The 53,170-nt window shown below is 57.8% G+C and carries 42 protein-coding genes, 3 tRNA genes and 3 pseudogenes; 27 read left to right on the plus strand and 21 right to left on the minus strand.

What is annotated here, in order from left to right; all coding sequences use genetic code 11:
• From AC2LD7_RS17805 to AC2LD7_RS17815, 3 pseudogenes are all read left to right on the plus strand, one after another.
• Nucleotides 1-1,076 (plus strand): annotated as a pseudogene (locus tag AC2LD7_RS17805) (IS3 family transposase); the annotation flags it as partial.
• A gap of 10 nt (nucleotides 1,077-1,086) precedes the next feature.
• A pseudogene (locus AC2LD7_RS17810) lies at nucleotides 1,087-1,292 on the plus strand (transposase); the annotation flags it as partial.
• Nucleotides 1,292-1,634 (plus strand): annotated as a pseudogene (locus AC2LD7_RS17815) (transposase); the annotation flags it as partial. The pseudogenes AC2LD7_RS17810 and AC2LD7_RS17815, both read left to right, overlap by 1 nt.
• Before the next feature lie 136 nt (nucleotides 1,635-1,770).
• Here AC2LD7_RS17815 and acnB read toward each other — a convergent pair.
• Nucleotides 1,771-4,380: a bifunctional aconitate hydratase 2/2-methylisocitrate dehydratase gene (gene acnB, locus AC2LD7_RS17820; protein ID WP_484599056.1), complete on the minus strand. Its 2,610-nt coding sequence runs from the start codon at nucleotides 4,378-4,380 to the stop codon at nucleotides 1,771-1,773.
• Nucleotides 4,381-4,784: 404 nt separating this feature from the next.
• Between acnB and AC2LD7_RS17825 the strand changes: the two genes are divergently transcribed.
• On the plus strand, nucleotides 4,785-5,252 hold the full coding sequence (locus AC2LD7_RS17825) for a DUF1289 domain-containing protein (protein ID WP_484599057.1): 468 nt from the start codon (nucleotides 4,785-4,787) through the stop codon (nucleotides 5,250-5,252).
• Between the two features lie 57 nt (nucleotides 5,253-5,309).
• Here AC2LD7_RS17825 and AC2LD7_RS17830 read toward each other — a convergent pair whose 3' ends face one another.
• Entirely contained in the window at nucleotides 5,310-6,170 is an 861-nt protein-coding gene (locus tag AC2LD7_RS17830; RefSeq protein WP_484599058.1) for a universal stress protein, read from the minus strand.
• Between the two features lie 175 nt (nucleotides 6,171-6,345).
• Here AC2LD7_RS17830 and AC2LD7_RS17835 point away from each other — a divergent pair, with 175 nt between their 5' ends.
• Nucleotides 6,346-6,951 (plus strand): MiaE family protein, encoded by a 606-nt coding sequence (locus AC2LD7_RS17835; protein WP_484599059.1) that lies wholly within the window; start codon nucleotides 6,346-6,348, stop codon nucleotides 6,949-6,951.
• Between the two features lie 5 nt (nucleotides 6,952-6,956).
• On the opposite strand, the gene lpxH is transcribed toward AC2LD7_RS17835, so the two are convergent.
• Both lpxH and AC2LD7_RS17845 read right to left on the minus strand, forming a co-directional pair.
• A complete protein-coding gene (gene lpxH / locus AC2LD7_RS17840; protein WP_484599060.1) occupies nucleotides 6,957-7,679 on the minus strand; it encodes a UDP-2,3-diacylglucosamine diphosphatase in 723 nt (240 codons plus the stop codon).
• Nucleotides 7,680-7,685: 6 nt separating this feature from the next.
• Complete coding sequence (locus AC2LD7_RS17845; protein ID WP_484599061.1) at nucleotides 7,686-8,180, minus strand: peptidylprolyl isomerase; 495 nt, start codon at nucleotides 8,178-8,180, stop codon at nucleotides 7,686-7,688.
• A gap of 200 nt (nucleotides 8,181-8,380) precedes the next feature.
• On the opposite strand from AC2LD7_RS17845, the gene AC2LD7_RS17850 reads away from it, so the two are divergent.
• Nucleotides 8,381-10,066, plus strand: coding sequence for a glutamine--tRNA ligase/YqeY domain fusion protein (locus AC2LD7_RS17850; protein ID WP_484599062.1), 1,686 nt, complete (start codon nucleotides 8,381-8,383; stop codon nucleotides 10,064-10,066).
• Nucleotides 10,066-11,451: a cysteine--tRNA ligase gene (gene cysS, locus AC2LD7_RS17855; RefSeq protein ID WP_484599063.1), complete on the plus strand. Its 1,386-nt coding sequence runs from the start codon at nucleotides 10,066-10,068 to the stop codon at nucleotides 11,449-11,451. Before AC2LD7_RS17850 ends, cysS begins: the two co-directional genes overlap by 1 nt.
• A gap of 156 nt (nucleotides 11,452-11,607) precedes the next feature.
• Here the strand turns inward: cysS and AC2LD7_RS17860 are convergent, their stop codons facing one another.
• A complete protein-coding gene (locus AC2LD7_RS17860) occupies nucleotides 11,608-13,470 on the minus strand; it encodes a sigma-54-dependent Fis family transcriptional regulator (protein ID WP_484599064.1) in 1,863 nt (620 codons plus the stop codon).
• 217 nt (nucleotides 13,471-13,687) lie between these two features.
• Between AC2LD7_RS17860 and AC2LD7_RS17865 the strand changes: the two genes are divergently transcribed.
• Genes AC2LD7_RS17865 through AC2LD7_RS17890 form a run of 6 tightly spaced genes read left to right on the plus strand, consistent with a single transcriptional unit; the run spans nucleotide 13,688 to nucleotide 19,614 of the window.
• Nucleotides 13,688-14,770 (plus strand): ABC transporter ATP-binding protein, encoded by a 1,083-nt coding sequence (locus AC2LD7_RS17865; RefSeq protein ID WP_484599065.1) that lies wholly within the window; start codon nucleotides 13,688-13,690, stop codon nucleotides 14,768-14,770.
• Nucleotides 14,771-14,779: 9 nt separating this feature from the next.
• Nucleotides 14,780-15,874 carry an ABC transporter ATP-binding protein gene (locus AC2LD7_RS17870; protein ID WP_484599066.1) on the plus strand — a complete coding sequence of 365 codons (1,095 nt, stop codon included), beginning with the start codon at nucleotides 14,780-14,782 and terminating at the stop codon, nucleotides 15,872-15,874.
• Nucleotides 15,871-16,734: a carbohydrate ABC transporter permease gene (locus tag AC2LD7_RS17875; protein ID WP_484599067.1), complete on the plus strand. Its 864-nt coding sequence runs from the start codon at nucleotides 15,871-15,873 to the stop codon at nucleotides 16,732-16,734. The genes AC2LD7_RS17870 and AC2LD7_RS17875 overlap by 4 nt, the downstream gene beginning before the upstream one ends.
• Nucleotides 16,735-16,747: 13 nt before the next feature.
• Complete coding sequence (locus AC2LD7_RS17880; RefSeq protein ID WP_484599068.1) at nucleotides 16,748-17,548, plus strand: carbohydrate ABC transporter permease; 801 nt, start codon at nucleotides 16,748-16,750, stop codon at nucleotides 17,546-17,548.
• A gap of 11 nt (nucleotides 17,549-17,559) precedes the next feature.
• Nucleotides 17,560-17,832, plus strand: coding sequence for a DUF2160 domain-containing protein (locus AC2LD7_RS17885; RefSeq protein ID WP_484599069.1), 273 nt, complete (start codon nucleotides 17,560-17,562; stop codon nucleotides 17,830-17,832).
• Nucleotides 17,833-17,874: 42 nt separating this feature from the next.
• On the plus strand, nucleotides 17,875-19,614 hold the full coding sequence (locus AC2LD7_RS17890) for an ABC transporter substrate-binding protein (protein WP_484599070.1): 1,740 nt from the start codon (nucleotides 17,875-17,877) through the stop codon (nucleotides 19,612-19,614).
• Between the two features lie 146 nt (nucleotides 19,615-19,760).
• On the opposite strand, the gene folD is transcribed toward AC2LD7_RS17890, so the two are convergent.
• A complete protein-coding gene (folD, locus tag AC2LD7_RS17895; RefSeq protein WP_484599071.1) occupies nucleotides 19,761-20,615 on the minus strand; it encodes a bifunctional methylenetetrahydrofolate dehydrogenase/methenyltetrahydrofolate cyclohydrolase FolD in 855 nt (284 codons plus the stop codon).
• 273 nt (nucleotides 20,616-20,888) lie between these two features.
• Between folD and AC2LD7_RS17900 the strand changes: the two genes are divergently transcribed.
• The 9 genes from AC2LD7_RS17900 to AC2LD7_RS17940 all read left to right on the plus strand — a co-directional run bounded on the left by AC2LD7_RS17900 (nucleotide 20,889) and on the right by AC2LD7_RS17940 (nucleotide 29,901).
• Nucleotides 20,889-20,965: transfer RNA gene (locus tag AC2LD7_RS17900), tRNA-Arg, on the plus strand.
• Nucleotides 20,966-20,996: 31 nt separating this feature from the next.
• A tRNA-His gene (locus AC2LD7_RS17905) sits at nucleotides 20,997-21,072 on the plus strand.
• Nucleotides 21,073-21,119: 47 nt separating this feature from the next.
• Nucleotides 21,120-21,204: transfer RNA gene (locus tag AC2LD7_RS17910), tRNA-Leu, on the plus strand.
• Between the two features lie 288 nt (nucleotides 21,205-21,492).
• On the plus strand, nucleotides 21,493-22,803 hold the full coding sequence (tig, locus tag AC2LD7_RS17915) for a trigger factor (RefSeq protein WP_484599072.1): 1,311 nt from the start codon (nucleotides 21,493-21,495) through the stop codon (nucleotides 22,801-22,803).
• A gap of 88 nt (nucleotides 22,804-22,891) precedes the next feature.
• On the plus strand, nucleotides 22,892-23,530 hold the full coding sequence (clpP, locus tag AC2LD7_RS17920) for an ATP-dependent Clp endopeptidase proteolytic subunit ClpP (RefSeq protein WP_484599073.1): 639 nt from the start codon (nucleotides 22,892-22,894) through the stop codon (nucleotides 23,528-23,530).
• A gap of 98 nt (nucleotides 23,531-23,628) precedes the next feature.
• A complete protein-coding gene (gene clpX / locus AC2LD7_RS17925) occupies nucleotides 23,629-24,909 on the plus strand; it encodes an ATP-dependent Clp protease ATP-binding subunit ClpX (protein ID WP_484599074.1) in 1,281 nt (426 codons plus the stop codon).
• A gap of 127 nt (nucleotides 24,910-25,036) precedes the next feature.
• The gene (lon, locus tag AC2LD7_RS17930) at nucleotides 25,037-27,433 is read left to right on the plus strand and encodes an endopeptidase La (RefSeq protein ID WP_484599075.1); all 2,397 of its coding nucleotides are present in this window, start codon (nucleotides 25,037-25,039) and stop codon (nucleotides 27,431-27,433) included.
• A 132-nt stretch (nucleotides 27,434-27,565) separates the two neighbouring features.
• Nucleotides 27,566-27,838 (plus strand): nucleoid-associated protein HU-beta, encoded by a 273-nt coding sequence (hupB, locus tag AC2LD7_RS17935; protein ID WP_003282502.1) that lies wholly within the window; start codon nucleotides 27,566-27,568, stop codon nucleotides 27,836-27,838.
• A gap of 209 nt (nucleotides 27,839-28,047) precedes the next feature.
• Nucleotides 28,048-29,901 carry a SurA N-terminal domain-containing protein gene (locus tag AC2LD7_RS17940; protein WP_484599076.1) on the plus strand — a complete coding sequence of 618 codons (1,854 nt, stop codon included), beginning with the start codon at nucleotides 28,048-28,050 and terminating at the stop codon, nucleotides 29,899-29,901.
• A 68-nt stretch (nucleotides 29,902-29,969) separates the two neighbouring features.
• On the opposite strand, the gene fabI is transcribed toward AC2LD7_RS17940, so the two are convergent.
• Genes fabI through AC2LD7_RS17970 form a run of 6 tightly spaced genes read right to left on the minus strand, consistent with a single transcriptional unit; the run spans nucleotide 29,970 to nucleotide 38,205 of the window.
• Nucleotides 29,970-30,764, minus strand: a complete 795-nt coding sequence (gene fabI / locus AC2LD7_RS17945; protein WP_484599077.1) for an enoyl-ACP reductase FabI — start codon at nucleotides 30,762-30,764, stop codon at nucleotides 29,970-29,972.
• Nucleotides 30,745-32,394 (minus strand): ABC transporter ATP-binding protein, encoded by a 1,650-nt coding sequence (locus AC2LD7_RS17950; RefSeq protein WP_484599078.1) that lies wholly within the window; start codon nucleotides 32,392-32,394, stop codon nucleotides 30,745-30,747. The genes fabI and AC2LD7_RS17950 overlap by 20 nt, the downstream gene beginning before the upstream one ends.
• A gap of 1 nt (nucleotide 32,395) precedes the next feature.
• Nucleotides 32,396-33,415 carry an ABC transporter permease gene (locus AC2LD7_RS17955; protein ID WP_484599079.1) on the minus strand — a complete coding sequence of 340 codons (1,020 nt, stop codon included), beginning with the start codon at nucleotides 33,413-33,415 and terminating at the stop codon, nucleotides 32,396-32,398.
• Between the two features lies 1 nt (nucleotide 33,416).
• Nucleotides 33,417-34,490 carry a microcin C ABC transporter permease YejB gene (locus AC2LD7_RS17960; RefSeq protein ID WP_484599080.1) on the minus strand — a complete coding sequence of 358 codons (1,074 nt, stop codon included), beginning with the start codon at nucleotides 34,488-34,490 and terminating at the stop codon, nucleotides 33,417-33,419.
• A gap of 2 nt (nucleotides 34,491-34,492) precedes the next feature.
• The gene (locus AC2LD7_RS17965; RefSeq protein WP_484599086.1) at nucleotides 34,493-36,376 is read right to left on the minus strand and encodes an extracellular solute-binding protein; all 1,884 of its coding nucleotides are present in this window, start codon (nucleotides 36,374-36,376) and stop codon (nucleotides 34,493-34,495) included.
• The gene (locus tag AC2LD7_RS17970) at nucleotides 36,376-38,205 is read right to left on the minus strand and encodes an extracellular solute-binding protein (protein WP_484599087.1); all 1,830 of its coding nucleotides are present in this window, start codon (nucleotides 38,203-38,205) and stop codon (nucleotides 36,376-36,378) included. The genes AC2LD7_RS17965 and AC2LD7_RS17970 overlap by 1 nt, the downstream gene beginning before the upstream one ends.
• A gap of 164 nt (nucleotides 38,206-38,369) precedes the next feature.
• On the opposite strand from AC2LD7_RS17970, the gene AC2LD7_RS17975 reads away from it, so the two are divergent.
• Nucleotides 38,370-39,794 (plus strand): HDOD domain-containing protein, encoded by a 1,425-nt coding sequence (locus AC2LD7_RS17975; RefSeq protein ID WP_484599088.1) that lies wholly within the window; start codon nucleotides 38,370-38,372, stop codon nucleotides 39,792-39,794.
• A gap of 16 nt (nucleotides 39,795-39,810) precedes the next feature.
• On the opposite strand, the gene AC2LD7_RS17980 is transcribed toward AC2LD7_RS17975, so the two are convergent.
• Both AC2LD7_RS17980 and gloB read right to left on the minus strand, forming a co-directional pair.
• Entirely contained in the window at nucleotides 39,811-41,358 is a 1,548-nt protein-coding gene (locus AC2LD7_RS17980; RefSeq protein WP_484599081.1) for a lytic transglycosylase domain-containing protein, read from the minus strand.
• Nucleotides 41,359-41,458: 100 nt separating this feature from the next.
• Complete coding sequence (gene gloB / locus AC2LD7_RS17985) at nucleotides 41,459-42,238, minus strand: hydroxyacylglutathione hydrolase (RefSeq protein ID WP_484599082.1); 780 nt, start codon at nucleotides 42,236-42,238, stop codon at nucleotides 41,459-41,461.
• 111 nt (nucleotides 42,239-42,349) lie between these two features.
• On the opposite strand from gloB, the gene AC2LD7_RS17990 reads away from it, so the two are divergent.
• Together AC2LD7_RS17990 and rnhA are read left to right on the plus strand one after the other, a co-directional pair.
• Nucleotides 42,350-43,108 carry a class I SAM-dependent methyltransferase gene (locus AC2LD7_RS17990; protein WP_484599083.1) on the plus strand — a complete coding sequence of 253 codons (759 nt, stop codon included), beginning with the start codon at nucleotides 42,350-42,352 and terminating at the stop codon, nucleotides 43,106-43,108.
• 17 nt (nucleotides 43,109-43,125) lie between these two features.
• The gene (rnhA, locus tag AC2LD7_RS17995) at nucleotides 43,126-43,578 is read left to right on the plus strand and encodes a ribonuclease HI (protein ID WP_484599084.1); all 453 of its coding nucleotides are present in this window, start codon (nucleotides 43,126-43,128) and stop codon (nucleotides 43,576-43,578) included.
• A 415-nt stretch (nucleotides 43,579-43,993) separates the two neighbouring features.
• Here rnhA and AC2LD7_RS18000 read toward each other — a convergent pair whose 3' ends face one another.
• On the minus strand, nucleotides 43,994-44,284 hold the full coding sequence (locus AC2LD7_RS18000) for a helix-turn-helix domain-containing protein (protein WP_036998697.1): 291 nt from the start codon (nucleotides 44,282-44,284) through the stop codon (nucleotides 43,994-43,996).
• A gap of 85 nt (nucleotides 44,285-44,369) precedes the next feature.
• On the opposite strand from AC2LD7_RS18000, the gene AC2LD7_RS18005 reads away from it, so the two are divergent.
• Nucleotides 44,370-44,819, plus strand: a complete 450-nt coding sequence (locus AC2LD7_RS18005) for a hypothetical protein (RefSeq protein WP_003298903.1) — start codon at nucleotides 44,370-44,372, stop codon at nucleotides 44,817-44,819.
• 36 nt (nucleotides 44,820-44,855) lie between these two features.
• Complete coding sequence (locus tag AC2LD7_RS18010) at nucleotides 44,856-45,659, plus strand: inositol monophosphatase family protein (RefSeq protein WP_082041293.1); 804 nt, start codon at nucleotides 44,856-44,858, stop codon at nucleotides 45,657-45,659.
• On the opposite strand, the gene AC2LD7_RS18015 is transcribed toward AC2LD7_RS18010, so the two are convergent.
• From AC2LD7_RS18015 to AC2LD7_RS18040, 6 genes are all read right to left on the minus strand, one after another.
• Nucleotides 45,656-46,570, minus strand: a complete 915-nt coding sequence (locus AC2LD7_RS18015; RefSeq protein ID WP_003298906.1) for a LysR family transcriptional regulator — start codon at nucleotides 46,568-46,570, stop codon at nucleotides 45,656-45,658. The two genes, AC2LD7_RS18010 and AC2LD7_RS18015, sit on opposite strands and share 4 nt — an antisense overlap.
• A complete protein-coding gene (gene ptxD / locus AC2LD7_RS18020; RefSeq protein WP_003152798.1) occupies nucleotides 46,564-47,574 on the minus strand; it encodes a phosphonate dehydrogenase PtxD in 1,011 nt (336 codons plus the stop codon). Before ptxD ends, AC2LD7_RS18015 begins: the two co-directional genes overlap by 7 nt.
• Nucleotides 47,575-47,582: 8 nt before the next feature.
• Nucleotides 47,583-48,410 carry a phosphonate ABC transporter, permease protein PhnE gene (gene phnE / locus AC2LD7_RS18025; protein WP_003298907.1) on the minus strand — a complete coding sequence of 276 codons (828 nt, stop codon included), beginning with the start codon at nucleotides 48,408-48,410 and terminating at the stop codon, nucleotides 47,583-47,585.
• A gap of 8 nt (nucleotides 48,411-48,418) precedes the next feature.
• The gene (gene phnD / locus AC2LD7_RS18030) at nucleotides 48,419-49,282 is read right to left on the minus strand and encodes a phosphate/phosphite/phosphonate ABC transporter substrate-binding protein (protein ID WP_003117866.1); all 864 of its coding nucleotides are present in this window, start codon (nucleotides 49,280-49,282) and stop codon (nucleotides 48,419-48,421) included.
• A complete protein-coding gene (gene phnC / locus AC2LD7_RS18035; RefSeq protein ID WP_003117867.1) occupies nucleotides 49,279-50,106 on the minus strand; it encodes a phosphonate ABC transporter ATP-binding protein in 828 nt (275 codons plus the stop codon). The genes phnD and phnC overlap by 4 nt, the downstream gene beginning before the upstream one ends.
• Before the next feature lie 428 nt (nucleotides 50,107-50,534).
• On the minus strand, nucleotides 50,535-53,170 hold a 2,636-nt coding region (locus AC2LD7_RS18040), incomplete at its 5' end, for a coiled-coil domain-containing protein (RefSeq protein ID WP_484599085.1).

Below are 53,170 nucleotides of genomic sequence, written 5' to 3' on the forward strand. Positions count from 1 at the left end.
CAGGCGCATACATTGGCTCGCCGAGGATGGGGACCATGCCCGAGCAAAACCGCCCATTGACGCCAGAGCAACGCATCAAAGAGCTTGAAGAGCAGCTCGCTCTGTCGAACCAAAAAGCGCAGTTTTTCGAAGCTGTCGTGGATGTGTTGCAAACTGATTACGGTCTCTCTGTCGTAAAAAAGCGTCCCGGCAAGTCCTCTCGCAAAAACGAATCCAAAACCTGAGCATCAGCAGGGCTTGCCAGTTCATGGGGATAAGCCGACAGGCTTACTACAAGCGCAATCGCGCCTACGCTGCTCGTTTGGTTCTGGATCAGAAAGTTGCTGATTTCGTTACGCAAAAACGTCTGCGGCAACCCCGTTTAGGGGCGCGGAAGCTGCATTATTTGCTGCATTGCCAGTCAAAGCATGAGCTGCAAGTAGGTCGAGACCGCCTGTTTTCGATCCTGCGCGAGAGACGTTTATTGGTGGCCCGCAAGCGGGCGTATCACAAAACGACTGACAGCCATCATCGCTTTCGGCGACATCCGAACCTGCTCAAACCGGGTCCTGATCAGGTTGTTCCAAGCGGCCCGGAACAAGTCTGGGTGGCTGACATTACCTATCTGCCCACCCAAGAAGGTGTGGCCTATCTGAGCCTTGTGACCGACGCGTATTCGCGAAAGATCGTGGGGTATCACGTCCATGAAAGCCTGCACACCGAGTCGGTAGCGCATGCGCTGCGTCGAGCAGTGAGGCAACGTCAAACCGTGCAGCCGCTGATTCATCACTCGGACAGGGGTAGCCAGTACTGCTCGGGGCTGTACCAGGCGTTGCATGCGAAACACGACATCAGGTGCTCTATGACGGACGGCTATGATTGTTATCAAAACGCGTTGGCAGAGCGGGTCAACGGGATATTGAAGACAGAGCTTTTGCTTCAAAGACCACAGGATTTAGCACAGGCGAAGAAGATGGTGAGTGAGTCGGTAGCGATCTACAACCGCGAGCGTCCGCACCTGTCTTTGAAATATCAAGCGCCCGATGCGATGCACCGGGCGCTTGGGTGAAACAGGTGTAAACCTATTTCAGGACTAGACATACCGATCTGCTCAAGCTGTACCTTTACGGTTACTTTCAGCGCATCCGCTCCTCTCGCCGGAAGCTGAGTGCCAGCGCAACGTCGAGGTGATGTGGCTGCTAGGACGCCTGGCGCCGGACTTCAAAACCATCGCTGATTTTCGCAAGGACAACGGCGCGGCCTTCCAGGTGACATGCCGGGCCTTCGTGCAGTTTTGTCGCCAGGTCGGATTGATTGGCTCTATGCCGCGAACGCTCAAGACTGCGCACGCTGTCCACTCAAATCCCAATGCACCCAAGCCAAGCAACGTTATCTCTCGCGACATGCTCATGAAACGGCGTTTGAACGTATGGAGAAGCGAATGCAGGCCCATCCAGAAATGATTATCAGGCGCCGGTCCATTGTTTGAGGATCCCTTCGGTAACCTCAAACAATGGCTGTTTGGCAACGGCCGCTTCCTAATGCGCCATTTCAGTGGGGCTCGTACGGAAATGGCCCTGGCGGTGCAGGCGTACAACCTGAAACGAACCATCAACGTGCTGGGTGCACGTCGAATGATCGAACTGCTGGCCTGAGCTCGCTTTGCGCTGATTTTTTGCCTAAAAAGCAAAACGCCCCGAGCCAGTCGGGGCGTTTGCTTATCTACCGCTGCGCTTGCGGGCTGTTTTCACACAGTCTGCGAGGCGGGCTTTTCATTGGAGCGTTACAGCCTTAAACGGCAACCACATCGATTTTGGCTTTCGCCGCAGACTCGCGGAACTCGGCGATTTGATCGAAGCTCAGGTAGCGGTAGACATCTGCTGCCATGGTGTCGATCTGCGCGGCGTAGACCATGTACTCCTCGACGGTCGGCAGACGGCCGATAATCGAGGCGACCGCTGCCAGTTCGGCAGAAGCCAGGTACACGTTGGTCGCATCACCCAGGCGGTTGGGGAAGTTACGAGTCGACGTGGAGACCACGGTCGAACCGGTTTCGACCCGCGCCTGGTTGCCCATGCACAGCGAGCAACCCGGCATTTCCAGACGCGCACCGGCACGGCCGTAAATACCGTAGTAGCCTTCCTCGGTCAGCTGATGCTGGTCCATCTTGGTCGGCGGCGACAGCCACAGGCGGGTCGGCAGGGCGCCTTCGACTTTGTCCAGCAGCTTGCCGGCGGCCCGGAAGTGGCCAATATTGGTCATGCAGGAGCCAATGAACACTTCGTCGATTTTCTCGCCCTGTACGCTGGATAGCAGGCGAGCGTCGTCCGGGTCGTTCGGCGCGCAGAGAACCGGCTCGTTGACTTCGGACAGATCGATTTCGATGACTTCGGCGTATTCGGCGTCAGCATCCGCAGCCAACAGCTCCGGCTTGGCCAGCCAGGCTTCCATCGCCTGAGCGCGGCGCTCCAGGGTACGCGCATCGCCGTAGCCTTCGCTGATCATCCAGCGCAGCAGAGTGATGTTGGATTGCAGGTACTCGGCAATAGCCGCTTCCGGCAGCTTGATGGTGCAGCCAGCAGCAGAGCGTTCGGCGGAGGCATCGGACAGCTCGAATGCTTGCTCGACGGTCAGCTCGTTCAGACCTTCGATTTCGAGAATACGACCGGAGAAGATGTTCTTCTTGCCCTTCTTCTCGACGGTCAGCAGGCCCTTCTGGATGGCGTAGTAAGGGATCGCATGGACCAGATCGCGAAGGGTGATACCAGGCTGCATCTTGCCCTTGAAGCGAACCAGTACCGATTCCGGCATATCCAGCGGCATCACGCCGGTGGCAGCAGCGAAGGCGACCAGGCCGGAACCGGCCGGGAAGGAGATCCCCATCGGGAAGCGAGTGTGCGAGTCACCACCGGTACCGACGGTGTCCGGCAGCAGCATGCGGTTCAGCCAGCTGTGGATGATGCCGTCACCTGGACGCAGCGATACACCGCCGCGAGTCATGATGAAATCCGGCAGGGTGTGGTGCGTGGTGACGTCGATCGGCTTCGGATAAGCCGCGGTGTGGCAGAACGACTGCATCACCAGATCGGCGGAGAAGCCTAGGCAAGCCAGGTCTTTCAGCTCATCGCGAGTCATCGGACCGGTGGTGTCCTGGGAACCGACGGTAGTCATCTTCGGCTCGCAGTAGGTGCCCGGGCGGACGCCTTTGCCTTCTGGCAGACCGCAGGCACGACCGACCATCTTCTGCGCCAGGGTGAAGCCCTTGTTGCTCTCAGCCGGAGCTTCGGGCTTCTTGAACAGGTCGGATGGGCCCATGCCCAGCTCGGCACGCGCTTTTTCGGTCAGGCCGCGACCGATGATCAGCGGAATACGGCCGCCAGCGCGAACTTCGTCGAGCAGGACGTCGGTTTTCAGCTGGAAGGTGGTGACCAGTTCATCGCTACCATGACGACGGACTTCACCCTTGTATGGGTAAACGTCGATTACGTCGCCCATGGCCAGATCGGAGCAGTCGAACTCGATCGGCAGCGCACCAGCATCTTCCATGGTGTTGTAGAAGATCGGAGCGATCTTGGTGCCGAAGCAGAAACCGCCGGCGCGCTTGTTTGGCACGTTCGGGATGTCGTCGCCGAAGAACCACAGCACCGAGTTAGTGGCAGACTTACGCGAAGAGCCGGTACCCACCACGTCGCCGACATAGGCAACTGGGAAGCCCTTGGCCTTCAGTTCTTCCATTTGCTTGAGAGGGCCGACCGAGCCAGGAGCGTCCGGGTTGATGCCGTCACGAGCCATTTTCAGCATCGCCAGGGCGTGCAGCGGAATATCCGGGCGCGACCAGGCATCCGGCGCGGGGGACAGGTCATCGGTGTTGGTTTCGCCGGTCACCTTGAATACGGTCAGGGAAATCTTTTCGGCAAGCGGGGCGCGATTCTTGAACCACTCGCCTTCGGCCCAGGATTGCATTACGGCCTTGGCGTTGGCGTTGCCAGCCTTGGCTTTTTCGGCTACGTCGTGGAAGGCGTCGAACATCAGCAGGGTGTGCTTGAGTTGCGCGGTGGTAGTGTCGGACAATTCCGGGTTGTCCAAGAGGTCGACCAGCGTGACGATGTTGTAGCCGCCCTGCATGGTGCCTAGCAGCTCGACAGCGTGCTGCTTGCTGATCAGTGGGGAGGTAGCTTCACCCTTCGCGACGGCGGCGAGGAAGCCGGCCTTGACGTAGGCCGCTTCATCCACACCAGCTGGAACGCGGTTGGTGATCAGATCGAGGAGAAATTGTTCTTCGCCGGCAGGTGGGTTCTTCAGAAGTTCGACCAGGCCTGCGGTCTGCTCGGCGTTCAGCGGCTGGGGCACGACGCCCTGGGCGGCACGCTCTTCTACGTGTTTGCGATAGGCTTCAAGCACAGTTATTTACCCTCATCAGTGGTCCCTTGGGTGTCTCGGGACGCGCATCCGGAAGCTGTTTTCAAAGTTTTACGCCGGGTTTGGATGCCGGATGCGCAGGGTAGAGGGATCTGCGCATCCGGCGAATGCCGGTTCAACTGTGCTCGTGACGCTTTGAAAACAGCTTCGTACGGATCGTGGCGCCGAAAACGGCGGGCCGATTCTACTGGAATGGGCCGATAAAGTTAAGTGAGTCGCTGTGCCGAGCGGATTCTACAAGTGTTCGCGGGATATGGTGATACGCGGCAGAACCCGCGCGCTGCATGGTCTACGCAGCTAGAGGTGGAGTGCGAGGTGCATTCTCCAGTGACCCGGCTTGGACAAAAGTCTAAGATGCAGCGCTGTCCCTTGATCCATCGTCCGTCATGTCCAATCAGCGCATCAAAACCCCATGTGTGGGTCTCTGCTCGACCGTCTATGGTGATCTCGTCTGCCGCGGCTGCAAACGATTCCATCATGAAGTGGTGAGCTGGAATGCCTATAGCGAGGAGGGCAAGCGCTCCGTCTGGCGCCGACTGGAGCTGCTTCTCGCACAGGTGATGGCTGCCAAGCTGGAAATTTTCGATGCGGACCTGTTGCGCCGCCAATTGGAGAGCCGGCAGATCCGCTTCGTCGCCGAACAGTCGCCGTACTGTTGGGCGTATCAGCTGATCGCTCGGGGTGCCCGTGTGATCCAGCAGCTTGAGGCCTACGGCGTGGTACTGCTGCCGGAGTTCCGTGATTGGGCGTTACCTGAGCTTCGCGACGCCATCGACCGGGAGTTTTTTCTTCTGTCAGAGGCGCATTACCAGCGCTATATCGCTCCGCAGTTCCTGAATGAGACTGCCGGCTAGGTTCTGGCTGCGGAGTGGACGGCCGCGGTTACGTCTGCATAGCGTGCTTCGGTTGGCTTAGCGGCGCGCCAACTCATCCAAGTGTTCGATAATAGCGTCCGGTTTGAGTACCAAGACGTCGCTTTCCAGCGCATCCAGCACGACCTCTGCCGTATTCCCCATCAATGCACCGGAGAATCCAGTGCGGGCTACGGTGCCGATGACTGTGACGACGGCTTGGAGTTGATGGCAGACGCGAGGTATCAGAGCGTCCGCCGGGCCCTCTTCAATATGTAGTTGGTTGTCCGGAATGCCGAACTCGGCTTGGAACTCTCTGCAGGCATCGCGATAGCGCGCCTCGATGGTTTCCTTCAACTGAAACGCTGGGTCCGCAGCTGAAAGCATTGCCGAAGGATGAGCGCTGATAACGTGCAGGCTGCCCTCAGCGAGGGAGGCGATTTCGTAGCCATGGCTGATGATGCTGGTGTGAAGTGTTCGATGTTCGGTATCGGCGTTACCGACATCGACCGCAGCGAGGATATTGCCGCCAGTCCAGGGTGCTTCCGTCTTGGTCATCAGTACGGGGCATGGGCAGTAGCGCAGCAGCTTCCAGTCGTCCGAAGTCAGCAGGGCGCGCTTTAACGGGCTGTCGGCGACATGTTGCTTGATTACCAGGCCACACCCTTCGGCCTGCTGTACCGCGATGATGGTCCGGTAAAGATTTTCATGCCAAGCCTGATGGGTGTCGACCGCATGGTCCTGGTTCTCCAGCTCAATCCGAAGCCTGGCGAGATACTCGCGGTGATCATGTTTGCCATCGCAGATCAGGAGATGCAGTCGCGACTCGCTAACGCTCGCAATCAGGCGAGCCCGCTTCAGGGCCAGGTTTTCGGGCAGCTTTGGGTCAATTACCACGAGAATACTGCGAGTGGCTTGCATGATCGGCTCCGTTTCCGGTTTCGGATGATTTCACTATAGACAAGCCAACCACGCTGGCCAGTGACGCAAATCAACCAGTCCTGGTCGTGGCGGACGCTCTTCGTATAATGCGCTGCCGACGACAACGGTCGCGTTGTCGCCGCTATTCATCTCCTTCAAATACCAGAACCTCACCATGCTTCCCGAACTAAATGAATTCCTTGGCTGTGCCACGCCTACCGCCTGGGTCGATGTGGCATTGCAGAATCAGGACGTAATGCTCATCGACCACGGCAACTGTGAGAAAAAGGCCGCCGGTGCCGCCTTTCAGTTGATGTTCCGCTATATCGACAAGCCCGACTTGCAGAACAAGATGTCGCGGTTGGCCAGGGAAGAGCTACGGCACTTCGAGCAGGTGCTGTCGATCATCCGCAAGCGGGGGATTGGCTTGCGCAATGTCGGGTCGTCCCGCTATGCCGGGGGGTTACGGGAGTTGGTGCGCAATCACGAACCCCACCGCCTCACCGATACGCTGGTGACTGGTGCGTTTATCGAGGCGCGCTCTTGCGAGCGTTTCGCAATGCTCGTGCCGCATCTGGATGAAGAGCTCGGCAAGTTCTATCACGGCTTGCTCAAATCCGAAGCGAGGCACTTTCAGGACTATTTGAAGCTGGCGTATCTCTATGGGGATGCAGCGGATATCGATGCGACCATCGTCCGGGTGCGTGAGCGAGAGCGTGAGCTGATAGAAAGTCCCGACAGCGAGTTTCGCTTTCATAGCGGCGTTCCGAGCGCCGCTTGATCGGTTCAGTTCAGGTCGAATGCTGCCTGGTGGAAGCCTGACTCATCGACCCGCAGCGCCCAGCCCTGCCGGTCCCAATCACCCAATACGATGCGGCTGGCGGGCTGCCCGTCGATCTGCAACGAATGCGTTGCGGGTCGATGAGTGTGGCCGTGGATCAACCTGTGAACCCTGTGCCGCTGCATGACCTGGACGACTTCGTCCGGGGTCACGTCGACAATGTCGCTGGCTTTCATTCGCGTCTCTTGCTTGCTGCTCGAACGCAGCTTTTGTGCCAGCTGTTGGCGCCTGGTGAGCGAGAGGTTGTGCAAGATAAATAGGCTGAGTGGGTTGCGCAGCCAGCGGCGCAGGCGCATGTAGCCTTCATCTCTGGTGCATAGGCTATCGCCGTGCATCAGCAATACGCGTTCGCCGCCGAGCTGCGCCACGTAAGGGTCCGCCAACAACGTGCAGCCCGCTTCACGACAGAACGCCTTGCCAATCATGAAGTCGCGGTTGCCATGCATCAGATAGATACGAGTCCCGCTTTCACTGAGTATCCGTAACGCTCCGGCGATTTCATGCTGAAAGGGCGTCATGCCGTCATCGCCGACCCAGACCTCGAAGAAATCTCCAAGAATGTAGAGCGCCTCGGCCTGGACGGCGCGAGACTCAAGGAAACGAAGAAACGCCCGGGTGATGTCCGGGCGTTGTTCTTCGAGATGCAGATCGGAAATCAGCAGGATCAAGAATGCTTACTCGACGATTTCGGCTTTCTCGATGACGACGTCTTCCACCGGAACGTCCTGATGGCCCGACTTCATGGTCGTAGAGACGCCCTTGATCTTCTCGATCACGTCCATGCCTTCGACGACTTCCCCGAAAACCGCATAGCCCCAACCTTGTACGGTCGGCGCGGTGTGATCGAGGAAATCGTTGTCCTTGACGTTGATGAAAAATTGCGCAGAAGCCGAATGCGGCTCCATGGTGCGCGCCATGGCCAGGGTGCCGGTCTTGTTGGAAAGGCCGTTGTTGGCTTCGTTCTTGATCTGGCCGCGGGTAGCTTTCTGCTTCATGCCGGGCTCGAAGCCGCCGCCTTGGATCATGAAATTACTGATCACTCGATGGAAAATGGTGCCGTCGTAGTGGCCGCTCTTGACGTACTCCTTGAAGTTGGCAGCGCTTTCAGGGGCCTTGTCTTCGAACAGCTTGACGGTGATGACACCATGATTGGTATGGAGTTTGATCATTAGAAACCTTCCTTATGAGGCGAGAGGAGAATCGCGCCGCGACAGCGCACCCGGCACGATTATCAAGATGGACGTCGCTGCTGCAGAGCGTTGCGCGACAGGGCGCTTTGCTCTGTCAGGGGGTTGACGGGTCCGCTATGATAGGCGCTTTGATTTGGCGGGCCTACCCTGAGCCGCGCACGCAGATCGTTAAGGACATCATGAGCAAGCCTGAGACTACCGCAGCCACCAATTTTCTCCGTCCGATCGTTCAGGCTGACCTGGACTCGGGCAAGCACACCAAGATCGTCACGCGCTTTCCGCCCGAACCCAACGGTTATCTGCATATTGGCCATGCCAAATCGATTTGCCTGAATTTTGGTTTGGCCAAGGAGTTCGGCGGCGAGTGCAACCTGCGCTTCGACGATACCAACCCGGCCAAGGAAGATCAGGAATACATCGATGCGATCAAGAGCGACGTGCAGTGGCTCGGCTTCGAGTGGGCAGGCGAAGAGCGTTACGCTTCCGACTATTTCCAGCAGCTGCACGATTGGGCCGTCGAGCTGATCAAGGCTGGCAAGGCCTACGTCTGTGATCTGACTTCGGAACAGGCTCGCGAGTACCGAGGCAGCCTCACCGAGCCAGGCAAGAACAGCCCGTTCCGCGAACGCTCGGTGGAGGAAAATCTGGATCTGTTTGCGCGGATGAAGGCCGGGGAGTTTGCTGATGGCGCCCGCGCGCTGCGTGCGAAGATCGACATGGCTTCGCCGAACATGAACCTGCGCGATCCGATTCTCTATCGCATCCGCCATGCTCATCATCATCAGACCGGCAACGACTGGTGCATCTATCCGAGCTACGATTTCACGCACGGCCAGTCGGACGCCATCGAGGGCGTGACCCACTCGATCTGCACCCTGGAATTCGAAGATCATCGTCCGCTCTATGAGTGGTTCCTCGAAAACCTGCCGGTCCCGGCTCGCCCACGTCAGTATGAATTCGCTCGGCTGAACCTGAACTACACCATAACCAGCAAGCGCAAGCTCAAGCAGCTGGTCGATGAAAAGCACGTCAGCGGTTGGGATGATCCGCGCATGTCGACGCTCAGCGGCTATCGTCGCCGTGGTTACACGCCCGCGTCGATCCGGACCTTCTGCGACATGATCGGCGTGAACCGTGCCGGCGGTGTCGTGGATGTGGGCATGCTCGAGTTCGCTATCCGCGAAGACCTCGATGCCAACGCACCACGTGCCATGTGCGTGCTCAAGCCGCTGAAAGTCGTCATCACCAACTACCCGGAGGGTCAGGTCGAGAATCTGGAACTGCCGCGTCACCCGAAGCAGGACATGGGCGTGCGCAAGCTGCCGTTCGAGCGTGAAATCTATATCGATGCCGGCGATTACGAAGAGAGCCCGCCGAAAGGCTTCAAGCGCCTCGAACCCAACGGCGAGGTGCGTTTGCGCGGCAGCTATGTGATCCGCGCCGAGGAAGCGATCAAGGACGCAGACGGCAATGTGATCGAACTGCGTTGCTCATACGACCCTGACACTCTTGGTAAGAACCCGGAAGGTCGAAAAGTCAAGGGTGTCATTCACTGGGTGCCGGCAGCAAAGAGCGTCGAGTGTGAGGTGCGTCTGTATGACCGTCTGTTCCGCTCGGCCAATCCGGAGAAGGCGTCCGGTGAAAACGAAGAGCAGGGCGGTAGCTTTCTCGACAATATCAATCCAGGCTCGCTGGTCGTACTCAAAGGTTGCCGCGCTGAGCCTTCGCTGGCGTCCGCTGAAGCCGAAGATCGCTTCCAGTTCGAACGTGAAGGCTATTTCTGCGTCGACCGAAAGGATAGCTGGCCGGACGCTCTGGTATTCAACCGTACCGTGACGCTTCGCGATTCCTGGGGAGGCCAGTAATGGCGTTGTCGATCTACAACACGCTGACCAAGGCCAAGGAGCCGCTCAGGCCGCTAACCGGCAATCAAGTCCGCATGTACGTCTGCGGTATGACGGTCTATGACTTCTGCCACATCGGGCATGCACGGGTAATGGTGGCATTCGATGTGATTTCGCGCTGGCTGCGCCATCGCGGCTACGAGCTGACCTATGTGCGCAACATCACCGATATCGACGACAAGATCATTCGGCGCGCCCAGGAGAACGGTGAATCCTTCGAGGCCCTCACTGGCCGCATGATCGCCGCGATGCATGAAGATGAAGCACGGCTCAATGTGCTGCGTCCCGATCTCGAGCCGCGCGCCACCGAGCACATTACTGGCATGCACAGCATGATCCAGACCCTGATAGATAAGGGTTTTGCGTACGCACCGGGTAACGGAGACGTGTACTACCGGGTCGGCAGGTTCGTTGGTTACGGCAAGCTGTCACGACGCAAGATCGAAGATCTCAAGATCGGTGCGCGCATCGAGGTCGACGAAGCCAAGGAAGACCCGCTGGACTTCGTGCTGTGGAAAGCCGCCAAGCCTGGCGAACCGAGCTGGCAGTCGCCCTGGGGGGCAGGGCGTCCGGGTTGGCATATCGAGTGCTCGGTGATGTCCACTTGCTGCCTCGGGGAAACCTTTGATATTCACGGCGGCGGCCCTGACCTGGTATTCCCGCATCACGAAAACGAAATCGCCCAGAGCGAGGCGGCTACAGGCAAGCAGTACGCCAACGCCTGGATGCATGCCGGCGCGGTGCGTGTTGACGGGGAGAAGATGTCCAAGTCACTGGGTAACTTCTTCACCATTCGCGAGGTGCTGGAAAAGTATCAGCCGGAAGTGGTGCGCTACCTGTTGGTGTCGAGCCATTACCGCAGCCCGATCAACTATTCCGAAGACAGTCTGAAAGAAGCCAAGGGCGCGCTTGAGCGGTTCTATACCGCGCTCAGGGGCTTGCCGGCAGCGTCTGCAAAAGGCGGAGAAACGTTCGTGGCGCGTTTTGGCGAGGCAATGGACGACGACTTCAACTCACCCGAAGCCTGCGCCGTGCTCTTTGAAATGGCACGCGAGATCAACCGCCTGCGCGATACGGATTTGCAATCCGCTGCAGCCCTCGCTGCGCGATTGAAAGAATTGGCAGACGTGCTCGGCGTGCTTCAGATAGACCCCGACGCATTTCTGCAAGCTGGTGCAGCGGGCAAAGTGGATGCAGCCGAGGTGGAAACGCTGATCGCCGCGCGTCTGCAAGCGCGTGCAGACAAGAACTGGGCCGAGTCTGACCGTATTCGCGATCAGCTAACCGCCATGGGCGTTGTGCTGGAAGACGGTAAGGGCGGAACGACCTGGCGTCTAAGCGAATAAGTTGCACAGCCCGCCGTCAGCCCCACGCAATGGATTAGCTACAACCACCGGTGGGCTGAAGCCCACCCTACGTCGGAAGCGCCACAGCGTCGGTGGCGAAACCATCACTGCCGCTATTTAGCGTCGCTGAAACGCCTTGCTGAGCTATGCCGCAACTTAGCCTGGATAAAGGCCCTCGGCACGCAGTCGCTTGTACAAGGTGTTGCGACTGACGCCGAGATGCCGGGCGAGATGGGAAATATTGCCGCGGCAGGCTTCAAATTGACTACGTAGTTGCTGGTCCGGCTGCATTCGTTGCGGCTCGGCCATATTGAGCAGGCGCTGCGAGTCGCTCCCGCAACCATCGAGTTCGGTTTCGAGGTCGTCGAAGAAATCATCAGGCAGATGTTCCGGCCGGATTTGCTGTTCTTCGGCCATCGCCAGAGCAACTTGGATCACGCTGCTCAGCTGACGGATATTGCCGGGCCAAGGGTGGCGCTCGAACAAACGTTGTACTTCGTTGCTCAGGCCTGCTTGTTGCTGTGGCTCGCGATGCTGTTCCCATACACGCTGGAATAGCGCGAGCTTGTCGGCCCGCGCGCGCAGCGGCGGCAGTTCGATGCTGAATCCACTGACGCGGTAGAACAGATCCTGGCGGAAGCGACCGCTCTCGACCTCCTGACGCAACGAACGGTTGGTCGCGCAGATCAGCCGGAAGTCCACTGGATAGGGCTCGCCACCCCCAAGCGGCTGTACACAACGATCCTGCAGCACGCGTAACAGGCGGGCCTGCAGATTGGCTGGCATGTCGCCGATCTCATCAAGGAAAAGTACCCCCTTGTCGGCTTTGCGAATCAGGCCACTGCTGCCTTTGTGATGAGCGCCAGTGAATGCACCTTTCTCGTAGCCGAAAAGCTCGGATTCGATCAGCTCTCCAGGAATGGCTGCACAGTTAACGGCTATAAGCGGTGCCGCGGCGCGGGAGCTGGCCGCGTGCAGCGCTTTGACGAGAAACTCCTTGCCGACGCCGGTTTCGCCGTGGACGAGAATCGGAATGTTCTTCTCCAGCATCCGCTGAGCCTGGCGGGCCACTTTTTGTACACGCGGGTCACCATAATCAACGCCTGCCAGATCCACCGAATGTTTTGTGCATGAACTACGAAAATCTCGCGCTTGAATGCGCGGTTTCTGCGGCCGTCGAATGGTCCCGTGAAACCGATGGCGACCCATGGCGCGCAGCGGCATCGGCTGTTCTTCCGGCTGGTTCAGCAATTGCAGCAGCGGCACGTCGAACAGCATGTCGATTCGGGTGCGCATCAGCGTTAGGCCGAGGAGGTTATCCGCGCGTCGGTTGGCCGAGACGATCAATCCGGACTCATCGAAGATCAACAGGCCGGCCCATTGACTGTCGAGATTGTCCTGACCCGTGTTGAAGGTCAGCTGAAAGTAATCGTCACGGAACAGGTTGAGGATCAGCCGATTCTCCACCGACTGGCTCATCATTTTGACCATGCCCAGGGTATGCGAAGGGGGCAGATAGCTGTCGCTGGAAACGTCGAGCACCGCAATCAGCTGTCGCTGCGCGTCGAAGATCGGAGAAGCGGCGCCGGAGAGGTAGCGGTTGGCCTTGAGGAAATGTTCGTCGCGCTGGATATGCACCGCCTGACCGCTGGCCAGCGCAGTTCCGATGGCGTTGGTTCCGGTGTCGCGTTCCATCCAGCTGGCGCCGGGGGAAAAGCCTCGGCGCTGGGCGGGCTCGACAAAGCGCCGGTCTCCCCAGGATTCCAATAGTTGGCCGCCGCTGTCGGCCAGCAGAATTAAACAGCTCGAATTCGAAAGGATATTTTCGTAGTAGGGCAACACTTCACGCTGGGTGGTTTGCACCAGGTTTCGCTGGCGTTCGAGCAATGCGCTCACGTTCTGCTCGGCAGGCTGGCCGAAGCTCGGCGTGCTAAGTGGGTTCAGACCAAAGCGTTCGCAGCGATGCCAGGATTCTTCAACCAAGGTTTGGTGGGAAATGGACTGGACTGGGTCGGCCATGTCGCCCTCTTGAATGCGAGCTCTTGTTGTTTTGGCTGCGTTGGCAGCGTGCGCCCTGAACAGTCTTGTTCATTTCTGTTCGCTGTCAATGTTCATAAATGTTCATTTTGAACAGTTCGGAACTGCTCGTTTCTTATTAGATCTTGAGCCAGAGCCGCCGGTTCGAAATGGCATGGATATCGCACTGGCGCTCCTATAACAATTAGAAGGATGCGACATGTCCCTCACGCTGGAACACGTCACCAAGAGGGTCGATGGGCAGCTGCACATCGACGACGTTTGTCTGGGCTTCGAGCCTGGTTCGTTCAACGTGCTGATTGGGCGGACGTTAGCGGGCAAGACTTCGTTGATGCGACTCATGGCTGGCCTGGACAAGCCAAGCAGTGGTCGCATCCTCATGAATGGGGCCGATGTGACCGGCGTACCGGTGCGCAAGCGCAACGTGTCGATGGTTTACCAGCAATTCATCAATTACCCGACGTTGACCGTTTTCGAAAATATCGCATCGCCGCTGCGTCAGGCCGGGGTCGGCAAGGGTGAGATCGAGCGTAAAGTTCGCGAAACAGCGGAAATGCTTCACATCGAAAGCTTTTTGAAGCGGCATCCGCTGGAGCTTTCCGGCGGCCAGCAGCAGCGGACAGCTATGGCTCGGGCGTTGGTGAAGGATGCCGATCTGGTGTTATTCGACGAGCCGCTGGTAAACCTTGATTACAAGCTGCGTGAGGAGCTGCGCCAGGAAATGCGCGAGCTGTTCAGGACGCGGCGTAGCATCGCCATATACGCCACCACCGAGCCCAACGAAGCCTTGGCGTTGGGCGGTACTGCCACGGTCCTGCATGAGGGCCGGGTTATCCAGAGTGGGCCGACGGCTGAGGTTTATCACCAGCCGAGCCAGATGTTGAGTGCCGAGTTGTTTTCCGAGCCGCCGATCAATCTGTTGCCGGGGCGGATCGCATCCAGCGAGGTCAGCTTTCAGGATCGCATGCATTTTCCGCTGAACGCCGATCTGCGCGGCCTGGGCGAGGGCACTTACAGCTTCGGTGTGCGCCCCAGCCACATCGGGTTGGTGCCGTCCAATGACGACGATCTGGAGGTTTCCGGCAGGGTCGAGTTGGCAGAAATCAGTGGTTCGGAAACTTTTCTTCACGTGCGCAACGAGCACTTCAGCCTGGTTCTGCACGTGCAGGGGGTTCACGACTATCCAGTTGACTCGCCCATTCGCGTCTACATCCCGACTCACAAGCTGTTCGTCTTCGACGCCACGGGTCGGTTGGCCCAGGCGCCGGCACGACGTGTCTGAGGAAGTCCCATGGCAGAGATTCGTCTACAGAACCTGGCCCACAGCTACAGTGCGCAGCCGCGTGACGCGGCGGATTACGCCATTCGCGAGATGAGTCATGTCTGGGAGCAGGGCGGCGCTTATGCACTGCTGGGCCCTTCTGGCTGCGGCAAGTCGACCTTGCTGAACATCATTTCTGGTTTGCTCAGCCCATCCGAAGGGCAGGTGCTGTTCGACGCGCGCGAGGTGAACAGGATGACGCCCGAACAGCGCAACATCGCCCAGGTTTTCCAGTTCCCGGTCGTCTACGACACCATGACGGTGTTCGACAACCTTGCTTTCCCCCTGCGTAATCAGGGCGTCCCGGAGGCGCGTGTCACCAGCAAGGTTCATGAGATTGCCGAGGTGCTCGATCTTCACCCGCTGCTCAAGCGAAAAGCTCGCAACCTGACCGCTGACGAGAAACAGAAGGTGTCCATGGGGCGGGGCCTGGTGCGGGATGACGTATCGGCGATCCTCTTCGACGAGCCGCTGACAGTCATTGATCCGCACCTGAAATGGAAGTTGCGACGCAAGCTCAAACAGATCCACGAGCAATTCAATATCACCATGATCTATGTCACTCATGATCAGCTGGAGGCCTCGACCTTTGCCGACAAGATCGCGGTGATGCATGGCGGTCAGATCGTTCAGTTCGGCACACCACGAGAGCTTTTCGAACGCCCTCAACACACCTTCGTGGGTTTCTTCGTCGGCAGCCCCGGAATGAATCTGATCGATGTTCGGGCCGAGGAAGGCGGCGTAGCGTTTGGCGACCAGCACCTGCGTTTGTCCGATTCGCTCGTGGCACGCTTGCCGTCGCTTGCCGGCAAGCGCCTGCAAATCGGTATCCGCCCCGAGTTCGTACAGGTCACCGACGAAGCGGCTAGCGGTATGCAGGCCGATGCAGTGCGCGTCGAGGACCTCGGCACCTACAAGATCCTGACGTTCCGCATGCAGGGACAATTGCTCAAGGCGCGCCTGCCAGAAGATCAGGTCGTCCCGCGGGGGCAAGCCTGGGTGGGCTTCCCCGCGCAATGGCTGATGCTCTACGCCGATGATCTGCTGGTTGGGGAGTTGCCATGAACAAGGTTCAGGACAACCGCGCCTGGTGGCTGGTACTACCTGTTTTTCTACTAGTGGCGTTCAGCGCCATCTTGCCGATGATGACGGTGGTCAACTACTCGGTGCAGGATATCTTCGATTCATCGACGCGATTTTTCGTCGGTGCCGACTGGTATCGACAGATCCTTAACGACCCGCGGCTGCACGATTCATTGCTGCGCCAGTTCATCTTCTCCGGCTGCGTCCTGCTGATCGAAATTCCGTTGGGTATCGCCGTCGCGCTGACCATGCCGACCCGTGGACGCTGGGCTTCGCTGTGCCTGATCGTCATGGCGATCCCGTTACTGATTCCATGGAACGTGGTCGGCACCATCTGGCAAATCTTTGGCCGTGCAGATATCGGCCTGCTGGGTTACGTCCTCAACGAACTGGGCGTCAGCTACAACTATGCCTCCAATACGCGTGACGCCTGGGTGACGGTGCTGGTGATGGATGTCTGGCACTGGACATCGCTGGTCGCGCTGCTCTGCTATTCGGGCCTGCGTGCAATACCTGACGTCTACTACCAGGCGGCACGCATCGACCGCGCATCGGCGTGGGCGGTGTTCCGGCACATTCAGTTGCCGAAATTGAAAAGCGTTCTGCTGATCGCCGTGATGCTGCGCTTCATGGACAGCTTCATGATTTACACCGAGCCCTTCGTGCTGACGGGTGGCGGCCCTGGTAATGCCACCACCTTTCTCAGCCAGACGCTCACCAAGATGGCGGTGGGGCAGTTCGATCTCGGCCCGGCGGCTGCGTTCTCGCTGATCTACTTCCTGATCATCTTGCTGGTGTCCTGGCTGTTCTATACGGCCATGACCCATGGCGACCAGAAATGACGAGGGTCAGCTAATGCATCTGCGCAAGCGAGCGGTACTGATCCTCTACATCACCTTTCTGATGGTGCCCATTTATTGGCTGGTGAACATGTCGTTCAAGAGCAACACCGAGATCCTAGGCGGGCTTACGCTCTGGCCGCAGGGCTTCACGCTGGACAATTACCGCGTCATCTTCACCGACCGCAGCTGGTACAGCGGTTACATAAATTCGCTGTATTACGTCTGTCTGAATACCGTGATTTCGCTGACGGTGGCGCTGCCGGCGGCGTATGCCTTCTCGCGCTTTCGCTTTCTCGGTGACAAGCATCTGTTCTTCTGGCTTCTGACCAATCGAATGGCGCCGCCGGCGGTGTTTCTACTGCCGTTCTTCCAGCTGTACTCGTCGATCGGTCTGTTCGATACCCATATCGCTGTGGCGCTGGCGCACTGTTTGTTTAACGTGCCGCTGGCGGTGTGGATTCTCGAGGGCTTCATGTCCGGCGTGCCCAAGGAAATCGACGAGACGGCCTACATCGACGGTTACAGCTTTCCCAAGTTCTTCCTGAAGATTTTCATTCCGCTGATCGGCTCGGGCATCGGTGTCACCGCGTTTTTTTGCTTCATGTTCTCCTGGGTGGAGCTGCTGCTTGCTCGAACGCTCACATCGGTGGACGCCAAACCCATCGTCTCGGTAATGACGCGGACCGTGTCGGCTTCGGGGATCGATTGGGGCGTGCTGGCGGCTGCCGGGGTACTGACTATCCTGCCTGGCATGCTGGTGATCTGGTTTGTGCGCAACCACGTAGCCAAGGGCTTTGCCCTCGGTCGGGTATAGGAGAGCTATCGATGAACTGGATGGCCTGGACCACACCAACTGCCGTGTTCTTCGCCGTGATCGGCCTGATGCTGGCGCTGATGAGCGCCTGGGAACTGAGGCGACCCTGCGTGCCGCGAAAGGGCTTGCTGCCCATCGTCACCACGCGAGGCGATCGGCTGTTCATTGGACTTTTGGGCAGCGCCTATTGGCACCTTCTGCTGATAGGGCTGACCGACTGGAGCATCTGGATAGCGTCCGCGCTGTCTCTCGTCTGGTTGTTTGCAGTGATGCGCTGGGGTTGAGCCTTGCGGCCCATCCTTCCGAAAAACCCAAAGGAGGTGTTTATGTTCGAGAATAAAAACAACACCCGACATGGCATGGCGCTCGCGGCCCTGCTGACGTTGTCCGGCATTACGGGAGCGGCCTGGGCCGACGCTTATGAAGACGCGGCGAAGAAATGGGTCGAGTCGGAATTCAATCCATCGACCCTGTCGCCCGAGCAGCAGATGGAGGAATTACGCTGGTTCATCAAGGCCGCCGAGCCTTTCCGCGGTATGGAGATCAACGTCGCCTCGGAAACCATCACCACCCATGAGTACGAGTCGAAAACCCTGGCCCGCGCCTTCAGCGAGATCACAGGCATTCGCCTACGGCACGACCTGATGCAAGAGGGCGATGTGGTCGAGAAACTGCAAACGCAAATGCAGTCGGGTAAGAATATTTATGACGGTTATATCAACGACTCCGATCTGATCGGCACCCACTTCCGCTATGGCAAGGCAGTGGCCATCAGCGACATGATCGAAGGCGAGGCGAAGGACTACACACTGCCAACGCTCGATCTGGACGACTTTATCGGACTGTCATTCACCACAGGTCCAGACGGCAAGGTCTATCAGTTGCCGGTCCAGCAGTTCGCCAACCTGTACTGGTTCCGGGCCGACTGGTTCGAGCGCCCCGAACTGAAGCAGCAATTCAAGGAGCGCTACGGCTACGAATTGGGCGTACCAGTCAACTGGTCCGCTTATGAAGACATCGCCGAATTCTTCAGTAAGTACGTCAAGGAAATCGACGGACAGCGCATCTATGGCCATATGGACTACGGCAAGAAAGATCCGTCGCTGGGCTGGCGCTTCACCGACGCCTGGTTCTCCATGGCCGGTGCTGGCGACAAAGGGTTGCCGAACGGGTTGCCGGTGGACGAGTGGGGTATTCGTGTTGAGGACTGCCATCCGGTGGGCTCCAGCGTTTCCCGTGGCGGCGCAACCAACGGACCGGCGGCGGTCTATGCGACACAAAAATACGTCGACTGGATGCGCGAGTACGCGCCGCCGGAAGCGCAGGGCATGACGTTCTCCGAGTCGGGCCCCGTCCCGGCTCAAGGCAACATTGCTCAGCAGATCTTCTGGTACACCGCCTTCACTGCGGACATGACCAAGCCCGGCCTGCCGGTCGTCAATGAGGACGGTACGCCGAAATGGCGGATGGCGCCCTCACCCAAGGGGCCGTATTGGGAGGAGGGGATGAAGCTTGGCTATCAGGATGCCGGTGCCTGGACGTTCCTCGTCTCGACGCCGGAGAAGCGCCGGCTGGCCGCCTGGCTTTATGCGCAATTCACCGTATCGAAAACCGTGTCCTTGAAGAAGACGCTCGTCGGTCTGACCCCGATTCGCGAATCCGACATCAATTCCGATGCCATGACCGAAGCGGCACCGAAGCTGGGTGGCCTTGTGGAGTTCTACCGTAGCCCGGCGCGCGTGCAGTGGACGCCGACCGGAACCAATGTGCCGGACTATCCTCGTCTAGCACAGCTGTGGTGGCAGTACATCGCCGAAGCGGCCAGTGGTGACAAGACGCCTCAGGAAGCGCTCGATGGTCTTGCAGAAGCACAGGACACCATGATGGCGCGGTTGGAACGGGCCAATGTGCAACCGAAGTGCGGACCAAAACTCAACGAGCCTCGCGATCCAGAGTACTGGTTGAGTCAGCCGGGCTCGCCGAAACCCAAGTTGGAAAACGAGAAGCCTCAGGGTCAGACTGTCAGTTATGGCGAACTGATCAAATCCTGGGAGCAAGAGCGCTAAGCCGCAGTCGCATTCGCGGCTGGGGCTGGGGCTGGGGCTGGGGCTGGGGCTGGGGCTAGAATAAAAAAACGGCACTCGAGGGTGCCGTTTTCCTAAACGCCATATAGCTGCCTGGAGCCAGACGCGCCGTTAATGACGTGCTCACATCAGGCGTGCAAATGCTCTGCTGCGTGCAGCGTATTTTCCAGCAGACAAGCGCGTGTCATTGGGCCGACACCGCCGGGTACCGGCGTAATCCAGCCGGCGCGCTGTACCGCAACATCGAACTCTACGTCTCCGACCAGCTTGCCATCGGCCTGCCGGTTGATGCCTACATCAATAACGATTGCGCCCTCCTTGATCCATTCACCCTTCACCAGCCCGGTGATGCCGGTCGCCACCACTATCAGGTCGGCGCGCTTGACGTGTTCGGCCAAATCGTTGGTGAAACGGTGCGTTACGGTTGTGGTACAGCCTGCCAGCAACAGCTCCAGCGCCATGGGTCGTCCGACAATGTTGGACGCACCGACGACCACTGCGTTGAGTCCGTGTAGGTCGATGCCGGTACTCTCGAGTAGCGCCATGATGCCTTTCGGCGTGCAGGGGCGGAGCAGGGGCATACGTTGAGCGAGCCGGCCAATGTTGTACGGGTGGAAGCCATCCACGTCTTTGTCCGGACGGATGCGTTCAAGCATCTGCGATGCGTCCAGATGCTTGGGTAATGGAAGCTGCACGAGGATGCCGTCGATAAGCGGGTCGTCATTGAGCTGATCGATCAGCGCCAGCAACTCGGTCTGGCTAGTCTCAGCTGGGAGGTCGTGTGCGGTGGAGTTAAATCCAACTTCCTCACAGTCCTTGCGCTTATGCGCGACATAAACCTGGGACGCCGGGTCAGTGCCCACGAGTATCACTGCCAGGCCCGGCACCCGGAGGCCCTGCCGAGATCGCTCGGCAACTCTACCGGCGATCTGCTGGCGGATATTGGCAGCAATCTTTTTACCGTCGATCAGTTTTGCGGTCATGACGCGTAATTAACCATGGAGAAGGATTGAAAAAGGACGCGCATTCTCGCACGGTGGCACCGTCCGGCAAAGGCGATGCGACGACCGATCTCCGTAACTCCTTTACCAGGCTGAAATTTTTTCGGCTTTGCTGTTGACGGCTTGTAGGCGGCCCATTAAGATTCGCCCCGCTTGTCGAGCACAGCTTGCTGCTGGGTAAGACGGCTTTTGAAGGTCGATGCCTTCATTGGCCGGAGCTTGAAGTCTGCGCTCCGAATAGAATGCAGATATAGAGCGCCCGTAGCTCAGTTGGATAGAGCATCCGCCTTCTAAGCGGATGGTCGCAGGTTCGAGTCCTGCCGGGTGCGCCATTTTGGGCTCTGGCATAAGCAAGGCAATATGGTGGGCGTAGCTCAGTTGGTAGAGCACAGGATTGTGGCTCCTGCGGTCGTGGGTTCGAACCCCATCGTCCACCCCATATTCCGAAACGCCAGGCACTGCCTGGCGTTTCCGTTTAGAAGTTATGCGGACGTGGTGGAATTGGTAGACACACCAGATTTAGGTTCTGGCGCCGCAAGGTGTGAGAGTTCGAGTCTCTCCGTCCGCACCATACAGGCGCTTTGCATCTGAGAACGATGCGGAGTGTAACAACCGGCCTGGGGCCGGTTTTTTTTTGTCCGTTTCATTGCTCCGTCAGGATGATGGCAGGATGCCAAATGCATCCAGGTCAAGTACATCAGGGCTGATCTATCCGATAACTCTACGAGGGTGCGGCGTGGCCACTTCGGTGGCGCGAGTGCCTTGCCGGACGGGGTGACTTCTGTCATACGAGCCACTAGAATGCTTGCCCATTCTGGGGCCGGAACGCCGGCTTATGTCTGTGCAACGAGGAAAATCCATGCAAGTTTCTGTTGAAAGCACCTCCGCTCTTGAGCGCCGCATGACCATTGGCGTGCCGGTCGAGCGCATCGAGACCGAAGTCAACAAGCGTCTGCAACAGACCGCCAGCCGAGCCAAAATCCCAGGTTTTCGTCCCGGCAAGGTGCCGATGAGCGTGATTCGTCAGCGCTATGAAGCGGCTGCTCGTCAAGAGGCCCTGGGTGATCTGATCCAGGCCACCTTTTATGAGGCCGTAGTCGCCGAAAAACTGAACCCTGCCGGCGCACCGGCAGTCGAGCCGAAAGTGTTCGAGAAGGGCAAGGATCTGGAATACGTCGCGACTTTCGAAGTGTTTCCAGAATTCAAGGTTGCCGGCTTCGAAGGTATCGAAATCGAGCGTTTGCAGGCCGAAGTGGCAGATGCAGACGTCGACAACATGCTCGATATCCTGCGTAAGCAGAACACTCGTTATGAGGCTGCCGATCGCGCAGCCGAGAACGGCGATCAGTTGAACATCGACTTTGTTGGCAAAATCGACGGCGAAGCCTTTGCGGGTGGTTCGGCGCAGGGCACCCAGCTTGTGTTGGGTTCGGGTCGCATGATTCCGGGCTTCGAAGATGCTCTGGTTGGTGCTAAGGCTGGCGAAGAGCGGGTCATCAGCCCGACCTTCCCAGAGGATTATCAGAACCTCGATCTCGCCGGCAAAACTGCCGAGTTCACTGTGACCATTAATAGCGTTGCCGCTGCGCAACTGCCAGAGCTGGACGACGAGTTCTTCGCTCAGTTCGGCGTTCAGGAAGGTGGTCTTGAAGGCTTCCGCGCCGAAGTGAAGAAAAATATGGAGCGCGAGCTTCGTCAGGCCATCAAGACCAAGATCAAGAATCAGGTCATGGAAGGGTTGGTTGGCGCCAATCCGATCGAAGTACCGAAGGCTCTGGTCGACACTGAAGTGAACCGTTTGCGCGTTCAGGCTGTTCAGCAGTTTGGTGGCAATATCAAACCTGATCAACTCCCGGCCGAGCTATTTGAAGAGCAGGCCAAGCGCCGCGTTGTGCTTGGTCTGATCGTCGCCGAAGTGGTCAAGCAGTACGAGCTCAAGCCTGAAGACGCACGCGTTCGCGAGCTGATCGAGGAAATGGCTTCCGCTTATCAGGAGCCTGAGCAAGTCGTGTCCTGGTACTACAAGAACGACGAGCAGCTGAACGAAGTTCGCTCTGTTGTGCTCGAAGAGCAAGTTGTAGATACTGTCCTGCAGCAGGCTAAATTGACCGACAAGTCGGTCTCCTACGAAGAAGCAGTGAAGCCTGCGGAAGCCCCGCAAGCTGCCTGAGTTTCTTCAAACCGTTTAATGCACATTCATAAGCCAGCCTCGTGCTGGCTTATGTCTTTGCGGCGTGACATAGGGAGTATCGTTGGACATGTCCGGCAATTCGTTTATGCAAGTACCAGACATCCAGGCCGCAGGTGGCCTGGTGCCGATGGTCATCGAGCAGTCCGCCCGTGGCGAGCGCGCGTATGACATCTATTCCCGTCTCCTCAAGGAGCGGGTGATATTCATGGTTGGTCAGGTCGAAGACTACATGGCCAACCTGATCGTCGCGCAGATGCTCTTCCTCGAGGCAGAAAACCCCGAGAAGGACATCCATCTGTACATCAATTCCCCTGGCGGCTCCGTCACTGCAGGCATGTCGATCTACGACACCATGCAGTTCATCAAGCCGGACGTATCGACTATCTGCATCGGTCAGGCCTGTAGCATGGGCGCTCTGTTATTGACCGGTGGCGCGGCTGGGAAACGTTACTGCTTGCCGCACTCGCGGATGATGATTCACCAGCCACTGGGTGGTTTTCAGGGTCAGGCTTCGGACATCGAGATCCATGCTCGGGAAATTCTTACCATCCGTGAGCGTCTGAATAAGGTAATGGCTGAGCACACCGGCCAGCCGATGGAAGTGATTGCTCGGGATACCGACCGCGACAATTTCATGAGTGGCGAAGATGCCGTTAAGTATGGACTGATCGACCAGGTCCTGGCTCAGCGGCAAATGACAGCCTGATCTCGTCCGTACGGCGATATCCGGCTGTAGTGCGGGCTTGAAAAAGCCTGCGATTGCCTTCATCTTGTGTTTCAAGCCTTCCCGATTGGATCGATCGAATGACTGACACCCGCAACGGCGAGGATTCCGGCAAGCTGCTCTATTGCTCTTTCTGCGGCAAAAGCCAGCATGAAGTACGCAAGTTGATTGCCGGGCCCTCGGTCTTTATCTGCGACGAGTGCGTCGACCTGTGCAATGACATCATCCGTGAGGAGGTGCAAGAAGCACAGGCCGAGAGCAGCGCGCAAAAACTGCCTGCGCCCAAGGAAATCAGCGGTATTCTCGACCAATATGTCATTGGTCAGGAACGCGCAAAGAAGATCCTGGCAGTAGCGGTTTATAACCATTACAAGCGCCTCAACCAACGTGACAAGAAAGAAGAAGTCGAGTTGGGCAAGAGCAATATTCTGCTGATCGGGCCGACTGGCTCGGGCAAGACCCTGCTCGCCGAGACGCTTGCGCGGCTGCTGAATGTTCCGTTCACCATCGCCGACGCCACTACGCTTACCGAGGCTGGCTACGTAGGCGAGGATGTTGAGAACATCATTCAAAAGCTGTTGCAAAAATGCGATTACGATGTCGAAAAAGCTCAGATGGGCATCGTCTACATCGATGAGATCGACAAGATTTCACGCAAGTCCGACAACCCGTCAATCACACGGGATGTCTCGGGCGAGGGCGTACAACAGGCGCTGCTCAAACTGATCGAGGGTACGGTCGCTTCGGTTCCGCCACAAGGCGGTCGCAAGCATCCACAGCAAGAATTCCTACAAGTCGATACGCGCAATATCCTGTTCATTTGCGGTGGTGCATTCGCTGGCCTTGAAAAAGTCATCCAGGGGCGTTCGACCCAAGGGGGCATTGGCTTCAATGCAGAGGTCCGCAGCAAGGATCTGGGCAAGAAAATCGGTGAATCGCTGCGTGCGGTGGAGCCTGACGACCTCGTCAAGTTTGGCCTGATTCCGGAATTTGTGGGCCGCCTGCCAGTCATTGCCACGCTCGACGAACTGGACGAGGCCGCCTTGATCCAGATCCTTACCGAGCCCAAGAATGCGCTGACCAAGCAGTACGCCAAGCTCTTCGAGCTTGAAGGTGTGGATTTGGAGTTCCGTACCGATGCGCTCAAGGCTGTCGCTGGCCGTGCATTGGAGCGCAAGACCGGTGCACGCGGTCTGCGTTCGATCCTCGAGGGCGTTCTGCTGGACACCATGTACGAGATTCCTTCACAGAAGGATGTCAGCAAGGTGGTTATCGACGAGAGTGTTATCGAGGGCACATCGCAGCCGCTGCTGATCTACGAGAATAGCGAACCGCCTGCGAAAGCTGCGCCAGACGCATGATAGAACAGGGGCCTCCGGGCCCCTTTGCTTTTCTGAAGACTCCTTGTTTTTTACCCTGCGTGCCCCCATCTTAATTGCCAGGGTGTTTCCCCGTTCACCGCCGTATGGCCGTCGTAGAGCTGAATTTATGAAGACAACCATCGAACTGCCCCTCTTGCCGCTGCGCGACGTCGTGGTTTACCCACATATGGTAATTCCGTTGTTCGTTGGACGGGAAAAGTCCATCGAGGCACTCGAGTCCGCCATGGCTGGTGACAAGCAGATCCTGCTTCTGGCTCAGAAGAACCCGGCGGATGACGATCCGGCTGAAGAGGGCCTGTATCGCGTGGGGACGGTCGCAACCGTTCTGCAGCTGCTCAAATTGCCCGATGGCACTGTCAAGGTGCTTGTCGAAGGTGAGCAACGCGGCGTTATAGATCGCTTCTTCGATGTAGATGACCATTGCCGTGCCGAGGTGTCGCTGATCGAGGAGTCAGGCATCGAGGAGCGCGAGGCGGAGGTCTTTACCCGCAGTCTATTGAGTCAATTCGAGCAATACGTTCAGCTCGGCAAGAAAGTCCCCTCAGAAGTGCTCTCATCGCTTGCCAGCATCGATGAGCCGGCGCGCCTGGTCGATACCATGGCTGCGCATATGGCGCTCAAAATCGAGCAGAAGCAGGCGATTCTCGAAATCACTGACTTGCCCGCTCGGGTTGAACATGTGCTGGCCTTGCTGGATGCCGAAATTGACCTGCTGCAGGTTGAAAAGCGTATCCGTGGACGCGTCAAGAAGCAGATGGAGCGCAGTCAGCGTGAGTACTATCTGAATGAGCAGATGAAGGCTATTCAGAAAGAGCTAGGCGATATCGATGAAGGTCACAACGAGATCGATGACCTGAAGAAGCGCATCGAAAACGCTGGCTTGAGCAAAGATGCCCATGCCAAGGCGACAACCGAGCTGAACAAGCTCAAGCAGATGTCACCGATGTCAGCTGAGGCTACTGTCGTTCGAACTTACATCGACTGGCTGGTGAACGTGCCGTGGAAGGCCGCCAGCAAAGTACGCCTCGATCTGGCCAAGGCTGAAGACGTGCTCGATACGGACCATTACGGGCTCGAAGAAGTGAAGGACCGCATTCTTGAGTATCTTGCCGTGCAGAAGCGCGTTAAGAAGCTAAAGGGGCCGGTATTATGTCTGGTTGGCCCACCGGGCGTGGGCAAGACCTCGCTGGCCGAGTCCATTGCGCGTTCCACTAACCGGAAGTTCGTGCGGATGGCGCTGGGTGGAGTGCGGGACGAAGCCGAAATTCGTGGGCATCGCCGTACCTACATCGGCTCGATGCCTGGCCGGTTGATTCAAAAAATGAGCAAGGTCGGTGTTCGCAACCCGCTATTTCTGCTCGATGAAATCGACAAGATGGGCAACGACATGCGCGGCGATCCGGCTTCGGCATTGCTTGAGGTGCTTGATCCCGAACAGAACCATAACTTCAATGACCATTATCTTGAGGTCGACTACGACCTGTCCGATGTGATGTTCCTCTGTACCGCTAACTCCATGAACATTCCGGCGCCGTTGCTGGATCGCATGGAGGTGATACGTCTCCCTGGGTATACCGAAGACGAGAAGATCAATATTGCGATTCGCTACCTGGTTCCGAAACAGGTGCAGGCTAATGGGTTGAAAAAGGCTGAGCTGATTTTCGACGAAGAGGCCATACGCGACATCATCCGCTATTACACACGTGAAGCTGGCGTTCGCGGTTTGGAGCGCCAACTGGCGAAGGTCTGCCGGAAGGTAGTCAAAGAGCATGCGGCTGAGAAGAGTTTCGAGGTAAAGGTCACTGCCGAATCGCTCGAGCATTTCCTTGGGGTGCGCAAGTTCCGTTATGGACTTGCTGAGCAGCAGGATCAAGTCGGTCAAGTGACCGGCCTGGCCTGGACCCAGGTCGGCGGCGAGTTGCTGACCATCGAGGCGGCTGTGGTGCCTGGTAAGGGCCGTCTGACCAAGACTGGTTCGCTCGGCGATGTAATGGGTGAGTCGATTACCGCTGCGCTTACTGTTGTGCGTAGCCGGGCCAAGAGCTTGGGTATTCCGTTGGACTTTCATGAAAAGCAGGACATCCATATCCACGTGCCGGAAGGGGCAACGCCGAAGGACGGCCCAAGCGCCGGTATCGGGATGTGTACAGCGCTTGTTTCTGCGCTAACGCAGATTCCTGTTTGCGCAGAGGTCGCCATGACCGGCGAGATCACCTTGCGTGGCCAGGTGTTGGCCATCGGTGGATTGAAAGAGAAATTGCTCGCTGCACATCGGGGTGGCATCAAGACGGTGATCATCCCCGAAGAGAATCAACGTGATCTGAAAGAGATTCCTGAGAATATTAAGCGGGACCTGCAGATTAAACCGGTGAAGTGGATTGACGAAGTCCTCCAAATTGCGCTGCAATACGCGCCGGAGCCCTTGCCTGATGCGGCTCCCGATATAGTTGCAAAGGAAGACAAGCGCGAGCCTGATTCCAAGGAACGAATCAGCACGCATTAGTCTGGAAGGCCTTGTTGACACATTTTCGGCGTCCTTGTTATAAACCGGCCCCTTGTGTCGCTGCTATTTCAGCACCGCTTTGCTTACACCAAAAATTAAAGATACGACTCAACAGAAATAAGGGGACTTAGAGTGAACAAGTCGGAACTGATCGATGCCATCGCTGCATCTGCTGATATCCCGAAAGCTGTTGCTGGCCGCGCGCTGGATGCAGTGATTGAATCCGTCACTGGCGCACTGAAGGCTGGTGATTCCGTGGTACTGGTTGGTTTCGGTACTTTCGCTGTCAAAGAGCGCGCTGCTCGCACCGGCCGTAACCCCCAGACTGGCAAGCCGATCAACATCGCTGCAGCCAAGATCCCGGGCTTCAAGGCTGGCAAGGCTCTGAAAGACGCTGTCAACTAAGCGTTTTCGATCCGGCCAGTTGTCAGCTAGCGCTGGCCCTGGCTTGGAGCGGTTATTCGAACAGGCTTTGCCTGTTGCGTTCGGGCTTGGGGGATAAGGCCCAACCGCTCCAAAAGCTCCGAGAAGGCGCATCCCTGGATGCGCCTTTCTTTTATCCGGATTCCACCCGTGCTGCAGCGACCGTTGCGCAGCTGACTCCTGGGGGACGCATGCTTCAGAATATCAGGGACAATTCACAAGGCTGGATTGCCAAAACCATCATCGGAATTATCGTCGTGCTGCTGGCGCTGACGGGCTTCGACGCTATCTTCAATGCCGCGAGCAACAGCCGGGATGCCGCCGAGGTCAACGGTGAGGAAATCTCGCTGGACGAGCTCAACCAGGCGATGAACATGCAGCGTCGGCAGTTGGCTCAGCAGCTAGGCGGCGATTTCGATCCGTCATTGCTGGATGACAAGCTGGTGCGCGAGTCATCCCTCCGCGCACTTATTGACCGAGCACTGCTGCTGCAGGGTGCACGTAGCGCCAATTTTGCCTTCTCCGAGGCAGCCCTCGATCAGCTGATTTTGCAGACGCCTGAATTTACCGTGGACGGTGCATTCAATGCGGCACGGTTCGATCAGGTTATTCAACAGATGGGCTATACCCGGCTCCAATTTCGCGAGCTGCTGAAGCAGGAAATGTTGATTGGACAGCTTCGTGCCGGCATATCCGGTTCCGGTTTCGTCACTGATGAGCAGATCGAAGCGTTCGCTCGCCTAGAGCAGCAGACCCGTGATTTTGCGAGCATTACCGTGCCGGCGAATGTGGATGCAGTTGAGGTAAGCGACAACGAGGCACGCGAATACTACGAGCAGAACACTGACCGTTTCCGCTCGCCGGAGCAGGTTGTTCTAGAGTATGTCGAGCTGAACAAGGACTCGTTTTTCGATCAGGTCGAGGTCTCGGATGAAGAGGTGCAAAACCTTTATCAGCAGCGCATCGCGAACCTGGCGGAGCAGCGACGTGCGGCGCATATTCTGATCGAGTCCGACGATTCCAGCGACGCCGAAGCTAAGGCGAAGATAGAAGAGATCGCCAAGCGGCTGGCTGCAGGCGAAGATTTCGCGGCCCTTGCAAAGGAAGTTTCCGAAGATCCGGGTTCGGCCAACGAAGGGGGTGATCTGGGTTTTGCCGGCCCAGGCGTTTACGATCCGGCTTTCGAGGAGGCGCTTTATGCGCTTGACGAAGGGCAGGTATCGATTCCGGTGCGTTCCGACTTTGGCTGGCATTTGATCAAGCTGTTGGGTGTTCGGTCACCCGAAGTGCCTGCGCTCGAAGATATGCGGCCTGAGCTGGTTCGGGAGCTCAAAGCGCAGCAGGTCGAACAGCGTTTTGTCGAAGCGAGCAAGCTGTTGGAAGACACCGCATTCGAGTCGTCTGATCTCACCCAGCCGGCACAGGAACTAGGTCTGTCAGTGCAGGCGACCGAAGCATTCGGCCGTGAGGGCGGAGCCGGTATCGCTGCCAATCGGCAGGTTATCCAGACAGCGTTCAGCGATGAAGTTCTTATCGATGGCGCTAATAGCAGCGTCATCGAACTGGATCCGGACACCGTCGTTGCAGTTCGCATTAAGGAACATTTGCAACCGGAGGTTTTGCCTTTCGATACGGTGAAGGAGGGCATTATCACGCAACTGCAGCGTAGCAAGGCTGCCGAGATGGCAGTTGAGGAAGGCGAGCGCTTGATCGCTACGCTGCGCGAAGGGGGGCAGGCGGCACAGCAGTGGCAGCCAGTGGAAGCCGCTTCGCGTAATCAGGACGGCGTTGAACCTGCCGTCCTGCAGCAAGTGTTCCGGATGCCGCGACCTGCGGTGAGTGACAAGCCAACCTACGATAGTGTGCGTCTTGCCAATGGAGACTTTGTCGTTGTTCGTCTGGATGGCGTAAGCGAGCCAGCGACGGAGCTCTCGGAGGAAGATAAGCAGAACTATCGTCGCTTCCTGGCCTCGCGCAGCGGACAGCAGGATTTTGCCGCCTACCGACAGATGCTGCATGCCGATGCTGAGGTAGAAACGTTCTGATAGTGCTCTGACACATCTGCGCAACAAAAAAACCCGCAATCAAATGCGGGTTTTTTATGAGCGGCAGATCAGTCTTCGATCGCGCCCATTGCCGTGGTGTTGAAGCCACCGTCGACGTAGAGGATCTCACCGCTGATTCCGGAGGCCAAATCCGAGCAGAGGAAGGCGCCGGCATTGCCGACTTCATCGATGGTCACGTTGCGGCGCAGCGGGGTCTGCTTCTCATTGGCCGCCAGCATCTTGCGGAAGCTTTTGATTCCGGACGCTGCCAATGTACGGATGGGGCCAGCTGAAACGGCGTTGACGCGTGTGCCCTCCGGACCGAGGCTGCCTGCCAAGTAACGAACACCCGCCTCAAGGCTGGCTTTAGCCATACCCATTACGTTGTAGTTAGGCATGGTGCGCTCTGCACCCAGGTAGGAAAGCGTGAGGATGCTGCCGTTGCGGCCTTTCATCATCGGGCGACCGGCCTTGGCCAGCGCTACAAGGCTGTAGGCGCTGATGTCGTGCGCGATACGGAAGCCGTCACGGGTGGTGACGTCGGTGAAATCGCCATCGAGCTGATCGCCTGGAGCGAATCCTACCGAGTGAACAATACCGTCCAGACCGTCCCATTTTTTACCCAGTTCTTCAAACACCTTGACGATCTCGTCGTCGCTGGCGACGTCGCATGGGAAGCACAACTCCGGCCCTGAGCCCCAGCTCGCGGCGAATTCTTCAACGCGACCTTTGAGCTTATCGTTCTGATAAGTGAAAGCCAGTTCGGCGCCTTCGCGGTGCATGGCCGCGGCGATGCCGGAGGCGATCGACAGTTTGCTGGCGACGCCGACGATCAATACGCGCTTACCGGTAAGAAAACCCATGTGCTTGTTCCTCTTCTGGTTGTTCATCAGATGCGGGCACCATAAAGGCAGACGCCAGCAGCTGCTGTGTATACGAATGTTGGGGCGCGGCAAAGATAGCCTCGGCCACTCCCTGTTCAACTACCTGGCCCTGCTTGACCACTATCATCTGGTGGCTTAGCGCCCGAACCACCGCCAGGTCATGGCTGATGAACAGGTAGGTCAGGTTGTACTTGGCCTGTAGCGAGCGTAGTAGCTCAACCACTTGCCGCTGCACTGTTCTATCCAATGCCGAGGTAGGTTCATCAAGCAGAATAAGATCAGGCTTGAGCACCAAGGCCCTGGCTATGGCGATTCGTTGCCGTTGCCCCCCAGAAAACTCGTGGGGATAGCGATGGCGGCTCTCGGGGTCGAGCCCAACCTCGACCAGCGCATCGATGATCGCCTGCGCTTGTTCCGCTGCAGACCCCATCCCATGGATGCTGAGTCCTTCTCCTACGATCTGGCCGACCGACATTCTGGGGCTGAGACTGCCAAATGGGTCCTGAAATACCACCTGCATCTGCCGTCGCATGGGGCGTACCGCACGCTGCGATATCTTCTGCAGCGCCTGCCCCTGAAAATGAATCTCACCGCTGCTGGACAGCAATCTCAGAATCGCGAGCCCTAAGGTGGACTTCCCCGACCCGCTTTCGCCGACAATCCCCAACGTTTGTCCTTTTGGCAGGCTGAAGGTGACTCCGTCCACTGCTTTGATGTGATCGACGGTGCGCCTGAACAGTCCCTTTTTGATCGGGAACCAGACTCGCAGATCATTCACTTCCAGCAATGCCGGTGCCGACGCTTCAACCGCTACCGGTCCGCCGCTAGGTTCTGCCGCGAGCAACTCTCGGGTGTAGGGATGCTGCGGCGAGCGGAACAATTCGTTGCAAGATGCCTGTTCGACGACGCGACCGCTCTGCATGACACATACGTGATGGGCAATTTGCCGGACGAGATTAAGATCATGGCTGATCAGCAGCAGAGCCATGCCCAGACGCGCCTGCAATTCCTTCAGCAGTTCAAGAATCTTCAGCTGCACCGTTACATCCAGTGCCGTGGTCGGCTCGTCGGCAATGAGCAACTCGGGTTCGTTGGCCAGCGCCATAGCAATTACCACACGCTGGCGCTGGCCGCCGGAAAGCTCGTGCGGATAAGCCCGGATCCTTTTTTGGGGTTCTGCTATTCCAACCAGTTCGAGCAATTCAAGGGTCCGTGCCGTAGCGGCTTTGCCACTTAACCCCTTATGGATCTGCAGCACTTCGTTGATCTGCGTGCCGATGGTATGTAATGGATTGAGCGAGGTCATTGGCTCCTGAAAGACCATCGCGATGCGGTCGCCGCGTATGCCACGCATGCGTTTTTCATTCGCTTTGAGCAGATCTTCTCCGGCGTAGCGAATTTCACCGGCCGGGTGCCGAGCGAGCGGATAAGGCAGTAGGCGTAGTATTGAATGAGCCGTGACGGATTTTCCGGAACCGCTCTCGCCGACGAGCGCCAGGGTCTCACCCTTGCGAATGTCGAAGCTCACGCCGTCGACGACTCGCTGAGTTCGGTCCCCGCTGACGAACTCGACGGCCAGGTCGCGGACCTCTATAAGATTCTCAGCCATGCTATTTCCTTGGGTCGAAGGCATCGCGGGCGGCCTCGCCGATAAACACCAACAGGGTCAGCATGATTGCAAGGACCATGAACGCGCTGATGCCCAGCCACGGCGCCTGCAGATTCGCCTTGCCCTGCGCGACCAGCTCACCCAATGATGGTGCGCCGGGGGGCAGACCGAAGCCAAGAAAATCCAGGGCGGTCAGCGTTCCGATTGCTCCGGTAAGGATGAATGGCATGAACGTCATGGTCGAAACCATCGCATTGGGCAGTATGTGACGGAACATGATCGCGCCGTTCCGCATGCCCAGCGCTCGTGCTGCTCGCACGTATTCGAGATTGCGGCCCCGCAAAAACTCCGCACGAACCACATCGACCAGGCTCATCCAGGAGAACAGCAGCATGATGCCGAGCAACCACCAGAAATTGGGCTGCACGAAACTCGCGAGAATAATGAGCAGGTAGAGCACTGGTAGTCCTGACCAGATCTCCAGGACGCGCTGTCCAACGAGGTCGACCCAGCCACCGTAAAATCCTTGCAGGGCGCCGGCGACCACACCGATTACCGAACTGATCAAAGTCAGCGTGAGCGCGAACAATACCGAAATGCGAAAGCCGTAGATGACCCGGGCGAGTACGTCTCGGCCCTGATCGTCGGTGCCCAGCCAGTTTTGGCCCGATGGTGGGGCAGGGGCAGGAACCTGAAGATCATAATTGATGCTGGAATAGTTGAACGGGATCGGCGGCCATATCATCCAGCCGTCCTTTTTTTCAATCAGCTCCTGGATGTAGGGGCCCTTGTAGTTGGCCTGCAACGGAAACTCGCCGCCGAATGTCGTTTCTGGATAACGCTTGAATACCGGGAAATACCAGCCGCCGTCGAAGCGCACCACGATCGGTTTGTCGTTGGCGATCAGTTCGGCGCCGAGACTTAGGACGAATAGTACGAGAAACAACCACAGCGACCACCAGCCGCGTTTGTGGGCCTTGAAGAGGGCGAAGCGCCGCTGGTTCAGCGGGGTCAGCTGCATGTCAGGTCTCCCTGCTTTCGAAATCTATTCGCGGGTCGACCAGCGTATAGGTCAGATCGCCGATCAGCTTGACTACCAGACCGAGCAGGGTGAACAGGAACAGGGTGCCGAACACCACAGGATAGTCGCGGTTGATGGCGGCCTCGAAGCTGAGCAAGCCAAGACCGTCAAGGGAAAAGATCACTTCGATCAGCAGCGAACCGGTAAAGAACATACCGATGAATGCCGATGGGAAGCCGGCGATGATGATCAGCATCGCATTGCGGAACACGTGGCCGTAGAGCACCCTATTTTTGCTCAGGCCCTTGGCACGGGCAGTAATCACATACTGCTTATTGATCTCGTCGAGAAAGCTGTTTTTCGTCAGCAGAGTCAGGGTCGCGAAATTGCCGATGACCAACGCGGTGACCGGCAGCGCAAGATGCCAAAAATAATCGATGATCTTGCCGGTCAGCGTTAGTTCGTCGAAATTGCCAGAGGTCAAACCCCTTAGTGGAAACCAGTTCCAATAACTGCCGCCGGCAAACAGCACGATCAGGAGAATGGCAAACAGAAACGCCGGAATCGCATAACCGACGATAATCGCTGAGCTGGTCCAGACATCGAACGGGCTGCCATGACGCGTGGCCTTGGCGATACCCAGCGGTATCGACGCTAGATACATGATCAACGTGCTCCAGAGCCCCAGCGAGATCGAGACCGGCATCTTCTCGATGATCAGTTCGGTGACCTCGGCATCTCGGAAGAAACTCTCGCCAAAATCCAGGCGCAAGTAGTTGCTGAGCATGATCCAGAAGCGTTCCGGTGCCGGTTTGTCGAAGCCGTATAGGCGTTCGATTTCGGCGATCAGATCGGGGTCCAGACCTTGCGCGCCCCGGTAGCTGTTGTTGCCCGTAGCCACTTCAGAGCCGCCACCAGCGATACGGCTGGTCGCGCCTTCGAAGCCTTCCAGCTTGGCGATTGCCTGTTCGACCGGACCGCCAGGTGCAGCCTGGATGATGATGAAATTGATTAGCAGAATGCCGAACAGGGTCGGAATAATCAGCAGTAGCCTGCGAAAGATATACGCGAGCATTCCTAGCGCTCCGCTGCAGTGCTGGTAGCGCTGGTGGCCTGTGCTTTGGCGATTGGCTCGTCGCTGACTGCTTCCGGATCAGGTGCTTCGGCGCTGGGCTTGTTCCACCAGGTCATCAGGCCGATATCGTAGCGGGGTGTGATTTCGGGGTGGGCCAGATGGTTCCAGTAGGCGACGCGCCAGGTCTTGATGTGCCAGTTCGGAATTACGTAGTGGCCCCACAGCAGCACGCGATCCAATGCGCGGGTGCTAGTGATCAACTCTTCACGCGAATCGGCGGCGATCAGGTTTTCCACCAGCGCATCGATGGCCGGATCCTTCAGTCCAATGAAGTTGCGACTTCCTGGATTGTCCGCACTTGCCGAATGCCAGTATTCGCGCTGCTCGTTGCCCGGCGAACTGGATTGGCCAAAACCACTGACAATCATGTCGTAGTCACGTGAGCGCAGGCGATTGATGTACTGTGAGACGTCGACCCGGCGGATTTCGAGATCGATACCCAGACCGGCAAGGTTGCGTTTGTAAGGTAAAAGAACCCGTTCGAAGTCTGCCTGTACCAGCAGAAACTCCAGTTTGACCGGCTTTCCGTTGGCATCCACCATGCGGTCGTTTTCGATTTTCCAGCCGGCGTCGGTGAGTAGCTCGTAGGCGCGACGTTGCTGTTCGCGGATCATGCCGTCGGCGTTGGTCTGCGGCAGCTTAAAGGGCTTGTCGAAGACTTCCTCAGGTATCTGATCGCGCAGCGGCTCGAGAATGCTCAGCTCTTTCTCGCCTGGCAAACCGGAGGAGGCAAGCTCGGAGTTGTCGAAATAGCTGCGGGTACGGGTATAGGCGCCATTGAACAACTGGCGATTGGTCCATTCGAAATCGAAAAGCAGGGCCAGGGCTTCCCGAATCCTGACGTCCTGCAAATGAGGTTTTCGAATATTGAAGATAAAGCCTTGCATACCTTGCGGGTTATGGTTGGCGATCTCTTCCTTGATGATCCGCCCGTCTTTGACTGCCTCGGTGTCGTACGCGGTAGCCCAGTTCTTCGCGCTGGTTTCCAGCCAATAATCGAAGTGTCCGGCTTTAAAGGCCTGGAGCGCCACCGTGTTATCACGGTAGTAATCGAAGCGCACCTGATCGAAGTTATAGAAGCCACGGTTGACCGGCAGGTCCTTGCCCCAATAATCCTCGGCTCGGGTATACCGGACCGAGCGGCCAGCCTCTACTTGCTCTATTCGATACGGGCCACTGCCCAAAGGCGGCTCCATGCTGCCGGAGGTGAAGTCCCTTTCGGCCCACCAATGCTTCGGCAGCACCGGCAGTTGCCCAAGGATGAGCGGTAGTTCGCGGTTGCCCGCGTGCTTGAAATCGAAACGGACGCGACGCGGACCCTCGACTACGGCTTTCTCGACGTCAGCGTAATAGCCGCGATAATGCGGCGCTCCCTTGCTGATCAATGTCTCGAAGGTGAACACGACATCCTCCGCCGTCACCGGCTCGCCGTCGTGAAAGCGAGCTTCGGGGCGCAGATAGAAACGTACCCACTCGTTGTTCGGGCCTTTCTCGATTTTTTCCGCCAGCAGGCCGTAGACCGTGAACGGCTCATCCAGGCTATTGGTTGTCAGGGTGTCATAGACGAGGCCGATATCGTCCGCCGCGACGCCCTTGTTGATGAAAGGATTGAGCGAATCGAAGCTACCGAAGCCTGCCTGTCGCAGCGTTCCTCCCTTGGGAGCGTCGGGGTTGGCATAGTCGAAGTGTGAGAAATTCGCAGGATACTTTGGCTTCTCGTCATACAGGGTCAAAGCATGTTGAGGAGCTGCTTCGGCAACTCTCGCAAGACATACGAGGGCGAGGATGCCCGCATGCAAGAATGATAGTGTTGAGTTTCTTATCATCATTGAGCCTTCTCCAGGTCCTTCAACCACCACGCACGTAGTCCGAGTGTATAAGGCGGTGTGGTGACATGGGCGAACCGATTACGGTACGCCAGACGGTGATAACTGATGAACCAGTTGGGGATGGTGTAGTGGTTCCAAAGTAAAACGCGATCAATGGCGCGTGCTGCGGAAATCTGCTCGTCTCGGGTCTTGGCTGCGATCAGTTTTGCGATCAGTTTGTCGATCACCGGGTTGGCAATGCCGGCGTAGTTGCGGCCACCTTTGACGCTTACTTGGCTTGAATGAAAATACAGCCACTGTTCGAGGCCTGGACTCAGGCTTTGATTCAGGGTCGTCAGAATCATGTCGTAGTCATATTGATCCAGGCGCTGCTTGTATTGCGCGCCGTCGACGCTACGCAGACGAGCCTGTATGCCGATGCGCGCCAGGTTCTCCACATAAGGCTGGAGGATTCGCTCGAGTCGCGGATTGACGAGCAGGATCTCAAACTGAAATTCATGGCCTGCCTTGTCGCGAAGGCCCTCCGACGTCAACTCCCAGCCGGCTTCTTTGAGTAAAACCAGCGCCTTGCGCAAGGTGTCACGTGGAATGCCGCGTCCGTCCGTTTTCGGTAGTTTGAACGGTTCGGTAAATAATTTTTCGGGGAGCTGATCGCGGAACGGCGACAGCAATAACCATTCGCCCCCTTCCGGTGTGCTGGTCGCCGAAAACTCACTGTTCGGGTAGTAGCTCTCGCTGCGCTGATAGGCACCGTAGAACAGCGCACGATTGGTCCATTCGAAATCGAACATCATGCCCAGCGCCTGGCGAATCCTGATGTCGGCAAAGGATGGTCGACGCCCGTTCATGAACAGGGCTTGCGTCTGGGTGGGAATCTGATGGGGGATCTCCGCGCGAATCACATCACCACGCAGAACCGCCGGGAACTGGTAGCCGTTGGCCCAGTTTTTCGCTTGGTGCTCGATGTAAAAATCGAACTCCCCGACTTTGAACGCTTCGAAAGCCACCGTACTGTCGCGATAAAACTCCACCTGGACGCGATCAAAATTATATTTGCCGCGATTGGTTGGAAGATCAGCCCCCCACCAGTTCTTCACCCGCTCGAATGTCACACGACGCCCCGGCTGAACTTCGCTGATGCGGTAGGGGCCACTGCCGAGCGGTGGCTCGAAGGTAGTGGCGCGGAAGTCACGGTCCTTCCAATAGTGTTGCGGCAATACCGGTAGCTCACCGAGACGCATGATTAGCAATGGATTACCGGGCTTGTCGAATACGAAGCGAATCCGATGGCGATTGAGTATATCGACTCGCTTGACTCCCTGTAGATCGGTGCGAAAACGCGGATGACCATCCTTGAGCAGCAGTCGATAGGAAAAAGCTACATCGTAGGCGGTTATCGGCTGGCCATCATGGAAGCGTGCCGAATCTCGCAGATTGAAAACCACCCAGCTATGGTTATCGCTGTACTCGATGGTTTCCGCGATAAGACCATACGCCGAGGCCGGTTCGTCACCTGAAGGATCATAAATGCCAGTGCCTACCATCAATGGCTCATTCAGCTCGCTTATGCCGTATTGGAAAAAACCTGGCGTCGCGATTGGACTCGTCCCTTTAAACGTGTAGGGGTTGAGCGTGTCGAATGTTCCAGAGGCCATCACCCGCAAGGTGCCGCCTTTCGGCGCATCGGGATTAACCCAATCGAAATGGGCAAAGTTATCCGGGTACTTGAGCGCGCCAAACTGCGCATAACCGTGGCTTTCGCTGATGGTTGCGAAGGACGGAAAGCTCAGTCCCAGGCAGCTCAATAACAACAGGGCGGGTCGCATCAAACGGTGAATCCGATCCATGGCGCTTTCGGTCTTTTCGGTCGAGTACAGTAACAGCTTGTATCCGCTGGAAAAAGGCCGGCCATCTGGGCAAACTGCCTTTCCTTTTTTAGCCGCCCGGACGCTGGGTGAGGTCGCGAATCTTGAGTGAAACCAGCTACGGTTTGCAGTCATGGATCGACCGCTTGAACCAGTCTGACTTGCCCGCTCTGGCTGCAGTCGTTCAGGACCTGCAACGTCTTACGGAGCAGGAAAACTCGTCGATACAGCAACTAGCAGATGTACTGCTGCGTGACGCCGCGCTGACATCGAAGGTGCTTCGGGTCGGCAATAGCAGCTATTACAACCCATCGCAGGAGATCATAAAGACCATCTCTCGGGCGATCGTCATGATCGGCTTCGATAATGTCCGGCTGATCAGCCTTTCGGTCAGCCTGATCGATGGTCTTCTCGATCGCGCGCCTCGCCAGCAACTGCAGGAGCTGCTGGCGCGTTCGTTTCACGCTGCCGTGCAGGCGCGCAACATTGCCGGCTACGTACTGACGAAACACGATGAAGAGGTGTTCATCGCGGCGCTGCTCCATGAGGTCGGTGAGCTTGCGTTCTGGGGCTGCGGTGGTGTACAGGCCGATGAACTCGGCGAGGCGTTGGAGGCTAATGACACCGATCACGACCAGATCGTCGAAAGGGTGCTCGGCACCAGTTTTCGTCAGCTGAATCTGGGGCTGATCAAGAGCTGGAACATCGGTGAGCTGGCAAGCCTCGCTCACAGCACGGCAAATCTGCGCGACCCTGCGGTTCGCTCGGTCAGTCTCGGGGGACGGATCAGTGCGGCTGCATTGAACGGCTGGGGATGTCCAGAAATGGAGGGGCTGGTAAGAGAGTTGGCTGAATTCAGCGGCATCTCCGAAGCCGATGCCATGCAGCAGATCCTCGCCAGCGCGGATGAGGCGGTCAAAGTGGCGACGACTTTCGGCGCCAGTCGACTCTGTAAGCTGATTCCCTCGACCGACCCGGAGCAGGTTCTGCTGCAACAGGCACAGCGCAAGGCAAGCCAGTTGCAGCCGAATCTGCTACTGATGCAACAGGCCATGCAGGATCTTGGAACGATGGCTACCACTCGGGGCGACGTGGGCTTGATTCTCGATGCCTTGCTAAAGGGTTTGCATCAAGGCGCAGGGTTGGAGCGTGTAATGTTGACGGTCCTTGCCGATCAGCAAACGACCTTTCGTGCCAAATGCGTCGCGGGGGAGCAGACTCAGCCTTGGCTTGAAGGATTCGCCTTGCCTGCTGACCAATCCGGGCAAATGCACATTTTCAGTTACGTACTTCGTCAGCGTCAGCCGTTATGGATGGGCGTGCCGGCAAGCTACAACCTCGATGAACTGGTTACCTTGCCGCTTCGCCAGCAGCTGGGTAAGGGGATGTTCTTCATCGCACCGCTGATGGCGGGCACGCGCGAAATCGGTGTGCTCTACGCTGATGGTCGGATATCCGGCCGAGCGCTGAAGCACGAGCAGTTCGTCGCGTTTCAGCGATTCACTCAACTGGCCGGGCGTTGCCTTGATGCGCTAAGCAAGCGCGGCTAACGGCAAACGCTTGTGGCTAGTGGGGGAGGTAGAGCGTGAGAGTCTGGCCTGGCTTGAGCATCACGCTATCTCTGGGATTCCAGGTCTTCAGATTGTTAATCCGGACATTGAAGCGTTTGGCGATCTCGTAAAGTGAATCACCTTTCTTGACCTTGTAATAGGTTGGCGCGGATTTGGCGCGCTGATTGCTGCCCGCCGCCTGGAGAAACAATGCCTGACCAACCTTGAGGTTGCTGCCCGACAGGTTGTTCCAGCGCTGTAGGTCATGTACCGAGACCTTTTGTGCCTTGGCAATATCCCAGAGATTGTCACCCTTGCGGACCCGATAGCTGCGCGGCGCCGACTGGCTTCGCGCAACAGCGTGCAGCAGCTCACGAGACTGACCGGCACCAGTCGATTGCGGAATGCTTAGCGCTTGGCCGATCTGTAAGCGATCCCCCCTGAGTCGGTTAATATCCCGAATGACATTGACTGAAAGGTGATATCGGTTGGCAATCGCACCGAGAGTGTCGCCCGGGCGCACTTTGTACTGCTGCCAGTCGACCAGGTCTTGCGGTTTCATCAGCGCTAGGCTGGCCGCGAACATTTCCGCCTTGGCGCTCGGGACCAGAAGATGCTGCGGTCCGTCCAAGGTGATGCGGCGGGTAAACGCCGGATTGAGCTGGTAAATCTCATCCTCGTCGATATCCACCATCTTGGCGATTTTGGCGAGGTCCATTCGCTGCTTCAGGGCGACCACTTCAAAGTAAGGTTCGTTGGCAATCGGGCTAAGGTTGAGGCCGTACGCCTCGGGACTCTGCACCATTTGCGAGAGTGCCAGCAGCTTGGGCACGTAATCCTGCGTCTCACGGGGTAGAGGCAGATTCCAGTAATCGGTTGGTAAGCCGAGTTTCTGGTTGCGCTCGATGGCCCTGCTGACGGTTCCTTCGCCGGCATTATAGGCCGCTAGCGCCAGCAGCCAGTCATCATTGAACAGGCTGTGCAGATAAGTCAGGTAGCGAAGTGCGGCGGTGGTCGAGGCGGTAATGTCACGCCTGCCGTCGTACCAGCTGGTCTGTTGCAGATTGAAGTGGCGACCTGTCGAGGGAATGAACTGCCAGAGCCCCATCGCTTGAGCAGGCGAATAGGCGAAGGGGTTATAGGCGCTCTCGATGATCGGCAATAGCGCCAGTTCGAGCGGCATGTCGCGCTCTTCGAGCTGCTCGACGATGTAGTGGATATAGAGGCTGCCGCGCTCGCTGGCGATCTCAATGGATTCTGGGCGGCTGGCCAAAAGCAGGCGTTGCTGCTCGATGCGGGGATTGCTCTCCAGGTATTCCTGAAGCTTGAAGCCGTGCCTCAGGCGATCCCAGATATCCGAGTGTACCGGTGCGGTGGGTTTGTGCGTAAGCCACAGGGTTTCCTGCACCAAAGGTGCAGCTTGCGTTGGAGCGCCCATGCCTGTCGGCGCTCGTGAAGCGGTGCTTTGGCAGCCGGTTACAGCGAGACAGATGGCCAGCGCCAAGACCCGGCCGGAGGCTGCCAAGGCGTCCGGATAAGGGCCGTTTGAAGAGTCAGATGGCATTGGCTTAAGGTTTCCCCAGGCGCAAAATTCGGGGGAGTTTAGGAATGCCGTTCCGGTGGGTCAAGCAGACGCCGCGGTTTTGGGAACTGGTCCTCCTTCGTCAGAAGCTGTCTTTCCACGATCGCAGAGCCGTGAATACGGCTTCTGGCGTGTCGAGAGGATGGCCGGCTTGCCGGCTTGCGGCAGCTGCAACGGCGCGTTCGGCGCTACGCAGGAACGGGTTGGTAGCCTGCTCGGTTCGCAGATCCGATGGAAGAGTGATTCGTTTCGCCTCTCGCAGTCGGGTCACCTGATCGAGTCGCTCGGCAATCTCTTGATTGTCCGGTTCGACCGCTTTGGCAAAACGCAGGTTGCTCAGGGTGTATTCGTGGGTGCAGTACACCAAGGTTTGCGCTGGCAGCGCCGTCAACCGCTGCAAAGAGGCGAACATCTGTGTCGCGGTGCCCTCGAAAAGGCGTCCGCAGCCGGCCGCGAAGAGAGTGTCGCCGCTCAGCAGCCAGGGCGCCTGCGTATCGTCATGAAAATAGGCAATGTGGCCAAGGGTATGACCTGGCACCTCGATGACCTCCAGCTCGTGGTCGAGTACGCGGATACGCTGCCCATCGCTGAGTGCATCATCCCTGGCGGGAATGTTCTCTGCAGCAGGACCGTAGACCCTTGCGCCATGCTTGGCCTTGAGCTGCTGCACGCCGCCGACATGATCCGGGTGATGGTGGGTGATCAGAATATCGACCAAGCGCCAGTCGGGGCGGGCATCCAGCCACGCCTGGACGGGGGTCGCATCGCCTGGATCCACTGCAGCACAGAGACGGCGTTCAGGATCCTGCAGCATCCAGATGTAGTTATCGGTGAAGGCGGGCAAAGCTTCTATTTTCAACATATGTATGGTCGCCAAGTCATTCGTAAAAGCGCATCCTAACAGCCATATTTGAAAGTTGAACCGATCGGAAATCGCGGTCGGACTGGCCAAGCCGATGAACGGAGGCGAGCCATGAGTGATGAATCTTGTGCCAAGGCAGACGACCAGTGGTTGTCCCTGATGAATGAGGCCAGCACCTGGTTCGATGGTCCGTCTGGGCGACAGTTGCTGGAACAGGAACAGCGGGTGATCAGTCTGGAACTGGCGCGTTGTTTTGGCAGCTATCTGGTGCATTACGGCCCTTTCGCCAACACGCCCATCGAGCCGCAGAAAATCAAGCGCAGCGTGCGGGTGGGGCCGCCGCTGCCGGGTGTGGAGATCGTCTGCGAAGAGCAATCCTGGCCGATCGGCGAGCACGCTGCAGACGTTGTGGTTGTCCAGCACGGGCTTGATTTCAGTCTGTCGCCGCACGCCTTGTTGCGCGAGGCGGCGCGTAGCGTTCGGCCAGGGGGGCATTTGCTGATCATCGGTGTCAATCCTTGGAGCCCTTGGGGCGCAACGCGGCTACTGTCGCGCAAGGCCTTTCGTCACGCTCGTTGCATCCGCCCCACGCGGGTCGGTGACTGGCTGAACCTGCTCGGATTCGCACTGGAGAAACGTCGGTTCGGGTGCTATTGTCCGCCGCTTTCTTCGGGCCAGTGGCAGGCGCGATTGGCCGGGTTGGAATCTGCCGGCCAACGGTTACAGATGCCTACGGGTGGCTTCTACCTGTTGGTGGCGCGAAAGTTGATGGTGGGCCTGCGACCCCTGCGACAGAATCGTCGGGAGCGTATGGGTCAGCTGCTGCCGATGCCTGTGGCGAAGGTCAGCCGGCGCGATGCCGAACAGTAACGAGCAAGTAATCCTTCATGAGTGATGAATCGGTCGAGATATATACGGATGGTGCCTGCAAGGGCAATCCAGGTCCTGGTGGTTGGGGCGCGCTGCTGATCTATAAGGGAGTGGAACGTGAGCTCTGGGGCGGAGAAGCGGAAACCACCAACAACCGGATGGAGCTGATGGCGGCGATCCGTGCACTGGAGGAGCTGAAAAGGCCTTGCCAGGTACGGCTGGTGACCGACTCCCAGTACGTCATGCAGGGTATCAACGACTGGATGCCCAACTGGAAGAAGCGGGGCTGGAAAACTGCAGCCAAGCAACCCGTGAAGAACGCCGACCTGTGGAGGTTGCTGGATGAGCAGGTCAACCGCCACCAGGTGAGTTGGCAGTGGGTCCGCGGGCACACCGGCCATCCCGGAAACGAGCATGCCGATCTGCTTGCCAATCGCGGCGTAGTGCAGGCCAAACGACAAACCGCTTGAGAGAGTTGCGAACATGCGTAGCGTAGTGCTGTTCCACCCAGTGCGCATCACTGTAAACGTGCGCTGAGCCCCCTCTTTTGATCTCTACTCCTCTAAAAATGCGGGTTTAAGGCTGGTGTTTTGGTGGATCAGTTTCTTTCGTTAAGAGCTGGCAGGGGAAAATGTAAACCGTGCGCCTCTAATTGGGCCCATCGTTTACATTTTGGATTTGGGGGGCGACCCCCAGTGTTTCAGATACTCATCGCCATTAGGTCATGATGCATAGGCAAGGTAAAAGCCTCAATGCTTTTTGCGCCTGAGGCTCACCTGGGCCTAGGTTTGAGGTCTTACAGGGACGGTCTCAGGCTGGGGTTTTCAGTTTTCTACCTGTGTCGATCTGACTGCGGCGGTTTTAGATCCTGCCTTGGGTTTTAATTCAACGTGCACCAAGGTTGCTTTGATGGACATCTAACTCAGCTTGGATCTGCGAAAGTAACGCCTGCGCATCAAGCGAGGGGTCCTTTCTCAGGTAGGCGAGAAGAAGGAGTGTTGCGGGATGAAGGGTCAAAATTCCTGCGATTTGCTCCACCTTATCTAGTGATGCTTTCCACTTCCCTCGCTCAAGCGCACTGATATAGCTCTGGCTTGGGCCAAGGCCCTCCTGTGGCAGCCCGCGCGATTGCCGAATGTCTTTCATTACCAATCCAAGTGCTTTGTTCAGTTCCACTTTGCACTCTCGCAAAGGGAACGATGAAGCCTTCTTGGTGATAATTCGGCTATGCTATATATAGCTTAATTTCGAGTATCCACAGATGTTTACTACCTATAGGCATGCTGAAATCCCGTTCGAGCCTCTATTTGGGGACCACTATCAAATGTGGCAATACGTGGAGCACAGGCAGCATCGTCCATGGTTCTACGTGACGGTTCGCGAAGCCAGCGATGGTGTGTCCTGGGACACGATGCTCTTGATCCCGAACGAGGATGCTTTTGAGTCACTTCTTGGGGAGCAGTCTCCAGATCTGCAGATTGCGTCGGTCGCATTGGTTGTACCTGCGCGCTTGAACGGGACGGACAGCTGGAGCATGGAGCCGCTAACCGAGCTGGTGAAAGTTCACGATCAAGCAAAGCAGGTGTTTGGCTATGAGTTCAAAACCGGCACGGGGAGGTGTTACGTGGAGAGTCGCCACGAAGGGGCGGTAGGGGGAACTAAGGCGAGAATATATTGTTCGGCAGCGCCTAGCGCGGTCGCTGAATCTTGAAGCAGCCCATGCTTAGGCATGACACAGGGTCCCGTCATGATTCTGACTGATCTCTTGAACTGCACGATTCGGATTGTTCTCGGCGCCGGAGAGTTGTTAGCAGCGGAATGTGAGCTTGCATCGGGTCCACGTGGATATGGGGACAAGGCGGAGGTCGACGTAGAGATTGAAGCCCTGCTGAGAGAAGAGCTTCTGGCTGCTCTGGACTGCGATTTTTGGGGGGAGGAAACGGGCTCAACATTGACTGGTGCTGAGTATTGTTGGGTAGTTGATCCTAACGACGGCACCCGGGATTTCCTTCGGGGCTTCAGAGGGACAGCGCTCTCTGTCGGCCTATTGAGGGGGGCAGAGCCTGTCCTCGGCGTGGTTCATGCGCCGGTCACGAACGGGAGAGGACCAGACTGTATCGCTTGGTGCGAGGGGCTGGCCGGCATCAGTAGAAATGGACAGATTTTGAAAAGCTCGATTAGTACACTCCAGCTAGGAGCGGACAGCAACGTGCTGGTAAGTACGGGAGCTTTGGCGAGGCCAGAGGTCAACGCAGCGCTTTGCGCTCCTTCTGTGTGCTTACCGATGCCTAGTATTGCCTACCGACTGGCTACGGTCGCCGTTGGAGATGGTGTTGCGGCAGTCTCAGTTGTTCCTGTATCTGCTCATGATGTGGTGGCTGGACACGCAATTCTGCGGGGAGCTGGCGGCGTCCTGATCAATCAATCTGGCGAACCTATTACCTATGACTCTGTTGCGAAGCTCTCAAAGGTTTCGAGTCGATGTTTCGGTGGAGCGCCGCAGGCATGCACTGTCCTAGTAGATAGAGATTGGAGTCAGGTTTTCGCTTAGACGGTGAGATTAGGCATCGCGGGCGCGTAGCTGATAACAGCTTCTAGCGAGTTGTAGCTATCGGCCAATAAGTGCCGCACAAATCCCGGCGGGTGCAGATTTCCGGGCGGTTTGCGCCAGATCAGTTGGAGACGCTTTTCAAGCCCCGGGATGGGAAGAGCTACCAGCGCGCCACTGCGAACTTCGTCTTGTACTGCGGAAGCCATCACCAACGACACGCCGAGTCCCGCCCTGACTGCTTGTTTGACTGCCTCGGTGCTGCCTAGCTGCATACCGCTGCGAGGCACGCCCAGCTCGCCAAAGTATTCGGTCAGAAGCCGTCCGGTACCGCTACCCGGTTCACCTCCCAGCATCGGCAGGTCCACCAGACGATCGCGTTCTATGCACCCTGCTTCAGCCAGCGGATGGTCGGGGCTGACGATAAGTACCAGCGGCTCGACCCGCCAGAGGCGGTGTTCGAAGTCGGGGTGAGGTAGCCACCATTCCATGATCGCGGCGTCGAGCTGGCCCGCCAGTAGCTGGTCGGCCACATCCGGGTTGGCGGCGATGCGCAGATCCACCTCGCCCCTCTCATTTGCGGTCGTCAGATAGCTGCGCACGAATGGCTGGAGAAGGTAGGTGCCGATGTTGGAGCTGGCCCCGACGCGCTCACTATTTCCATGCAGGGCTTCTAGCGCCCGGGCGTGCATGTCGAGCAAGGCGGTCGCATGCGGCATGAAGGCCAGCGCACGTGTGGTAGGCTGGCAGCCTCTACGACTGCGCTGCACCAGCGTTACGCCGACCTGCTCTTCAAGCTTCTGCAAGTGCTGCGACACCGTCGGCTGGGCCAGCCCCAACGCCCTCGCCGCGCTCTGAAAACTGCCTGTTTGAACGATCGCTACCAGGCTCTTCAGCCAGACCGGATTCAACATGCGGCAGGCTCGGCCTGGGGCAGACGGTTCGCAGCGTTGATTGGGCGCGCACCTGCCAACGCCTGGATGATGCTCTGCGCTGCACAACGTTCAATCTCCAGGCGCACCGCGCGCACTGCCGACCCTATGTGCGGAGTGAAGAGCGTATTCGGATGCGCGAGCAGCGCAGGATCGATCAGCCGCGGCCGGTCCGCGCGAGCCCAGTCTTCCATTTCGAATACATCCGCCGCATACCCGCCGAGCTGGCCTCGCTCAAGCGCCGCGAGCACGGCGGCTTCATCCACTACCGAACCACGACAGGGGTTTACAAGCAGAGCGCCCGGCCGTACGAGGGCAAGCAGCTCGGCGTTGACCAGATGCTCAGTATCGGCATTCAAGGGAAGCGCCAGCAGGATGAAGTCCGAGCTGGCGAAGAGTTCGCTGCACGCCACCTGGCGCAGGCCGAGCCGTTGCTCGGTTTGTGTATCCAGAGCCTTCGCCTCGTGGTACTGCAGGGTCGCGCCCCATCCCTGCAAGCGCTCAGCCATGGCCTGTCCGATGGCGCCCATGCCAAGGATGCCGACCGTCGCGTTATCCAGCCCCGTGCCGTAGAACTGTGGTTGCCAGCCCTGGAACTCGCCAGAGCGGACGAACGCATCTGCTGCGCGCAGATGCCGCCCCAGCCCCACCGCCAGTCCGATCGCCAGCTCGGCAGTCGGGACCGTCAACAGATCAGGCACGAAGGTCAACCAGACCCCGCGGGCAGTACAGGCGTCCACATCGAAATTGTCGAAGCCCTTGAGCGCGCAGCCGACCACACGCAGCTCGGGGCAGGCTTGGAGAAATTCTGCATCGACCCGATCGGGCATGAACGCCATCATCGCCTGAGCATCGCGGCAGCGGCGCAGAATTTCCTCGCGCGTCAGCGTGCTGTCGCTCTGGTTGGTCATCAGCTCGCAATGTGGCGCCAGCAGTTGCAGGATCTCATCGTGTACTCGGTGAGTTATAACGAGTTTCGGCAGCATGGTTTGTCCTATTTGAAACGTTTGCGCAGCACGCCACTGAAGGCGTCTACTAGCGTGACCATGGCCAGGATGACCAGCAGGATTGCTGCAACCTCCTGGTACTGCATGATGCGCAGCGAGCCCATGAGTTCGAAGCCGATACCGCCGGCGCCAACCATGCCCATCACGGTGGAGGCGCGAAAGTTGTATTCCCAGCGGTAGATCGCCACGTCGGCGAACTGCGGAGTCACCTGTGGCAAAACCGCGTGCAGCAGCACTTGCATCGGCGTAGCCCCCGCCGCCCGAGCGGCTTCCACCGGCGCTTCGTCGACGTGCTCGATGGCCTCGGCGAAGAACTTGCCGACCATGCCGATCGAATGCAGACCCAGGGCAAGCACGCCCGGCAAGGCGCCGAACCCTACGGCTGCAACGAAGATGATGCCCATGATCAGCTCCGGCACCGACCGCAGGGCATTGAGCAGCACCCGGGCAACACCGAACACAAGGGGGTGCGGCGCCGTATTGCGCGCTGCAACGAAGGCCACCACCAGCGAGAACACCACTGCGATGGCCGTGCCGGCGATGCTCATCGCCAGCGTGTCGATCAACGGGCGAATCCAGCTTCGATAGCCCGAAAAGTCTGGCGGCATGGCCTCGCCTGCCAGGGTCGCGATGGAGGGCAGCCCGTTCAGCAGCGTGGTGGCATCGAGCAGCCCCACGTACCAGCAGGCCAACAGCACCACTCCGAGTACAATTGCCACCTGCCCCAGCTGGCGCCACCAACCGAGGCCGAAGCCTCGAAGGATGTGCTCGCGTTGCTCTGCAGGCAGCGCCTGCACGTCATGATGAGTAGACATATCGGTGCTCACATCGTGGCGAAGTCGAGGCCGAGCAGCGATCCCATGTTGCGAATCACATCGTAGTCGGCGTCGGTGATTGGCGCGAAGGCCTCGGCTTTGAAGTTGCGCAGCACTTCGGGATCGTCGATACCGACGAATACATCCCGCACCTTGGTTTTCAGCTCGGGGCTCAGGTTCGAGCGCATCGCCCAGGGGTATTGGGGATATTCGCCGCTGTAACCAAGTACTTTCACCTTGCTCGGATCGATTAGGCCACGTTCGGCTACTTGATTGAAAATTACCTCCGACAGCCCACCCGCATCGGCGTTTCCGTTCGCCACGTTGACGGCAACGGCGTCATGCGTGCCCACAAAATGTTGTTCGTAGTCCTGCCCACCCGTCAGCTCGGCCGTCTCAAGAAGCACGGTTTTGGGAATCAGATGGCTGGACGTCGATGCCCGGTCACCATAGGCCATCTTCTTGCCCTTAAGGTCGGCATACTCATTCACGCCTGACGCCACATTGGCGATAATCACTGAGCGATAGGTCGGCTTGCCGTCGATGACCATGGCAGCGAAGGGCTCGATGTCGCTTTTGCTTTTGGCCATGACGTAGGACAGCGGACCGAAATACGCCAGGTCGATACGGCCAAAGCGCATCGCCTCAATCATCGAGGAATAGTCGGTGGTTACGATCAGCTGCACCTTCTTGTCCAGATGCTCTTCCAGATAATCCTTCAGCGGCTGGTTTCGCTTGATCAACTCCGAGGCGTTTTCGTCCGGCAGCAGCGCAACCTTTAGCACATCCGGATCGGCATCGGCCGCTACGGCGGACAGACTTGAAACAGCGGACAGCAAACAGGTCAATAAGAGAGCGGATAAGCGTTTCATCGGGACATCTCCAGTGAAGGTGCGAGCATGACAGGGGTTTCAGCCGGAGCAGTTGCTGGCTGAGTCGTAGAGCGGCCTGCATAGATGCGCTCAAGCTGCGCATCGGTGAGTTCCGAGGGCGCGGCATCGAAAACGATCTGAGAATCGGCCAGCCCGACGACGCGATCGGCGAAGCGGCGGGCATATTCGAGTTGATGCAGCGAAACGATGGCGGTGATGCCGTCTTCCTTGCAGATGTCGCGCAGCAGTCCGAGAACACGGACCGAAGTGGCCGGGTCGAGACTGGCTACCGGCTCATCGGCAAGAATGATCGCGGGCTGTTGCGCTAGCGCACGCGCGATGCCTACCCGCTGCTGCTGGCCACCGGACAGTTTGTCCACCCGGCTTAGCGCCTTGTCTGCCAGACCGACCCGAGCGAGGCAACTGAGCGCAATCTCCTGATCGGCACGCGGCAGAGGAAACAGCGAGCGGAGCGTGTTGTGAAAGGCCAGCCGACCGGTAAGCACATTAGCCAGTGCACTTTGACGTTCGATTAGCTGGTGGTGCTGAAAGATCATGGCGGTACGCCGACGATGCTGACGCAAGGCCGAGCCGCTGCCGAGCTCACCGAGCTCGCTGGTGACACTGCCGCGAGTGGGCGTGACGAGTCGATTGAGGCTACGGAGCAAGGTCGACTTGCCTGCGCCCGAGAGACCAAGCAGCACGGTGAACTCACCACGCCGAAATGCAATCGAGGTATCGCGTAGGGCTGTCACGCCGCCTGGGTAGACGACGCTCAACCGGTCGACCCGCAGCACGGCGTCCTGTATCGGATGGGGCGTCATTTGATCACCTTTCGCAAATTTGCTGGCCGCACAATTGCGGTTCGCGATGCAAAGGGTAGAAATTCCTTGTTAACGCACTGCTTCTAAATGATGACATTTCGATGAATGCTTCGAATCTGCCGTAGCGGGGCGGCAAGCGAAGCCGTGGAAGAACGGGCGCAACGTAGCGTCTTTCTTCACGCGGGATACAGGAGGCTTTGATTGATACTGCTGCGGATTCGCTACAGTAACGTTGGGCCAGAACGTAATGCCATCCAAGCAAGAGAGCGCACACTAGCGGCCAGAAGCAGTCATACCCCAAGAGCTGTTTCGGCCCCAAGATGGCGGATCTATAGATGCGTACCTACCGCTGCGCGAAAGCCAACCTCCGTGAGGACTTGGCTTGCGCCCAGCTTACATTTAAATCAAGGCCCGGAAAGATATCTGCATTATTGAATGCGCTGTTTCCAGCTCCCTGCTTGCGCAGTGACGCCATCTTCAGTCGGCACGAGCGTCCAGATCTTGGCCTCAATTCCGTCGTTTTGCAGCTTGCGCATGAAGTAACGAGCCTGCAGAGCATCATGGGTAGCGATAACGACCTGGAAACCATGATCAACGATGTAGTCACGCAGCAAATCGAAAACCGCAGAGGCATGTACCAGGTCGTGATGCTGAGTCGGGTCATCCAATAACAGTGCTTTCCAAGGAGACCACTGATGACTCATCGCCATTGAGAGCAGGAAGGTCAGTTGAAGATCCGTCAACTGTGCCTCACTCGCGATATCAGGTACCGGTACCGCTTTATTGCCAAGCGGTACAGAAACGCCGGCACGATCCTTGTTATACGAGTTGAAGAATTTCAGGCTTGCCTCGTGGAACCTGGACTCTCGCACGACACGCTTTAGCAGCGCCTGCCAGCGGGGTACCACCTTGCCGACATGCTTCTGAACATTCTCAATTTCTTTCTTGAGTGAGCCGTCCAGCAAATCCATCGCGTCCGAGATCAAGGACAACTGCAAGAAGCTGGAGCGTGCCGCGTTGATGCTGTCATTGAGGTACGCTTCGAAGGCCTCTTCTGATCGGTCAAGACGCTGAGCATCAATCAACCGCTGAGCCAGTTGTGAATCGTTCAGCTTGGCCCAAGCAGAGATCTCCACCCCAATGCCTTCGAGTGCTGAAACATACCCCTCCAGGAGGGTCAACGTAGCGCGCAGTGTCGCTTCACGGGCCTGCGCAGCTTCCGCAAGTGGGTCGCCGGTCAAATCCTGCTCTTGCCAGCTCGCGCGGATTTGAAGAAGGAGCGTTTGAACCCTTCGGATTTCTTCCTCGATCTCCTTGACTGCGGTTAATGACTCAACCAACTGATGCTGCTGGGTGTCTAGGGCGGATTGCACAGTCTCAACCTTCCCGTTCAGATCGCTGATCTGCTGTTCCAGCTGCGCTTTTTCTGCAGTGAGTTGCTCAAGCGTACGAGCCAGCGGTTCTCCAGAGGTGAGCGCGGCCAGTGCGGCAACTGCTTGATCCAGCCGCGTAGACGCTTCGCTCTGTTGAACTCGGGCCAAGTCGAGCATCTGCTGTGCCGAGTTGAAGGCCCCCTCGGTTTGTTCAAAGGCTTCAGGGGAAGGGAGAGCGTCCAAAGCCGCTCGCTGATCAGTCAAACGCTTTTTGGCAGGAGCAATACTATCGAGTTGCTGCCTGAGCGACTCCCTTGCCAATGGGAGCGAGTCACTAGCCAAAATCGGATCGGTACGAAACTGCGCAACTCGTCTTCCCAGATCCTGGCGGCTGGACTCCAAAGCACCCAGCTCCATTCGGCTGAAGTCTAGTGCTTGCTGCGCTTTCTCAACCGCGACCTCACTGGCCGTCAACGCTTCCACAGCAGCTCGCAATCGCTGCTCAGCTGCAGTCAAACTCGGATTGATCGCTTCAAGGGCTTGAGCCACACGGGACTGAAGCTTGGTTGCACCATGCGGCTCCAGGCAAAGCGGGCATTGATCTTGGTCAGCGGGAAGATGTTGCGCTATGGATGCAACGGCCTGACGGATTGCGTCGGCGGAAGAACTGAGCATCTCATAAAATGATCGGGCAGTGGCCTCCGCAGCTTTACACGTCTCATACGAGGAACGTTCGGCATCCCGATCGATGCTCTGTTTATCGATGAGCACTCCGAGATCCGTGATTTGCTGAACAACCTCGCTGATTTGCTGCTCAGTGGCCTGCCAGTCGGCAAGCATTAGACGGCTCGCCTCCAAGCGCTGCTCAGTCTGGTTGATGCCATGAAGCTGGGCGTCAATCTGAGCATGCTGGTTGCGAACCCGTTGGTTGCGCTCATGCTGCTCGCGAAGTACACGAGAATTTTCTTCAGCCTCGCGTAGGGCAGCAATCGCTGACGTCAACGCGTCATTTCGGTGAGCGATCTCCTGTTTTGCAGTGGTTTCTCCAATCAGACGCTCAAGTTGCTGCCCGATGCTGGTAAGTTCTTGCTGTGCAGAGTGGATACTGGCCTGATGCTCCTGCAAGGCGGCATTGCCGTCAGCCCTCGTGTTCGCGTGTTTATCGAGTGTCTGACTAGCTGCCGCGAGGTCTTCATTGAGCTTTTCGAGCTGCTCCTGCGCCGCAACAAAGCTTTCAACAAGATCGTTTACCAAGGCAAGGCTTGAAATATGCGCCCGAGTCCGTTCGACCTTCCCTTGCAAGATCTCGGTCAGTGCGGAGTGTGCAATCGTCAGCCCCTCCTGGCTTGCAGGCCCGGTCAATAAGCCAGGTGGAATCTGGCTCAGGCTTTGCGTCTGGTTTGCAGCGTCAGAGAGAGCGTCGGCAATTCGATCGAGCGGTCGTAATGCACCTACTGCACCGGCAGCAGCTATGTCACGCTCCTGAAGTAGGCGAGTCCACTCGCTCAAATCAGTCTCATGCCCAATCAACACTTCTTCCGCACGGGCTTTTTGCTCCGTCAGCGACCGTCGAACGGCAGCGAGGTTGGCGCGAGCTTTAGAACCGTCGCGACCAATCGGCAGCTTCGCCAACTGGGTGAACCGCCCCGGCTTTCCCGGAGGCTCCAACTCTTGAGAGGATGGAGCCATGA

It is taken from the genome of Stutzerimonas sp., from assembly GCF_982611455.1.

Excerpts from the sequence above, each read along its gene's own strand:
- AC2LD7_RS17845 (WP_484599061.1), bottom strand. The coding sequence starts at position 8,180 with ATGATCAAACTCCATACCAATCATGGTGTCATCACCGTCAAGCTGTTC.
- AC2LD7_RS17830 (WP_484599058.1), bottom strand. The coding sequence starts at position 6,170 with ATGCAAGCCACTCGCAGTATTCTCGTGGTAATTGACCCAAAGCTGCCC.
- phnC (WP_003117867.1), bottom strand. The coding sequence starts at position 50,106 with ATGACGCCCCATCCGATACAGGACGCCGTGCTGCGGGTCGACCGGTTG.
- folD (WP_484599071.1), bottom strand. The coding sequence starts at position 20,615 with ATGACCGCAAAACTGATCGACGGTAAAAAGATTGCTGCCAATATCCGC.
- AC2LD7_RS17825 (WP_484599057.1), top strand. The coding sequence starts at position 4,785 with ATGTCCAATCAGCGCATCAAAACCCCATGTGTGGGTCTCTGCTCGACC.
- AC2LD7_RS17865 (WP_484599065.1), top strand. The coding sequence starts at position 13,688 with ATGTCCCTCACGCTGGAACACGTCACCAAGAGGGTCGATGGGCAGCTG.
- AC2LD7_RS17980 (WP_484599081.1), bottom strand. The coding sequence starts at position 41,358 with ATGCCATCTGACTCTTCAAACGGCCCTTATCCGGACGCCTTGGCAGCC.
- AC2LD7_RS17870 (WP_484599066.1), top strand. The coding sequence starts at position 14,780 with ATGGCAGAGATTCGTCTACAGAACCTGGCCCACAGCTACAGTGCGCAG.
- AC2LD7_RS17970 (WP_484599087.1), bottom strand. The coding sequence starts at position 38,205 with ATGCGACCCGCCCTGTTGTTATTGAGCTGCCTGGGACTGAGCTTTCCG.
- AC2LD7_RS18010 (WP_082041293.1), top strand. The coding sequence starts at position 44,856 with ATGATTCTGACTGATCTCTTGAACTGCACGATTCGGATTGTTCTCGGC.
- cysS (WP_484599063.1), top strand. The coding sequence starts at position 10,066 with ATGGCGTTGTCGATCTACAACACGCTGACCAAGGCCAAGGAGCCGCTC.
- ptxD (WP_003152798.1), bottom strand. The coding sequence starts at position 47,574 with ATGCTGCCGAAACTCGTTATAACTCACCGAGTACACGATGAGATCCTG.
- lon (WP_484599075.1), top strand. The coding sequence starts at position 25,037 with ATGAAGACAACCATCGAACTGCCCCTCTTGCCGCTGCGCGACGTCGTG.
- AC2LD7_RS17950 (WP_484599078.1), bottom strand. The coding sequence starts at position 32,394 with ATGGCTGAGAATCTTATAGAGGTCCGCGACCTGGCCGTCGAGTTCGTC.
- AC2LD7_RS17885 (WP_484599069.1), top strand. The coding sequence starts at position 17,560 with ATGAACTGGATGGCCTGGACCACACCAACTGCCGTGTTCTTCGCCGTG.
- AC2LD7_RS17850 (WP_484599062.1), top strand. The coding sequence starts at position 8,381 with ATGAGCAAGCCTGAGACTACCGCAGCCACCAATTTTCTCCGTCCGATC.
- fabI (WP_484599077.1), bottom strand. The coding sequence starts at position 30,764 with ATGGGTTTTCTTACCGGTAAGCGCGTATTGATCGTCGGCGTCGCCAGC.
- phnE (WP_003298907.1), bottom strand. The coding sequence starts at position 48,410 with ATGTCTACTCATCATGACGTGCAGGCGCTGCCTGCAGAGCAACGCGAG.
- clpP (WP_484599073.1), top strand. The coding sequence starts at position 22,892 with ATGTCCGGCAATTCGTTTATGCAAGTACCAGACATCCAGGCCGCAGGT.
- AC2LD7_RS17835 (WP_484599059.1), top strand. The coding sequence starts at position 6,346 with ATGCTTCCCGAACTAAATGAATTCCTTGGCTGTGCCACGCCTACCGCC.
- rnhA (WP_484599084.1), top strand. The coding sequence starts at position 43,126 with ATGAGTGATGAATCGGTCGAGATATATACGGATGGTGCCTGCAAGGGC.
- AC2LD7_RS17880 (WP_484599068.1), top strand. The coding sequence starts at position 16,748 with ATGCATCTGCGCAAGCGAGCGGTACTGATCCTCTACATCACCTTTCTG.
- AC2LD7_RS18015 (WP_003298906.1), bottom strand. The coding sequence starts at position 46,570 with ATGTTGAATCCGGTCTGGCTGAAGAGCCTGGTAGCGATCGTTCAAACA.
- AC2LD7_RS17960 (WP_484599080.1), bottom strand. The coding sequence starts at position 34,490 with ATGCTCGCGTATATCTTTCGCAGGCTACTGCTGATTATTCCGACCCTG.
- AC2LD7_RS17955 (WP_484599079.1), bottom strand. The coding sequence starts at position 33,415 with ATGCAGCTGACCCCGCTGAACCAGCGGCGCTTCGCCCTCTTCAAGGCC.
- phnD (WP_003117866.1), bottom strand. The coding sequence starts at position 49,282 with ATGAAACGCTTATCCGCTCTCTTATTGACCTGTTTGCTGTCCGCTGTT.
- AC2LD7_RS17875 (WP_484599067.1), top strand. The coding sequence starts at position 15,871 with ATGAACAAGGTTCAGGACAACCGCGCCTGGTGGCTGGTACTACCTGTT.
- AC2LD7_RS17890 (WP_484599070.1), top strand. The coding sequence starts at position 17,875 with ATGTTCGAGAATAAAAACAACACCCGACATGGCATGGCGCTCGCGGCC.
- AC2LD7_RS18005 (WP_003298903.1), top strand. The coding sequence starts at position 44,370 with ATGTTTACTACCTATAGGCATGCTGAAATCCCGTTCGAGCCTCTATTT.
- tig (WP_484599072.1), top strand. The coding sequence starts at position 21,493 with ATGCAAGTTTCTGTTGAAAGCACCTCCGCTCTTGAGCGCCGCATGACC.
- AC2LD7_RS17990 (WP_484599083.1), top strand. The coding sequence starts at position 42,350 with ATGAGTGATGAATCTTGTGCCAAGGCAGACGACCAGTGGTTGTCCCTG.
- clpX (WP_484599074.1), top strand. The coding sequence starts at position 23,629 with ATGACTGACACCCGCAACGGCGAGGATTCCGGCAAGCTGCTCTATTGC.
- AC2LD7_RS17940 (WP_484599076.1), top strand. The coding sequence starts at position 28,048 with ATGCTTCAGAATATCAGGGACAATTCACAAGGCTGGATTGCCAAAACC.
- AC2LD7_RS17860 (WP_484599064.1), bottom strand. The coding sequence starts at position 13,470 with ATGGCCGACCCAGTCCAGTCCATTTCCCACCAAACCTTGGTTGAAGAA.
- AC2LD7_RS17965 (WP_484599086.1), bottom strand. The coding sequence starts at position 36,376 with ATGATAAGAAACTCAACACTATCATTCTTGCATGCGGGCATCCTCGCC.
- gloB (WP_484599082.1), bottom strand. The coding sequence starts at position 42,238 with ATGTTGAAAATAGAAGCTTTGCCCGCCTTCACCGATAACTACATCTGG.